Source organism: Actinocatenispora comari, from assembly GCF_017312725.1.
In the GTDB taxonomy this organism is placed as follows: Bacteria; Actinomycetota; Actinomycetes; order Mycobacteriales; family Micromonosporaceae; genus Actinocatenispora; species Actinocatenispora comari.
The window spans coordinates 1-57,671 of the sequence record NZ_BOPO01000148.1 but is presented as its reverse complement, the minus strand read 5'-3'; the positions used below and the strand labels follow the sequence as shown (position 1 = coordinate 57,671).

Below are 57,671 nucleotides of genomic sequence, written 5' to 3'. Positions count from 1 at the left end.
GCACGTCGGCACCTCCAACACGGCGAACTTCCTGGACGTCGCCGCGCCCGGCAAGATGATCGACGGGCCGGCGCCGGCCGGCAAGGGGTTCGAGGAGTTCGCCGGCGGCGGCACCAGCTTCGCCACGCCGTTCGTGGCGGGCACCGCGGCGCTGCTCCGGGCGTACGACCCGTCGTTGACCGCCGAGCAGGTGCGCAAGCGCATCATCGAGACGGCCGATCACCCGCCGCAGGGCTGGAACGAGACGGTCGGCTACGGCGTGGTCAACCCGTACCGGGCGCTCACCGCGGTGCCGAAGCCCGCCGCCGCACCGGCCGGGCACGGCCGGCACGCCATCGACAACCCGCAGGATCTCCGCGACCCGATGCGTACGGTCGAGATCGTCGCCGGCGTCCTCACCCCGGTGCTGCTGGTCGCCGCGCTGCTGGTGCTGATCGGTTCCCGGGTCCTGCCGCGCGGGCGCCGCCGGGCCTGGCGGGCCGGCCGGGCCACGTTCGCCGCCGATCCGGAGCCGGTCCGGCACACCCGGCCGAGCAGCACCAGCGACGAGAAGGCCCTGTCGATCACCGCACCGAGCTCCCGGGCACACACCCCGAGCGGTCCGGGCGGCAACTCCGGCGGCCCGCCGGCCGGCTTCGGCGGGGCACCCCGGGCGATCCCCGGCGCCGGCCGGGCGCTGCCGGGCAGCGGACGAGCCGTCCCCGGAGCCGGCCGCCGCTGACCCACGCCCGCCGCGGCACGAGTCGGGGCGGGTCAGAACTTGTTCGAGGCCTCGTCGCCCTTGCCGTAGGTGTCGGCCATCTCCTCCAGGCCGGTACCGATCTGGGTGATCTCCTTGGCCAGGCTCTTGAAGTAGTCGTCCGCCTGCTTCTTCGGATCGTTGTACTTCTCCTCGAAGCCCTTGCCGTAGTCGTCACCACCCCAGCACTTGCCCTCGGCGTCCAACTTGCCCTGCAGCCGCTGCTGGATGTCCGCGACCGCCTTGCCGACATCCTCGAACTCCGGTGCCGTCTTCTTCAGATGCGGTGGATCGACCCAGAAAGCACTCGTCATGGCGTCCTCACCTCGCAGGTCGGTCGACGTCTCACCGTGGCGGACCGAGCCGGCCCAGATCGGTGGGATCCTCCGGCAGCAGCTTCGTCAGGTCGAGCTGCTTCTCCATCCCGCCCAGCGAACCCACCCCGCCCTCCGGCATGAACGGGCGGACCGTCTCGTTCAGCTGCTCGCGCAGGTCACCGGTGGCGGCCTGGGCCACCGCGAGGATCGTCTCGGCCAGCGTGACCGAGTCGTACGACCGGAGCACCCGCGGGTCGATCTGCAGCTCGGACAGCTCACCGCGGGACGTCACGCGGGCACTGATCAGCCCGTCCTCGGACTCGGCGGTACCGACGACCTCGGCCATCCGCTGCTGCATCACGCCGAGGTTGTCGCGCATCGTGCGGTACTGCGCCATCAGCGAGTCGATGTGCGCCTGCCAGTCAGCCCGCACCGGACACACTCCCTTCCCGGCCCGCGAGGCCGGGCTCGACGTCGCGCGCTGCCACCACTACACCCGTTCCGCACGCACGTCGGTGACCTCCGCCGCCGGCGCCCACGCCTGGTAGACGCCGCGATCGAACCGCTCCAGCCCGAGCCGCTCGGCCACCGGGGCACGACCACCGGTGTACTCCACCCGCAGCCAGTCACCGCGATCACCGAGCACCTTGAACGGCTCACCGCGCCACACGCAGCGGGTGGTGAGGTAGCCGAAGCCGGTCGCCGCACCGAACGGCACCACCCGCCGGTACCGACCGGGCGCCACCTCGTCGAAGCCCGCGCGCGCGGTGTCCGAGTACAGGTGCAGCGTCTCGCCGTCCGGGGACGCCTCGAAGTCGGTGCCGTCGACCGTCGCGTAGTAGCCGTCCCGCACGTCAGCCCTCCCCACTCGCGTTCCGGTGCCACGTCTGCAGATCCGCGTCGTACACCGCGGCGAGCGACTGGCCGCCGTCGGCGGCGATCCGCCACATCTCCGCATGGTGCGGCAGCCGCACGCTGTCCACCTTGTACTCGGGGACCGCCAGCCGGGAGTCGGCCACGTATCCGTTGCCCAGGAACGGCGGATGCTCGATCACCCAGCCCGCCGGCATCGCGTGCACGCTCGCCTCGTCGGTCCCCCCGTACGGCACCCGGTAGAGGTCGGCGCAGTAGCCGGGCCACCGGATCACGTGCAGCTCGGCCGGCTCCGCCGGGAACGGCGAACCGGGAAACGCCAGGCCGAGGTTCGCCACCAGGTCGGCCGGGGTGCGCAGCTCGCGGGTGTCCTGCCACCGGTGCACGTAGCCGGCGACGAAGCCGTAACCCGCCTCCAGGTAGGCCGGCAGCATCGGCGGCGGCACCACCTTCTGCATCGCGGTCGGCGCCGGCCGGCGGGTCGGCACGGTGAAGTCACCGGACGCGACCTGCCGCACCATCCGCGGGGCCAGGTTCATCGCCAGCGGCAGCCCGGCGTCCACCGCGAGCCACCACCGCTCGTTCGGCCACGTCTCGGCCAGCGCCGCCAGCCGGACCTTGCGGTACGACTCGAACGCGCCGTCGGTGCCGGCGGCCATCGCCTGCCCCGACGTGTACGCCGCGACGTGGATACGCTCGCCCAGCTCGACGGTGGCGAACGCGACCTGCCCGTTCACCACCGAGCCGGGCGCCATCGGCAGGACCAGGTCGAGGTCCGCGAGCAGCCGCAGGTAGCTCGCCGGGTCGTCGTGCCGCAGCGCGGCGAGCATCGCGGACTCGGTCTCGTCGACCGGTTCGTACCTGACCACCCAACCTCCTCGGCCGTACCGCCAATCTAACCGGCCCGGGCCACCGCCCCGGACCACCGACGACCACGACGGCGGCGCGCCGGGCCGGCTCGCCGCCGGCGCCTCAGCGACCCAGTACGAGATCGGCCGCGCGGTCCAGCACGGCGCCGGCCACCGCCCGCGGCGCCGCGTAGTTCGCCGACCGGATGTGCGCCAGCAGCTCCGGTTCCGGCGCGATGCCGTACTCGGCCGCGAAGTACGCCAGCGCCTCCGACCACACCCACACCCCGTCGGTACGCACGTGCAGCGGCACCGCGTCACCCCGCTCGGCGTCGAACGGGTCGGGGTCGGATCCGTTGGCCCGCAACGCGACCGGCGCTCGGCGCAGGTACGCGGCCACGGCACCGCGCTCGGCCCGGGACAGCGCCGGGCGAGCCGGATCGGTGACCGGCCGGCCGTCCGGGCCGGGCCGGTCGAACACCTGCGCGAGCCGCAACCCGGTGTCCGCACGGGATGCCGCGGCACGCCGCTCGTCCGCCGCCCGCCAGGCCTGCCGCCAGCGGGCGATCACCGCCTGCGCCTGCTCAGCGGAGATCGGCACCAGCTGCTCGTCCAGGTCGCCGAGGTCGTCCCTGGCCAGCAGGTCGGTGGGATGCCAGCGGCCGTCCCGCTGGTACACCTCGTCGGTGGGCAGCGGCTCGGTCGCGGTGCGCCGCACCAGACTCCGCGGCCGCTCCACCGTGTCTCCCGCGTCGACCCGCGCGAAGTACGTCACCTCAGGCATCGGCGTCCTTCTCTCGCCTCGACGGGCGACCCCAGTGGCGTGTCACGCCGACCGCCGGAGGCCCAGCCCGGGAAGATCCACCGGAGCGCGGGTGTTCTCGTTCCAACTTCGATAAACCAGAGCATCGCTCGTCGGCACGCCGTAGGCGTCGCGCAAGGCGGCCACCGACATTGCCGCCACCCGCCGGTAGTCGCCGGATCGCGCCGGCCAGCGCAGGCTCGTCTCCCAGTTGCCGGACCCGTCCGGCGGTCTCGGGGCGATCCAGCCGAGCGACGCCATCAGGGCCCGGCCCGCCGCGGTCAGCCGCTGCTCGGGCGGCAGCACCTGCTCACCGACGACCTGCGCGTCCAGCCGGTCGGCGAACTGCATGAACTGCACGTACCGCTCGTCTCCGGTGCCGGCGTCGGCGCAGACGATCAGGAACGAGTCGGCCGGCAGGCTCGCCAGCGCATCCGGCAGTCGGGCTTCGAGCTCCGCCCAGGACGGCACGCTCACTCACCCGCCCCGTCGATCCGATCCCACAGGTCCTGGTACTCGTTCCGAACGAACGCGAGCATCAACGACACCGTGAGGCGTTCCAGCACCAGCGTGCAACCCGCCGTCCGCCAGCGAATCTCCGGTCGCTCGCCCGGGACGCGTCGGGTCGGCTCACCGAGCAGGCGGCCGATGTGTTCCGTCGCGTCCACGAAGGCGTCCCGCAACCGGTCGACGCCACCGGGGTCGGCCGGGTCGATGCGGTTCGTGATCCGCAGGCGGATGCGATTCACGGTGCTGCCATCCAGCACGACGTCAGCCGTTCCTGGTTGCAACGGAAGTCCGGTCACGTAACGGATCGAGTCCGGAATGCGCTCCTGCACCCGCCAGCCCGCGGCGGCGGCCAGTGTCTCCAGGGAACCCTCCGACCAGTCGAACGAGTCGGGCGCCCAGATGCCGACGAGCTGCCGAAGCTCATCGGCGTTCAACGCTCGCCACTCAACCACTGGCACTCGCCTCCGCCGGGATTCCGGAAACCTTCATTCCCTTGGTCTGGAACGGGATCAGATCGTTTCCAGAACCCTTCCGGCCCAGTTCGTACTCGGTCACCTTGAGCGTACCAACGGCGCTGACCTGCACCTTGTAGGACTCGACGCGCAGGCTCCCGTCCCGGATCGCGTCCACCAGCCGGTCGTACGCCGGCCGGTCGGTCTCCCGCAACCGCTCCAGTGCGGGGCCGAGCTTGTTGTCCGCACCGAGCAGCTCGCGGACGTACTCCGGGCTGCACTGCATCGCGCGCACCTTGGGGCCGTCGGGCCCGGGGACGAGGGCGGAGCCGAGGGTGGACCCGGCGCCCTTCGCCTCGACGACAGCCAACGTCCGTTGTGGCGGCTCGCCGTGCGCCTCGGCGAAGAGGACCATGTCGAGGTTCCCGGGCGTACCCCGGCCCTTGTCGTCGCCGGTCAGTTGGTGCACCCTCGACTCGTCGCCCACACCGAACTCGTTCCGGGCGAACTCCAACGCGCCCGCGGTGCCCAGACGCTCACTGGCGCCGACCAGATCATCGCGCCGCTGCCAGTATCTGGCGACCGCTGTTTCCAGCTTGTTCGCCGACAACGGAACATCCTCACCCCGCTCGTCGCAGGCGTCGCGCAGCGCCTTCAGCCGCTCACCGACCTTGCTGTTCGTGAGCTCCTTCCGGGTGAGCTCGTCCAATCCCAGCCGCCGCAACGTCTCGTTCACCTCATCCGCGGCTCGGGCCAGCTCCGGCGCGTGGTTGTCCCTGATGTCCTCGACGATCGCATCACGGTCCTCGACCGCCTGCCGGATCTCCTCGCTGCCCTTTCTCGTGGTGACCGCATGGTCATCGGTGCTCTTCTCGTTCTCGTGGTAGACGATCCCCGGACGGTCCGGCTCCTTCACGAAGCGGTTGTGCGTGTCGACGAGCACGCCCTTCTCGTCGTCTCGGTGGGTGTCCCGGGGGTCGCCGATCGCGTGGTACTCGCGATCCGACCCGACGCCCATGATCCGGTCGTAACGGTCCTTCGTGCCGTCGATGACCCGAACCTCGTCCGCCTCGTAGTGCGCCCCCTTCGGCGGCGGCGGCAGGTCCTCGTCCCGGATCCTCGTCACGTCGACCCTGCGTGGCACCGCATCGTCCGCCACCAGCCGGGACGGATCGCCGTCGCCAGCGAGGTGGCTGCCGATCTCGTGGCCGTCGGCGTCGAACGAGCGCCAGTGGCCGTCCGGCGGGATGGTCGGGCGGTGGCCGTTGTTCTCCTCGGAGGAGGCGACGACCTCGTTGCCGTGCCGGTCGGTCCACAACTTCTCGGTCGGCGCCTTGACCTCGCGGCCGAGCGCCTGCGCAATCCGCTGCGCCGGCGGGTGCTCGCCATGCCCCGTGTCGCAGGCGGACAGCTTGATCTTGTTGTCGCCCAGGTCGATCCGGCCCTCGTCGGCGAGCCGCTGGATGCCTCGCGCGTACTGCTCGGGGGTCAGCAGCTGGTCGCCCACCTTGAGGTAGCCGTCCCGGGTGGCGTGCGAGTCGAGGTTGACGTAGCCGTCCCCCGGCCGCACCGCGTCGGTGTACGGCCGCATCTCCGGGTCACCGGTGAACTCGTACCCGGCCGGCGTCTCGCGGACGTGCTCCGCCATCGCGGCGTGCGCCTCGTCGTCGGACACGTACTGCGGCAGCTCGTCCGGGTCGTCGTCGACCCCGTCCTCGTCGTGCCGACCCTCTTCGTCGTGCCGGCCGTCCTCGTCGTGTCCGGCGTCGTCCTGCTGGTCGAGGTCGCGGGTCGGTTCGGCGGACCGGTCGCCCGGCGGAGGCTCGGTGCCGGAGCGGTCACCCGGCGGAGGCTCGGTGGCGGAGCGGCCATCCGGCGGAGGCTCGGTGGCGGAGCGGTCGCCGGGTGGGCGGTCGGTGGCGGTCGGTTCCGCGGTGCGATGCGGGGCACCGTCGTTCGGCCGCACCTCCGTCCCGGGCGACGGCGCGTGCCGGTCGCCGACCGGTTCGACGCCGGGTGGCAGGCCGACGTCGGTCGCGCCCGCCGGTACCGGGACCTGGCGGAAGATCTCGTTCTGCTGCTCCTGCAGCCGGGCCGCCTCGGCCGGGTCCTCGGTGGTGCGCTGCCGCTCGTAGATCTCGTGCGTGTCCATCTTCGCGGCGAAACTCTCCGGGGTGTGCACCTGCACCTCGAAGACCTGACCGGTACGCGGGTCGTGCCAGAAGCTGTTGATGCCCTTGTACTTCTCGCCGCCCCAGGTGTTCTTCGGCTCGACCCACGGCTCGTACCCCTGCTCCGCCAGGTGGTCGAAGACCCGCTGCGCACCCTCCCCGTACGACTCGGCGGGCATCTCGACGGTGTAGCGGACGGTGTCCTTCATGCCGTGCGCGATCTCGGGCAGCGTGCTGTCCGGGCTCTGCGCGATCTCGTCGGCGAACTTGCGCTTGAACGAATCCTCGCTCTTGCGCGAGTACTCCTCGCCGACCAGCCGGCCACCGGGTACGGACGCCGCCGTGTCCCGCAGGTCCCGGGTGATGCCCGGCTCGTTGGCCTGCGCATCGGCCAGGATGCCGTCGGCGTACGCGTTCTCCGCCTCCGTCAGGCTGCGACCCTCGCCCTGCCAACCCACGTCGTCCCGGTCGGCACCGTCCCGGTCGGCATCGTCCCCCTCGTCGCCGCTCTCCTCGACATCCCCTCGCTCGTCACGGCCGTCCTCGTCCCTCGGCTCGTCCTCGCCGTTCGGCTCGTCACGGCCGTCCTCGCCGCGGTCTTCGTCGCTCGGTTCATCGCCGCGGTCGTCGGCGTTCGGCTCGTCCTCGCCGGTGGGCTCCTCGCGAGTCGAGGTGTCGTCGTCGCCGGAGCGGGAACGCAGGTCGTCGCCCGGGCCGGCGGTGCGCCCGGGCGAGGGGTCCGCACCGGGGCCGGAACCGCCGTCGCGCCAGGGATCCGCGCCGTAGTCCCCGGCCCTGGACGCGTCGAAGTCGCGATCGACCTGCCAGTCGCTACCGTCGAACCGGGCGACCATCCGCTCGCTGCCGTCGGCGTTCTGCTGCCAGATCTCGGCGCCCTCGGGGATCGGGATCGCGCCGCCGGGCGCGTTCGGGTCGCCGATCTTCACCTCGGGCACGGCGTACCCGTCCATCGAGCTGTCCCGGTGCTGCGGGTCGTAGATCCCGTCGCTGTCGGTGTAGCCCGAACCCATGAACGGGCCGTACTCCAGCTCCTCCGGCCCGGTGGTCCGGGAGTCGTCGACGCCCGGCGAGCCCTGCATGTCGTCCGAGTACGCCGGGACGAAGTGCTCCGGATCGTCGGCCGGGAACCGCAGCGCGAAGTTGTGGTGCTGCTCCGGCCCGAACGTGGTGCCGTCGAACGTCAGCGCGTACCCGTCGTAGTTGCGCTCCGGTGTGTTCAGCTCGCGGACGTCGTCGTGCCGGGCACCGAACCCGCGCACCGAGTCGTGGTAGTTCCCGTTGTTGAGCATCGACTCGGCGGTACCGGGGTTGAGCACCTTCTGCACGATGTCGCCCTGCTGGACCGTCGCCTCGTTGCGGATCGCGGCCATCCGGTCCATGGTCGCCTCGTCGTACGTGTCCGGGTGCCGCCGGCGGTCCTCGTCGAACCGCTGCCGGCGCTCCTGCGGCGTGTCGCCGGGGACTCCGTGGCGTTCCAGGATCCGGTCGAGCTGGTCGTGGTGCGGGGGCGCGTCCGGCTCGCTGTCGTCGCCGTACCTCCCCTCGTACTCGGTGCCGTCCGGCAGTTCGATCCGGTGGTCCCGGTCGCTCGAATCCGGCCCGGCCGGCTGGTCGGTGTCGTCGCCGGGCGGCGGCTGGTCCGCATCGCCGGGCGGCTCGGCCTCCTCGTCGGCCGACCGGGACCGCCACTCGTCGCCCGGCTCGCCGGCGACCGGTTCCTCGCCGGGCCTCCGCTCCCCGGGCCGGGCGTCCTCGTCACCTGCCGGTCGGTGCGCGTTCTGCTCCGCGCCAGGCTGGTCGTCACCAGGCCGATCGGCGTGCGGTTCGTCGCCGGGCCGGGTGCGTCCGTCCTCAACCGATGGCCCGGCCGTACCGGTCGGGTCGTCGGCACCGGTCCGCTGTTCCGGCACCGCTTCCGGCCGCGCCTCGGCACCAGGCGGCGTAGCCTCGACATCGCGACGAGCAGGCTCAGCACCAGGCGACGCAGCCTCGACACCGGGACGAGCAGGCTCAGCACCAGGCGACGCAGCCTCGACATCGCGACGGGTTGGCTCAGCACCAGGCGGAGTGGCGTCGGCATCGCGGCGGGTGGGCTCGGTCCTCGGCGGTGTGGGCTCGGATCGCGGGCCCGGCTCCGGCCGGGAAGTCGGGGTAGGACCCGGGCCGGGGCGCGAGGTCGGTTCACCAGGCGTGGGTGCCGGGCGGGCGGTCGGCTCCGCGGTGCGCTGACCGGGCACGCCCGGGCTCCGCTCCGCCGGGCCGGTGGAGCGGGTGGACTCACCCGGGCCGGACGAACGTGCCGCCGGCGGCCGACCGCTGCCGGGCTCGTCGGGTCGAGCCGGGCCGTCCGGGCGACCCGGCGCACCGGGACCGCGCGGCGCCTCCGCCGTTCCGCCGCGGTATCCGTACCCGCCGTTCCCGCCGGTACCGCCGGATCGCGGCCCGGCGCCGCCGGCGTTGCCGCGACCACCACCACCCAGGGCGCCGCCGGAACCGCCGGTGCCACCGAGACCGACGCCGGGCATGCCGCCGACCATCGGACCACCGCCGGAGCCGGCACTCGCAGCCGGGTCGGCCCGCGGTGCCTGTTGCGGGGCCTGGCCGGGAGTCGGCGCCAGCACCGTCGGCTCGCCCGCGCCACCGGCGTCGGCCAGCGCCGACCCACCGGTATCGGACCGTCCCGAACCGCCGCCGTGGCCGCCCGAACCACCGGAGTGACCACCGCCCAGGCCGGCCGGGCCGCCACTGGCGCCCGAGCCGGCACCGGACCCGTACGAGCCGCCAGAGTCGCCGTGCGACGGGCCAGCAGAGTCGCCCCGCGACGGATCAGGAGAGTCGCCCCGCGACGGGTCAGCAGAGTCGCCGTGCGACCCGGCAACGGAGTCGGCGGGTGACGGCTCGGCCGCGCCACCGGAGTCCGAACCGGACGACTCCCGGTACGCCGACTCGGTGTACGCCGGTTCGCTGCTGGAGTCGGGGTGAGTCGGCTGCACCGGTTCGGCCCGGGTCGACTCCGAGTACGCCGCCGGCTCGGTCCGGGTCGGCTCCGCGGAACCGTTCAGCGCGCTGTGGATCGGATCGTGCGTCGGGGTGTCGGGCGCGGCCGCCTGCTCGGTACGGCCCGGAGTCTCCTCGTGCGAGGTCGGTTCGGCGTCGTCCGGCCGGGACTCCCCAGCCCGCTGCGGCTCCTCGCCGCCGCCGGACGGTCCACCCCCGGACTCCTCCGCACCGCCGGACGGTTCGCGACCGGTCTCCTCCGCACCGCCGGACGGCTCACCGCCAGGCTGCTCGGATCCGCCGGGCCGTTCGGATCCGCCGGACGGCTCGGCGCCGGTCTGCTCCGGCCCGCCACCCGGCTCCTCGCTCCCCGAACCGCCGGGCTCGTCGCCGCGGTACCCGCCGGGCTCGTCGCCGCCGGAACCGCCCGGCTCGTCCGCACCCGGACCGCCGGGTTCGTCGCCGCCGGAACCGCTGGGCTTCTCGTCGCCGAAGTCGGGCGGTGGCGGCACCTCGTCACCGCCGCTGCGGCCGCCGTGCTCGGATCCGCCGCGCTCGCCCGACGGCCCACCGGTCTCGTGCTCCTCGCCGCCACCGCCGTCCTCGCCGCGGTGCCCGGCGAGACCGCCGGCCGCGCCGGAGGTACCGGCCTTGAGCAGGCTCTCCGGGTCGAGCGACTGGCCGTGCGCGACCGCGTCCGCGATGCCGCCGGCCACGCCGCCGAGGGCGCCGTTGACCATCTCGCCGCCGAGGGTGTGCGCGAAGTTGCCGGCGACCTTGCCGAACCCGACGCCGGCCAGACCGCCGGCCGCACCGGTGATCGCGCCGTCGATGACGTCGCCCTTGACCTTGCTCCAGTCGAGCGAGGTGCGGTGTCCCTCCCCGATCTGCACCAGCTGGATCGCCACGTCGGTCAGGACGTTCTGGATGATGTTCATGACGATCGCCTTCAGCACCTGCTGGGCGATCGTGCGGACGGTGATCTGGGTGGCCGCCTCGGCGACCGGGATGCCGGCGGTCGAGCCACCCAACGTCTCGATCGCGTTCGCCAGCATGATGGCGATCTGGATGGCGAGGATGATCAGCGCCGCGATGAACTGGTACTTCGCGTACTCGATCTCGGTGCCGGTGCTGTCGCAGTGCTGGCCGAGCCCCTCCAGCAGCTTGGCCAGCTTCTCGAGGTAGCCGTCCTCGCCGCCGTCACCTGAGGTGTACTTCGACCAGTACTGCCCGAGGTTGTCGGCGGCCTGCCCCTGCATGCCGGCCAGCACGTGGTAGTAGGCGCTGTCGCCCTGGTCGATCAGCTCGCGGAGCTCGCCGGCGGCGGTGTTGTAGGCCTCGGCCATCCGCCACATGCCGTCTTCGTCGCCCTCGGGCCAGTCGGAGCCGACCACCCACTCCAGCCACTCGAGCTCGGACGGCAGCTCCATCCCCATGACAGAGGCCCTCCCGTCCGCCCACGACCGGCACCGACAGCACAGGGATCGCGAGCCGCGGCTGCGGCGGGCGAAGCACGCGGTGGCAGCCACGGCACGCAGCTCGGACGATCGACGCACCGATGATGGCAGAGTGGTGCAAGCACGACGGGGTGACTCAGGCGGGGACGACTCGCTCGATTCGTTGCGGCGACGGCTGATCGCGCCATCCCGGACCGACCGCGAAGTGCTGGTGCACCGCGATCACCTCGGACACCTCGGACTCCGGTACCTGGCCGGTCCAGGTGCCGCGGTCGGCCATCCGCATCGCCACGACCCCCGGGTACGCGTCCGTACCGGCCTGCACCAGGTAGTGCCCGTCGCGATGTCCGACCACCGCGACCCGGTGCCCTCGCACCAGCACGTACGTCACCCGGCCGTACAGGTCGTCCAGCTCGGCGCGCGGGATCAGCCGGGCGTACTCGTCGCCGGGCAGGCCGGTCGGGTCGAAACCGTCCGCGAGCGCGGTGGCGTGCTTGGTGTAGGCGGTCGTGGGTTCGCTCGCCCAGCTGGCCGAGCGGCACACCCGACCCCGGAACACCGCCCGCGAGTAGGTCAGCGCGGCCTCGACCGGCGCCGGGTCGGGCGGCGTCGCGTCCAGCGCGGCGCGTACCCGGGCGACCGTGCCGGCGTCCGCCGTCGGCGCGGCCTGCGGTCGGGCGATCCAGCGCAGGAAGGCCGGTTCCGGCGCCACCGCATGCTCGCTCGCGTGGTACGTCAGGCGGTCGGACCACACCCAGGTGCCGTCGGTGCGCACCACCGACCGCACCACCGCGCCGCGGGCCGCGTCGAGCTGGTCGACATCGCGTACCGACGAGTCGAGGACGACCGTGCCGGCCGCCAGGTAGGCCGCCACCCGGTCACGCTCGCCGGGGTCGAGTCGACGGAGCCGGTCCGGTCGCGGCACCCAGAACCGCGGCCCGAACACCATCGCCACCCGCGGCCACACCTCGGTCACCGGCACCCCCGGGTCACCCGCCCTGTTCTCTCAGCTTCGCACGGCCGCGCTGCCCGTACGCTCCGAGCCCCGCCGCGCCGTTCCCGGCGGAGCGGGGCTCGGGACGTTCAGCGGCCCGGCGGCGGTTGCGGGCCACCGCCCTGCGTTCCCGGCGGCTGCGGCCACAACGGCTGCAGCCCCGGACCCGACCCGCCCGGTGCCTGCGTGCCGGAAGCCGGCGTCCCCGGAGCCGGCGCCGCCGGTGGCTGCGCCCCGGGCGGTTGCGCCCCGAGCTGTTGCGCCCCAGGCGGTTGCGCGCCGGAGGGCGGGCCGTAGCCGGGCGGCGGGCCGGACTGCGCGGGCGGGCCGTATCCGCTCGGCGGGCCGGCCGGTGCGTTCGGCTGCTGGTGCTGTCCCGCCGCACCGTACGGCGCAGGTGCCCCGGGATACGCCGCGCCACCGGGCGGACCTGTACCGGGGCCGTCACCGCGTCGGCGCCGCCGGCCGGTCAACACCACGATCAGCACGATGATGCCGACGATCACCAGCAACCCGATGACCGCGAAGGTGATCCAGCCCCGGGTACTGATGTGCGTCTGCACCGGGCCGACCGCCCGCGCCGAATGCGTCGCGGTCGACCCGGCACTGGCTCCGCCGCCGCCACCGCCGAGCGGGTTCCGGCTCACCGCCGGCACGTTCTCGGTCAGCGCGTCGACCGGCCGCACCGTGCCGTAGCCGAAGTACTTGTCCCGACCCGGATCGCCCTGGTCCTTCGCCGTCTTGACCAGCCGGTTGATCACGTTGGCCGCGTCCAGCTTCGGGTACTTGGCGCGGATCAGCGCCACCGTGCCGGCCACGATGGGTGCCGCCATGCTCGTACCGTCGGCGGACTGGAACTGGCTCTCCGCCATCGGCCCCGTGGTGACCACGTCCACGGACGGCGCCGCGATCACCACCTGCGTGCCGGTGACCGAGCCCGACCAGGCGTTCGACTGCTTGTCCGCACCGGAAACCGCGACGACACCGGGGATCGCCGCGGGCGAGGCGACCGCGGACATCCCGTCGGCGGTGTTCCCGGCGGCGGCGACCACCACGACGTTCTTGGACAGCGCGTAGTTGACCGCGGCGACCTCCTCGGACGGCGGCGTCGCAGCGACCGCGCCCGAGGAGATGTTGATGACGCCGGCGCCGTGGTCCGTCGCGTACCGGATGCCGTTCGCGATGTCGGCGTTGCTGAACTTGGTCGGCAGTTCGATCGGCATGATCTTCGCGCCCGGAGCTACGCCGACCACGTCGTGCTGCCCGCCGCCCTTCGCCGCGATCACGCCGGCCACCTCGGTACCGTGCGTCGCGTCGCTCGTGCCGCCGTTGATCGCGGTACCCGACACGAGCTGTCCGGACAGGTCCGGGTTGCTGCTGTCGATCTTGCCGTCGATGACCGCGACGACGACACCCGCTCCGCGGGTGATGCTCTGCGCCTTGGGCACCTGCAGCGCGTCCACCCACCACTGCTGCTGGCGGATGGGCGTCGCGCTGGCCGTGGCCGGCATGAGCAGGACCAGCCCCATGGCCGCCGCGCCGGTCAGCGCCCACCGGGCCCGGCGGCCCACGCCGCCCGCCTTCCGATCGGCTCGCACTGCGTCAACCACCGAGCACCGACGGGGCGCTGTCGTCGTTGCCGCCCCACGGGTCCTCGTCCTCGGTCAGCCAGGTCTCCCGGCCGTCACCGCCACCGCCGTGGCCGGCACCATGCCCGCCGCCCATCATGCCGCGGCCCATGGCACCCCGACCCGCGCCGGCGGCTCCGCCCGGGAACGCATCCGGCGACACCGGCTTGCCCACCGGGCTGCCACCGCCCGCGCCAGCCCCGGCACCGAGACCGCCGCCGCCCACACCGGCACCCGTCGGGGCGCCGCCGCCGGCGCCGGCCAGGCCGGATCCGGCGCCACCGCCACCACCGCCGTACGGATCGAGCCCACCGTGGTTGCTGTTCGGGCCGTCGGGGTAGGTGCCGATCGGTTTGTGGTCCGGCAGCTTGTTCCTGTCGTTCGGCATGTCGGTGTCGGGGTGCTTGGTATCGGGCAGCTTCGGGTCCGGCATGCCGCTGCCGGTACCGGTGCCCGGCCCACTGCCCACGCCGGGACCGGTGCCGGTGCCGGTGTCGGTCTTGTCGGTGTGCTGGGTCGACAGGTTCGTGGGGTTGGGTGTCGGGCTACCGGCCTTGATGTTGGCGTTGTCGTACTCGTTGTTGGTACCGGCGAGGATGTCGCGCGCGTTGTCCTCGGTGTCGGTGAACCACTTGGTGAACTTGTCGGTGATCCAACCCGTCACGTTGCCGACCAGGTTCCCGGCCCAGTTGTCGAACAGGGTCTTCTTCCAGTCGTCCGGCAACAGGCTGGCGCCCGGAGCAAACCCGTTGGCGTTGCGGTCGATCGCCGCCTGGTGCGCGTAGCTGACCTCGTCGTACATCTCCTCCGGGATCGGCATCTGGTCCTGCAGGCTCTGCAACTGGCTGGAACAGGTCTCCAGCAGGTTGACGACCTTGGACTTGTTGTCGGTCTCGATCTGGTGGATCTGGTCCGAGATCGTCTTGATGTTCTTCCGGTAGGTGTCGCCGGCGCTGCCCTTCCAGTCCTTCAGGTCCTTGATCAGGGTGTCGAGCTCTTCCTTCACCGAGTCGGCGTTGCGGAACACGCCCTTCCACCGGTCGGCGGCCGCGGTCAGCGTGCTCGGGCTGCCGTTGACGCAGGACGCCTCGACGATGTCTTCCCAGCTCATGTCACCGGGGTCGCCGGCGAGGTTGCCACCCATCTCAGTACCCCGATCCGGTTGCCGTGGAGGTCGTGCTCGGCGAGCCGTTCGAGCCACCGGCGTCGGTGAACGCCTTCATGATGTTCTTCGAGTTGGCGTCGTTGAGCTCTTCGGCGTCGTCGTAGTTCTTGATGATCTCCTTGGTCGCCCTGATCGCGACGTCCAGGTTCTTCGCGACGTTGGTGTAGTCGTTGTAGATCGACTGCAGGTACTGCTTGTGCGTCTGCGCCGACTTCACCGCGTTCTGGAACTTGCCGAACGGGACGGTGTGGTCCGCGCCCAGGCAGTCCTTGCCCTTGATGTCGAGGACCTCCTGGGTGAGCCGGTCCTGCACGTACTTCTTGAGGTCCTCCAGGATCGGCACCACGTTCTTCAGGTGGTCGGTGTCGACCTCTGCCTTCTCGGCTGCGCCCGGATGAAAGCTGTAGTCCGTGCCCATCATCAAACCTTTCCGCGGACCGGGCAGGTCACGCGCCAGCCTCTATACGAGAAGCGGGCCTTCGCCGTGAAGCTGAAGGCCCGCCCACCTGTCGTCACCGCATCACCGAACGAGCGTCAGCCCCACAGCTTGGAGTTGCTCATCTCGGTGCTGACGTAGTTGTCGCTCGCGATCCCGACCGCGCCACCGATCTGGTTGAGCACCTGGTTCAGGTCGGTGACTGCCTTGTCCCACTTCTGCTGGTGCTCCTGGTAGGCCTGCCGGTCGCTACCTTCCCACTCCATCCGCTGCAGGCCGGAGCGAAGCGTGTCCAGCTTCTGGTCCATGCCCTGCGCGATCTGCTTCATCTGCGAGTGGGCTTCCTGCAGGACGTGCGGATCAACCTTGATCATCGACATTGCCTGTGACTCCTTGTCCCCGTCAGCCGTTCAGCGCCGAGTGGATCTTGTCCAGCATCTGCTGCTGTTCCTCGTCGTTGTGCTGGTGCTGGCGACCGGACTTGTCGAGCAGGTCGGCGATGTCGTCCATCGCCTTGAGCAGCGTCTTGCTGTCGTCGCTCCACCGCTGCATCAGCTGCTGGAACGAGCCTGCCGCGGAGCCCTGCCAGGCGCTGGCCAGGTCCTGCTGAACGAGCGTCTCCAGCTTGCTCAGATCGCCCTGGATGTCGTCCCGGGTCGACCGGACGTCGTTGGCTGCGGTATGCAGCGTCGCGTGATCAACCTGCATGGGCCCGTTGCCCATGATCCACCTCCCGAACTATTGGAGGACCCCGTGTCCCGACCGACGTCGCCGATCACAAAACCGGCGTAGGCGGCCTACCCAACGTAGGTAGTACGGTATCGGACGTGTGCAATGCTGCGCGAGCAGCGACGGTTGGGTCGGATCGCCCCGATCGAGCACATGACCGTCAGAACACGACGGGTCTTGCTTTCGGTGACAGTTCTATCTGATCCACGCAACCGAGCCAGACCCTCACATTCACCCCACCGGGCCGCCGTTCGTCACGCCGGCGGGTCGAACGCCACCTGGATGAGTTCGTTGCCCTCCCGCCGCCGGATCAGGGTGCCGCGACCCGGTGGCTGCGGGCTCGGCCGCAGGTTGCCGAACAACGCGCCCTCCTCGCGGTTGCCGGACATCAGCAACGCCGGGCTGTCGAGCTCCTTCAACCGCTGCAGCACCTGGTCGTACATGGCGCGGGCGGCGCCGCCGCAGCGCCGGGCGAGGATCACGTGCAGGCCGATGTCCCGGGCCTGCGGCAGGAACTCGGCGATCGGCTGCAGCGGGTTGCCGGACGGGCTCGCGACCAGGTCGTAGTCGTCGACGATGACGTACAGGTCGGGGCCCTTCCACCAGCTGCGGTCGCGCAGCTGGTCGGGCGTGACGTTCGGGCCGGGCAGGCGCTCCTTCATCGCGCCCACCACCGAACCCATCATCTCCCCGAACGCCTGGCCGGAGGCGGCGTAGCCGAGCAGGTGATCGCCCTCGATCGTGCCCAGCATCGAGCGGCGGTAGTCGGCCATGATGATGCGCGCCTGCTGCGGCGTCGTCTTCGCGACGATCTGCTTGGCGATCATCCGCAGCATCGCCGACTTTCCGCACTCCGAGTCGCCGAGCGCGTAGAAGTGCGGTTCGGTGGCGAAGTTGAGCGCCACCGGGGCCAGCCGGCTCTCGTCCAGGCCGATCGTGACGACCCCGGCCGGGGTCTGCGGCGCGCGCTCGATGAACTCGGCCGCCGGGAACTCCCGGGGCAGCAGCCGCACCCGCGGCGCCGGGTCCTGCGTCCAGCCCTCGTTGACCCGGCGGACCAGGTCGATCACACCGTCGCCGAGGTTCTCGTCGGTGGCCTGACCGTCGATGCGCGGCACCCCGGACAGGAAGTGCAGCTTCTGCGGCGACAGGCCGCGACCCGGCGTCCGGGCCGGTACGTTCGCCGCCGCGCGCCGGTCGATCTCCGACTCGGCCGGGTCGCCCAGCTTCAGCTCGAACCTGGTCCCCAGCAGGTCGCGCATGTTGATCCGGACCTCGGCCCAGCGGGCCGCGGTGATCACCAGGTGCACGCCGAAACCCAGGCCGCGCTGGGCCAGGCTGGTCAGCCGCTGCTCGTACTCGTCGAAGTCCTCGCGCAGCGTGCCCCAGCCGTCCACCACGATGAACACGTCACCGAACGGGTCGTCGGCGAACTCACCGTTGGCCCGGCGCCGCCGGTACGTGGCGATCGACTCGATGCCCAGCTCGGTGAACCGCGCCTCCCGCTCGTCCAGCAGCCCGATCACCTCGGCGACCGTTCGGCGTACCGCCTCGGCCTCGCGCCGGGTCGCCACCCCGGAGACGTGCGGCAGGTCGCGCAGGCCGGTCAGCGAGCCGCCACCGAAGTCCAGGCAGAAGAACTGCACCTCGCGTGGCGTGTGGGTGAGCGACATCGAGGCGATCAGCGAACGCAGCATGGTGCTCTTGCCGGACTGCGGGCTGCCCACGATGATCACGTTGCCGCCGGCGCCGCCGAGCTCGGCCCAGAACAGGTCGCGCTTCTGCTCGTACGGCTTGTCGACGACGCCGACCGGGGTGGTCAGCGTGCCCAGGATCTCCGAGCCGACCGGGCACAGCCCGCGATGTGGATCGACCTTCAGCTCCGGCAGCAGCTCGGACAGCGGCGGCGGGGCCGCGAGCGGTGGCAACCAGACCTGGTGCGCCGGCTTGCCCTGGCCGGTCAACCGCTCCGCGATCACCTCCAACGTGGAGGTCTGCTTGCCGCCGTGCTCCGCCGGCTCCGGCTCCGGCGCGGACTCCTCCGGCAGCTCCAGCTCCGGGGTGTAGTCGACGGTGTAGCGCACCACCTTGGTGGACACCAACGCCTTCGCGCGTTCCTTGGCCGCACCGTGCTCGTACGGCCCGGACACGTACGCACCGCGGAACCGCAGCATCGTGGACGTGTCGGCCTTCAGGTAGCCGTGGCCCGGCGCGTTCGGCAGCTCGTACGCGTCCGGCACGCCGAGCACGATGCGCGACTCGACCGCCGAGAACGTGCGCAGCCCGATCCGGTACGACAGATGGGTGTCCAGGCCGCGCAGCTTGCCCTCCTCCAACCGCTGGGAGGCGAGCAGCAGGTGCACCGCGAGCGACCGGCCGAGCCGGCCGATCATCACGAACAGCTCGATGAAGTCGGGCTTCGCGGCGAGCAGCTCGGAGAACTCGTCACAGATGATCAGCAGTGCCGGCAACGGTTCCAGCGGCTCACCGGCCCGCCGCGCCTTCTCGTACTCGTACTGGGAGACGTAGTTGCCGGCGGCGCGCAGCAGCTCCTGCCGGCGCACCATCTCGCCGGCCAGCGCGTCCTTCATCCGGTCGACCAGCTCGATCTCGTCTTCCAGGTTGGTGATCACCGCGCTGGTGTGCGGCAGCACGTCCAGCGAGGCGAACGTGGCGCCGCCCTTGAAGTCGACCAGCACCAGGTTGAGTTCCTCGGACGAGTGGTTGATCGCCAGCGCGGAGACGATCGTGCGCAGCAGCTCGGACTTGCCGGAACCGGTCGCGCCGATGATCAGCCCGTGCGGCCCCATGCCCTCCTGCGCGGCCTCCTTGAAGTCGAGCTCGACCACGTTGCCGTCCGGGCCGCGGCCGAGCGGGATGCGCAGCCGCTCCCGGTTCGGCTTGTTCGGCCGCCAGGTGCGGTGCGGGTCGAGCAGCCCGGCGTCGCCGACACCCAGCAGGTCGGTCAGCTCGTACGCGGTGGCCAGCGCGTCCTCCGGCCCCGTCTGCGCGGACATCCGGTACGGCGAGAGCTGCCGGGCGATCGCCTCGGCCTGCTCCCGGCTGACGTGGTCGGGCCGGCCGATCGGGGTGCTGCGGTCGCCCCGGTAGACCTCCGCCCGGTCCGGCCACAGGTCCAGGCAGAGCAACCAGCGGCCGGCGTCGCGCGGCACGATGCCGTTCAGGTCGAGCACGGTGGTACCCATCAGGCCGGAGCCGGAGAGCTGGCAGTCCGGCGCGACCTCGCCGCCGTCCAGGATCACCAGCAGGTGCGGCACCTCGGTGATCGGCTTCGCGTCCGGCGAGTGCCGCGGGCGCGCGGCGATCTCGTCGCCGAGCAGCTCCTCCAGCTCCCGCATGGTCTCGAACACCAGCCGGCACGCGCCGGCCGCGTCGGTGCGGCGCGAGTACTGGTTGTGCGGCAGCCACTTGGCCCAGTCCCAGGTGGCGAAGTTCTCCGTCGGGGTGATCACCGCGATGCGCAGGTCGTCCGGCGCGTGCAGCGCCGCCGCCTGGCAGATCAGCGAACGCGCGGCGCCCAGGTCGGCCTCCCGGTCGCCGCGCAGCACGATCCGGCTGAATGCGCGGAACGACACCGCGGTCGGCAGGTTCGGCACCGTGTTGAAGGTACGGACGAAGCGGCGCAGCGCGATCGCGCTCATCGGCTCCAGATCCTCGACCGGCTTGGTCTCCGGCGTGACGATCTTGACGGCCAGCTTCTGCGGGCCCACCGCGACCCGCACCTCGCCGAAGTCGTCGTCGGTGACCCGCCGCTCCCACATCCGCCGGGACGCGGCGATCGACCACAACGCGTCCGGCTCCGGGTGCTTCCAGGTCAGCGCCGAGCGCTGCGCCTCGGCCGCCCGCCGGACCCGCTTGCGCACCTGCGCGAGGTAGCGCATGTAGTCGCGCCGCTCGGCGTTCAGCTCGGCCTTCTTGTCACCGCTGCCGCCACCGATCTGGCCCACCGCCATGCCCAGCATCGAGATGCCGAACATGCCGCCGGCCAGGTAGGTCATCATGCCGCCGCCGCGACCGGCGTACATGAAGGCCATCGCGCCGGCGCCGGCCAGCATCGGCAGGATCATCAGGATCTGCCCGATGCTGCGGGGCAGCTGCTCCGGCACCTCCGGCGGCGACTCCAGCAGGAGCTCGCCGCGCGGCAACTGCGGCCCGGGCCGTCGGGCCGGGCGTCGAAACACCACCGTCGTCATGCCGCCTCCGCGGAGGTACGTGTCGGGGGCGCGACCGGGCGCGCCCATCGTGCCGGACGCGGACCGCGTCCACGGTGACCCCGGACGCCGGCGCGGCCAGACCGGCCCGGACGCGAGTACGTCCGGACCGGTGCTGGTTGCAGGCGCGTCCGGAGCGGCCCTGGTTGCGGGTGCGTCCGAGCGGGCTTTGGGTGCCGCTGCCTATCTTGTCGGATCAGCGCCACCCTGACCGGTCACGCACGCCCTGCCCCTGGTTGGACGGTGATCCTGGCTAGTCTCCGGTCCGCCCGGACATCCGTACAACATCGTCGTTTCGCCGCACTTGACCGGTCCGCGATGATGGGTGGGTTCGCGGGTGCCCTCGAAGTCGAAGGAGCCACAGTGGCCAACGCCGTCGGCAGCGGGTTGTGCCGGGTCACGGTCGTCGCACCGAAGACCCGGATCGACCTGGCACTGCCCGAAGACGTCCCGCTCGCCGATCTGCTCCCGACGTTGCTGCGCTACGCCGGCGAGGACCTCGCCGACGACGGCACCACCAAGGGCGGCTGGGTGCTCGCCCGGCTCGGTGGCATGGTCCTGGACAGCACCCGCAGCGCGGGCCAACTCGGCATCCGCGACGGCGAACAGCTCTACTTCACCCCCCGCAGCACGTCGGCGCCCGATGCGGTGTTCGACGACGTGGTCGACGCGATCGCCACCGCGACCCAGGAGCGCGGCGGGCGGTGGGGGCCGTCGTTCACCCGCCGGTTCGGCGTGGGCGCCGCGATCGGCACGCTGGTGCTCGGGCTCGCCCTGCTGCTCACCGCCGGTCCGCCGCAGTTGCCGCCGGCGCTCGGCGGGCTCGGCATCGCGGTCGCGTTGCTGGTGACGGCGGCGATCTCGGCGCGGGCGATGGCCAACAGCCAGACCGGGCTGATCCTCGCCCTGCTCGCGATCGGGTACGCGGCGGTCGGTGGCCTGCTCGTCGCCGCCGGCGACCACGGCGTCGGTGACCTGCGGGCCGCGCACCTGCTCATCGGTGGCGGCGTCGCGGTGCTGTTCGCCGTCCTCGCCGCGGTCGCCGTCGCGGACTACGCGCACATCTTCCTGGCCGCGACGATCTGCACGTTCGGGCTGGTCGTGGGTGGGGCACTGAGCCTGACCACCGGGATCAGCGCGGCCGGCGCCGGCGGCATCGTCGGAGCGCTCGCGCTGGTGTTCACCTCGGCGCTGCCGACCTGGGCGTTCCGGCTCGGCCGGTTGCCGATGCCGACCATCCCCTCCGGGCCCGAGGAGTTGCGCACCGACACCGAGACGGTGGACGGCGAGCGGGTGCTGTCGCAGAGCGACGCCGCCGACCGGCACCTCACCGGCCTGCTCGGCGCGACCGCGCTGCTCGGGCTCGGCGCCGAGTTCGCCGTCGCGTTCGGCGGATCCGGCTGGCCGCGGCTGATCCTGCTGGCGGTGCTGGCGCTGGTGCTGCTGGCCCGGTCCCGGTCGTTCGCCGGCGGCTGGCAGCGGTTGCCGCTGATGATCGCCGGCATGCTCGGGCTCGGCCTGACCGCGGTCGCCGGGTTCGCCGCCGCCGGGTCACTGCTGCGGCTGGTCGCGGTCCTTCCCGGTGTCCTCGTGGTCGCGGTGATCTGCCTGATCAGCGGGCTCACCCTGGCCGAGGCGCGGGTGATGCCGGTGTGGACCAAGGTCGTCGACATCGTCGAGGTGCTGCTGATCGTCGCGGTGATCCCGCTGGTGCTGTGGGTCTGCGGGGCGTACGCGTTCATCCGTTCGATCAAGGGCTGACCCGCACCCGGTCGCGTCGCACCGGCGGCCCCGGTGCGACGCGCAGCGTCAGCGGCGAGCCGCGCCGAACTGCCCGCTCTCGACATCGGTCGGGTTGAGCCACAGGTACCGGTCGGCTTGGCCGCCCAGCACCGCCATCATGTCGTCCCGCATCACCTGGAGCAGGTTCACCGTCTCCGAGGTCAGTTGCAGCACCGACGCCGCCGCGTACGCCTCGCCGGACGCCAGCCGCTGCAGGAAGATCATGTTCGACGCCTGCACCGACGGGAAGCCGTACGCGGTGAGCTGCCGCAGCACCGTCAGCTGGGTCTGCCAGGGGCCGAGCGCCGGTGGCTGCTGGGCGCCGTGCAGGCCCACGTCGTACAGCATCAGGGCGGGTGAGGTGGCCGTCGCGCCGACGGTGACCGGGCGCTCGCCGGACATCACCGCGACCCGGTCGTCCCGGCCGGTCGCCCAGCGGCCGAAGCCCTGCCACTCGCTCGGCTGGTTGGTGAACACGACAACCCGGGCACCCATCGCGAGCGCCCGGAACACCGTCACCCGGGCCGCCCACAGTCCGCCGATCAGCGACAGCCGGGTCGGCTCGTCCCGGAACATGCGCACCAGCACCGGCGCCTTGTTGCCGTCCCGGCCGAGCAGCAGACCGCTGCTGGTACCCGGCACCTCGATCTGTTGCAGCGCACCGCGAGACACCCCGTGCATCCCGGCCCGCAACCGCTGGAACGGGCGGAGCCGGCGCGGCCGGGCCACCTGGCGTTGCGGCTGCGCCGGCTCGACCCCGCCGTACACGGTGCCGGCGCCGAGCGGAGGCTGCTGCTGACCGGGACGAACCAGCCCGGGCATCGAGGCACCCGACACCGGTGCGCCGGACATCGGCACCCCCGAGACCGGGTTCAGCTTGGGCACGCCGCCGGCGTTCAGCGGCCCCGCCGGGCCGTTCGGCGCCGGGCGCACCCGGTCGTCGCCCAGCGGTACCAGCGCGCCGCCGGACACCGGCACCCCACTGACCGGCTGCCCGGAGGCCGGCGCGCCGCTGACCGGCGGCCCGGAGACGGGGACTCCACTGACCGGCGAGCCCGAGACCGGCACCGCCGACACCGGCGGCCCGGACACCGGACGCGCTAGCCCCGGGGATGCTGGCCACGACGGACCCGACACCGGAGCCGCGGAAACCGGCGCGGCGCTCACCGGGTTTCCCGGCGACCCCGCACTCCCCTGAGGCACCGCACTTCCCGGCGTCCCCGCGCTCCCCTGAGACACCGCGCTTCCCGGCGATCCCGCAGCCCTCTGGACCGCCGCATTTCCCGGCGGCACACGGTTTCCCGGCGGTGCAGGGTTTCCCCGAGGCACGGCGTTTCCCGGAAGTGCGGGGTTTCCCCGAGGCGCCAGTTTTCCCCGAGGCGCCGTGTTCCGCTGCGGGGCGGTGCTGGCGGGTGGCGCCGCCGGCCCCTGCAGTCCGGCACCACCCGGCGGAACGACGCTCGCCCGGGGCGCCGCGTTCCCTTCCGCGACGGTGCTTGCCGGCGGCACCGCATTCCCCTGGCCAACGGTGTTCGCCGGTGGCGCCGCGTTCCCCTGCGGGACGGGGTTTCCGCGGGCGACCGTGTTGGCCGGCCGGCCAGGGGTCGGCGGTACCGGTCGGTCCGCGGCGCCGGGTGGGGCCGGCGCCGGGAAGGCGGGCGGCGACGTCGGATGCGCGGTACCGGCCGCTCGGCTCCGCGGTGCACCGGCGGCCGGCGGGGTGGGCCCGGCCGGTTGCCCCGCCGGGCCGGCACCGGGCTGCGACGGCACACCGGGCCCGGATCCGGGTGCCGCGCCGGTGTTCGGTGCGGCTGGTGGCTGCGGCGGCCGGGCCGACCCGTACGTGCTGCCCGGTCGGGCCCGGCCGATGACCTCGCCGGGGGCACCGGACGGCGGCATCCCGGGCTGGTCGGCCGGCCGGGGCGGCGTGGCCCGGCCGTACGTGGTGGGCTGTGTCGGCGGCCTGGGCCGGCCGGTCGTGGGCTCGTCGGGCCGGCCGCCCCCGTACGTGGTCGGCTGCGGGTCCGGCTCGCTCTCGTCGTCGTCGCGGGAGTGCCGGCCGCGGGGCGGTTCCGGCTCGTCCGGCCGGCGCGGGGACCCGTAGACGCTCACTGGGCGCCACCTCCACTCGGCGCGGTCGCGTACACCGACGGCGCCTGCTCGCCGTTGAGCCGGAACAGTTTGGCCCGGGACACGTTCGCCAGCTGCTGCAGCGCCCGGCAGTTGCCGGTCAGCTGTTCGGGCTGCGCGCCGACCCGGACCAGGGTGCGGAAGTCGATGCCGTCCTCGCTAGGCGACATGGTCACCGCGACGCTGGTCAGCACCGCCGGGGTGCGGGCGAGGCGGCCGATGACGCCGCTGACGTCGCGCAGCCGCGGCCAGTCACGCACCCAGAAGCACGCGTGCGCCAGCCCGCCGGCCCGCCAGCTGGACCACTCCTCGCCGATCTGGCCGACCGAACCGGGGTCGACGTACCCGGTGACGCCGCAGGACTGGGCCAGCGCGTCCCGGACGCCCTCGGCATCGAGCAGCTCGTACTCCAGGCCGGCGCCGCCGATCGCCTTGCCGAGCCGGCCGACCGCGGTGGACAGCGCCCGGTGCACGCCGTCGACACCGCCGCCGCGGGTGGCGGCAGCCTGCGACGCGGTGGCCGGGTCGAGCCGGACCGCGACCCAGCATCGCTGGTCGATCGGCTCCACGCCCATGTCGTCGGAGGCGAGCTGCCGGTACGACCGGGCCGCCGGCGCGGTGTCGTCGAGCATCGCCGCCGGGCCGGGGATGGTGTGCACGACGATCTGCAGCACGGAGACCCGCAGGCCGCCCTCGTCGAGCACCCGCGCCATGGCGTCCAGCGGCAGCGACTCGGTCGGGTCGCCGCGCAGCCCGGTGCGCGGGGCGACCGCGACCACTGCGAACCACCCGGACTCGTCCTGGCCGATGCCGATCCGGTTGCCGCGGTCCTCGATCGTGCGGATGGACAGCTCCGGCACCAGCCGGCGCAGCGCGGCGAGCCGGGCGTCGTCCGTGCTCGCGCCGCGGCCGTCCTTGCGTCGCCGGTAACGCCTGCGCAGCAGCAGCCACTCGGTCCACCAGTGCCCGCCGACCCGGCCGAGCGCCACGAACAGCAGCAGCAGCGCGAGCACCCCGGCACCGCCGAGCCAGTAGACCGGATGCAGGTTGGCGGCGACGATCAGCCCGGCCAGCGCCACCTCGAGCAGGACGAACTGCCCGACGCGGACGCCGCCGAACCGGCGCCGACCGCCGCGCGGCGCGAACGTCACCTCGCCGAGGTTCGCGTTCTCCAGCCGGACGGCGCCCCGGGCGCGCGGTGGTGCCTCGGTCATCACCATGGCTGGACATCCCTTTCCCGGTCCGCTCACCCGTTCTCGCCGCGCCGGTGCGCTTCCGGCACGCCGGCGCAGACCGGTCGCTTGTCCGCACACCATCACGATCAGCCTCAGCGTGCACGCACACGGTACTGACGGGAACCTATCGTAGGGACGCCACAAAACCGTCAAGCGTCGCGCGTGCACCCATCCCGTACGATCGGCGTCCGGTCGTGGCAAGACGCACCGGACGGGGAGGTCCCATGCCCACGCGACGCGAGCAGTTGCAGGGGTATCGCTTCGTCACCAGGAGAATCGTCTCGGCCATGCTCTCCGGCGAGCCGGAGAGCACCGTGCTGCCGATGCGCCGGCTGGGCCTCGCCGCCTTCGCCAGCGTCATGATCGCGACCATCGTCTTCGCCGGCGTCGGGGTGTACGGGATCCTGCGGCCCGGCGGCAAGAGCGCCTGGAAGAAGGACAACACGCTGGTGATCGAGCGCGAGTCGGGGGCGCGCTACATCTACCAGAGCGGCACGCTGCACCCGGTGCTCAACTACGCCTCCGCGCGGCTGATCGTCGGTGCCGCCGCGCCGCAGCAGGTCTCGGCGAACTCGCTGCGCGACGTGCCGCGCGGCGCCGCGATCGGCATCGTCGGCGCGCCCGACTCGGTGCCGTCCGCGGACGCGCTGGTCGGCCTGCCGTGGATCGTCTGCAGCTCACCGAGGTTCGCCAGTTCCACCACCAGCCTCGCCACCGAGCTGATGGTGGGCCGGGCGCTGCCCGGCGGCAAGGGCATGGGAGACAAGGGACTGCTGGTCACCGAGGGCAGCACCGACGGCACCATGTACCTGCTCTGGCACGACGAGCGGTACCAGATCCCGGACGACACGGCGCTCACCTCGCTCGGACTGACCGGCGCCGACCGTTCGGTGGTCGGTACCGCGATGATCAGCGCGGTACCGCAGGGCCGCGACCTGGCGGTGCCGAAGATCCCCGGCAAGGGCGAGGCGGGCAAGACCGTCGACGGGACGGAGCACAAGGTCGGCGACGTGTTCCGCAGCGGCGACGTCTACTACGTGCTGATGCGCGACGGGCTGGTGTCGATCCACGAGGTGACCGCGAAGCTGCTGCTCGCCGGCGCCCAGCCGACCCAGGTGCCGGCGAACGCGGTGGCCGGCGACCTGAACGCACGCACCACCCTGGAGCCGAAGGACTTCCCGACGAAGGTGCCGGAGATCGAGTCGCTGTCCGGCAGCCAGCCCGCCGTGTGCGCCGGTTACCGGGGCGCGAAGAAGGGCAGCGACACCGAGCCGGTCACGCTCCGGTTGTACGAGCAGGCGCCGAAGGCGCTGCGGCCCGATCCGAACGCCGGCAACACCACCAGCGGTCCGGCCGACACCGGCCCCGTCGCGGACCGCATCGTGCTGCCCGGCGGGCACGGCGCGCTGGTCCGGGAGGAGCCGCAGCCCGGCGTCACCGCCGGTACCACCGTCTACCTGGTGACCGACGAGGGCTTCAAGTACGCGCTGGTGACGTCCGGGAAGAAGAACGCCAGCGAGTTGCTCGGGTTCGGTGGCAGGAAGCCGGTGCCGGTGCCGGTGTCGCTGCTCGACCTGGTGCCGACCGGCCCGGCGCTCGATCCCGACCAGGCCACCCAGTTCAACATCGTCAACGCGCCGTCGCCGACCGCGAGCCCGCAGAAGCAGACGGACTGACCGCTGGTCGCGACCGTGAATCGCGGCCGGCGACCGGGCGAACCGGCGTCCGGATCCAGGCCGGTCGCCGCGCGCGAGCTTCGGACGAAGATCACCGGTTCGGCACGGTCGACGCAGATCGACACATTGGGCTCTGTTCGGCTGGTACCCATCCTTTACGCTAGCTACACGGCAGCTGGGTCCAGACTCGGCATGCCGCCGACTCGTAGTGACCGGGTGAAACGGGGCTTCTCGATGACCACCGAGTACGGCAAGACCGTCGTCGACGTCCACTCGCTGGAGGACTTCCAGACGGCGTTGAACAACCACCACAGTGCGGCTGTCTCGATGCTCAAGACGATCGAGAACAAGCTCTGGCACGTCAGCCCGAAGCTGGGCACGTTCTCCGACGGCAACGAGATGAGCAACTACTACTCGACGACGGCGAACGACTACCACGACCGGGTGCAGCGGCTGAAGAGCGCGATCGAGGCGGCACAGCAGGCCACCAAGACGATCCTCGCGACGTACAAGACGGCGGAGGCGCGCAACGACGCCAACTCGAAGGACATCGAGCGCACGCTGGCTCCGGTCGGCACCGCATTGAAGGAGAAGGCCTGATGGGCGCCTACCCCCCGAAGACGTGCGAGGACCTCGTCGCCAAGTACGAGAAGTTCAGCCACGAGACGCTGTACGAGGGGCTCAAGGCCGGCGACCCGGAGCAGGTGGACGGGCTGCTCGCCGAATGGAAGAAGATCGTCAGCGGCGTGCACGACATGAACACCAACCTCGACGGCGAGCTGAAGAACCTCGCCAAGGAGTGGTCCAGCAGCTCCGGCGACGAGTTCCACCGGCGGATGGGGCTGATCTCGAAGTTCGCGGGTGACCTCGCCACCGACATCGGCGAGTTCCACGACACCCTGCAGGACGCGAACGGCGAGCTCCGCGAGGCAAAGAAGCACAACGAGGACCCGGAGAACACCGACGACAACGGGCAGGCGATGGGCGGCGCCGCGAAGGGTGCCGCGATCGGTTCGCTGGCCGGGCCGGTCGGCACCGTCGCCGGCGGCGTCATCGGCGGCATCATGGGCCACAACAAGGACGAGGAACAGAAGAAAGCAGCCAAGAACCGGATGGTGCAGCTGATCGCCCAGCTGTCCGGCAACTACCAGTCGGCCGCGGGCATCTGGCACGTGTCGGATCCGGACAAGGACACGCCCGGCCACGACCCGCACGACCACCGTCGGGACCCGGGTTCGGTGGATCCCGGCAGCGGCACCACCGCCCCGCCCGGCACCCACGACGACACGCAGCACAACGAGGACGGCAAGTTCGACGACAAGTACCAGACGCTGGACAGCAACTCGCACGACGGGCCACCGTCGACGACGCACGACCCGTCCACCGACGTCGGTGACGTGAGCGGCCCCGGCTCCGGCGGGTCGGTGCTGAGCGGTGCGGGCGGGCCGACCGGCGCCGGGTTCGGTGGCGGGCTGGGCGGCGGCGCCGGCGGCCTCGCCTCGTCGCCGGCCGGCGGCGCCTCCGGCGGCGGGGTCGCCGGTGGAATGTTCGCCAACGCGGGTGCTGGCACCGGCGGCGGCGTGGCCGGCCGGGGCGCGATGGCGCCACGCGGCGGGGCGGGCTCGCGCGGTGCCGGCGAGGGCGACGGCGAGGAATACAGCACCTGGCTGACCGAGGACGAGGAGGTCTGGGGCGGCGACGAGGAGGCCGCCACCGGCCTGCTCGGCGGTCGGCCGCACACCGACGACCGGCGCTGACCAGCCGAACCACACCGGATCCGGCCAGGCCGACCAGCCGAACCGCACCGGATCCGGCCGGGCTGACCAGCCGAACCGCACGAGACCCGGCCGGGCCGAGCGGCCGAACGGGACGAGACCGGGTCGAACGGCACGGGGTCGGGACCGCATCGACGAGTGGCACGGGTCGGAACGACAGCGGGGCCCGGGAGCATCGCTCCCGGGCCCCGGTTCCTGTCGTCAGCGACCGGGCGGCGGGCCATACTGCCCCGCCGGTACCGGCTCGCCCTGCGGATGCTGGCACTGCGGCGGCGCCTGCTGCGGCTGGGCGTACCCGACCGGGCCACCGCCGGGTCCGCCGGGCGGGCCGCCCGGTCCGCCGCCGCCACCACCGCCCCCGCCACCGTTGCCACCGCCGCCGCGGCGGCGCGACCGCAGCGTCACGATCACCACGATCAGCACCAGGATCAGCAGTGCGGCGACCACGATCACCGCGATCAGCACGGCGGTGGACAGGCCGTTGTCCGAGCCGTTCGTCCCGCTGGCGGAGCTGGTCGCGGCCGCCCCGCCGGCGGCGAGCGGGTTGCCGTCCGCCTTCGGTACCTGCGGGGCCAGCGCGGCGGCCGCGTCGACCGCACCGAACCCGTACACCGGGTCGCGGCCCTTGGCGCCGAGGTCGTGCGCGGTGGCGATGAGCCGGTTGACCGCGTCGGCCGAGGAGATGTCCGGGTACTTGGACATGATCAGCGCGAGCACGCCGGAGACCAGGGCGGTGGCGCCACTGGTGCCGGTGGACGTCTCGTACTCCTTGCCGGGCACCCCGGTCGGGACGGTGATCCTCTCGGCCGGTGCGGCGAGCACGGTGCCGCTGCCGGTGGTGGAGCCGGTCCAGGCCGAGCCGCTCTGCGCCAGGCCGGAGACCGCGACGACCCCCGGCACGTCGGCCGGCCGGCCGATCGGAGCCTTCGGGTCGTTGCCGGTACCGGAGACGAGCACCGCCCGGTGCTTGGTCGCGTAGGCGACCAGTTCCTTCTTCCACGGCGCGTCCGCCGGGTCGGCCGAGTCGTTGCCGGTGAACGACATGTTCACCACCCGGGCACCGTGGTCGATCGCGTAGTGCACGAGCCGGGTGATGGACGCCGTCGGCAGCAGCCCGGCCTCCTCACCCTTGATCGCGTACACCGGGAGGATCCTGGCGTCCGGCGCGACACCGGGCATGTCGCCGGAGCCGGCGATCAGCGCGGCCATGCTCGTACCGTGGCCGTCGCGGTCCCGGCGGCCGTCGCCGCCGCCCGGGTCGAAGCCCGGGAGCACCCGGCCGGACAGCTCCGGGATCGGGTTCACGCCGCTGTCCAGCACCGCGACCGTGACGCCCTGACCGGTACTGATCTGCTGCGCCGGCGCGAGATGCATCGCGTCCGGGTACCAGTTGGCGGCCCTCAGGTCGGGGGCGGCCGACGCCGCACCGGGCAGGGCGACGGCGGCGAGCAGCCCGCCGACCAGGGCGCCGACGGCACCCGCCCGGAGTGCCGATGTTCTGCGCACAGCGTCCTCCCGTTTTGACGGATTCCGGCCCACCATAGCGACTCGGGACCGAACCGGCGTTCCCACCCGCGGCGCGGTGCGGACCACCGTCCGCGCGGGCCGGGCGGTACGCTCCACCGCGACCCGTCGTACCCAGGAGGCCGGCCTACCGTGAAGAAACAGGCGGGGCGCGGCGGCGAGGACCCGTCGGCCGGTTCTGACGCCGGCACCGACCCGGCGCAGCCGCAGGAGGCGCTCGCCGGGGTCGTGACCCGGCTGCGGGACGAGCTGGCCGGCATGCGCCGGGCGATGCGCAACCGGGCGGTCATCGAGCAGGCCAAGGGCATGCTGGTGGAGCGGCTCGGGGTCGGCCCGGACGAGGCGTTCGACCATCTGGTCCGGCTGTCCCAGCGCACCAACATCAAACTTGCCGAGGTGGCCGCGGCGCTGGTCGGCGCGACCGCGCCGGCCCCGGAGACGGAACGGCCGGCCGCGTTCCTGGACGACGAGCTCGACCAGTACCTCGCGCACGCCCGGCGCCGCGCCGCCGACCGGCCGGTACCCGAACAGCCGCGGGCCCGGCAACCCGAGGTCGAGGCGCTGCAGGCGCAGCACCAGCTGCTGTCCGCGCGCATCACCACCGCCCGGGAGTACCCGCAGCTCGCCGAGACGGTCGCCGAGGCCACCGTGGGCTGGCCGGCGCCGGCCGCTGTGTCGATCCTGCTGCGCGATCCGGCCGACCAGCTGCAACCGGTCGGTGGGTACGGCGACGACGATGCCGCGCCGCTCGCCGCCACCGCCGGTACCGCGTTCGAGCGGTCCGACACCGTCTGGGTCGCCGACACCGGCGACGCGGCGTTGCGCTCGGTGCTGGCCGTACCGCTGTCCGCCGGTACCGAGGTGGTCGGGGTGCTGGCGGTCGGCTGGCGGGAGCCGACGGAGCTGAGCGCGCAGGCGCACCGGTACCTGGTGGCGCTGGCGACGCCGATCGGCGGCCGGGTGGGCCGGCTGACGACCGCGGAGCTGCCGGCCACCGAGGCCGATCCGACCCGGGCCGTGCTGGACGCGGTGCCCACGCCGGGGGTGCTGCTCGGGCCGGTGCGCGACGACGAGGGGCGGGTCGTCGACTTCCGGTTCGAGTACACGAACGCCGCGGCAGCGGCGCTGCTGACCGCGCTGGCCGGGCCGGACGCGACCGACCGCACCCTGCTCGCGGTGCTGCCGGACACCGGCAGCCGGCTGCTGCTCGGCGAGTTCGCCCGGGTGCTGGCGGACGGCGAACCGGCCCGGCTGGGTGACGTGACGATCGACGCGGCGGCGGACGGCACCGAGGAGTCGCTGGTGGCGCGGGTCGACGCGACCCGGCTCGGGGACGGCGTGCTCTGGCTGTGGCAGCGCCGGTCGACCGCGGAGGAACTGCACGGCCAGCTGCTGCAGGCGGAGCGGATCGGCCGGCTCGGCTCGTTCCGGTGGGACCTGCGCACCGGCGCGGCCCGCTGGTCACCGGAGATGTACCGGCTGCTCGGGCGGACCGAGGAGCAGGGTGCGCTGCCGCTGTCGGACAGCGGCGAGTACGTGCACGCCGACGACTGGTACGCGGTGCAGGAGGCGATCCGCGGCGCGCTGCTCGCCGGCCGGGCGTTCACCGTCGAGCACCGGTTGGCCGACGCGCCCGCGCGGCGGTTGCGGCTCAGCGGCGAGCCGGAGTTCGACTCCGACGGTGCGGTGTGGGCGATCCGCGGTACCGCGCAGGACGTCACCGAGGAGCGGGCGGTCGAGTCGCAGCTGCGCCGCGCGCAGGAGGCGCTGGCCGCGCAGAAGCAGCGGCTGCGGGCCGAGTCGCAGGCGGCCGAGTCGATGCGGGACGCGCTGCTGCCGACCGACCCGGAGCTGACCGAGACGCCCGGGATCGCGGTGTCCGGGCTGTGCCGGTCGTCCGAGGCGACCGGCCGGGTCGCCGGCGACTGGTACGACGTGTTCGCGCTGCGGTCGGGCCCGGCGGGCGCCTCGACCTACCTGGTGGTGGGCGACGTCGCCGGTAGCGGGCTGGCGGCGACTGTGGCGGCGGCCCGGCTGCGCAACGCGGTACGCGCCTATGCGGTGCTCGGGATGGACCCGGGCGAGCTGCTGTCCGCGCTGAACCGGCTGGTCGGCGAGCTCGGCGCCGGGCAGCTGGCCACCCTGGTGGTGGCCCGGTACCAGCCGGCCGAGCACCGGATGCAGTGGGCCGCTGCCGGCCAGGCGGCGCCGCTGCGGTACGCGCCGGACGGGACCGCGAGCGTGCTGACCGGCCCGCTCGGCCTGCCCGTCGGCGCCGCGCCGGACATCGCGTACCAGCAGGCCGCGGTCGACCTGCCGCCCGGCGAGCGGCTGCTGCTCTACACCGACGGCCTGGTGGTACGGCGGGACCGCACGCTGGCGAGTGGCCTGGAGGCGCTGCTGCACGCCGGCCAGCACGTCGACCTGGGCGACCCGGTGGCGCTGGTCGAGCACGTCACGGCGACGCTCGGTTCGGCCCCGGACGACGACCTGTCGGTCGTCGTCGCCAGCCCGACCGGCGAGTGAGCCGGGGCGCGTTTCCGGCTCCCGCACGCCGCCCGGTGCCCGGAGACACGCCTGGACACGCACCTGGGTGTGATCCGACACACTCCCGGTTCGGGGGTCGGGGGAACCGGGCAGCGGGCCCGCTTCCGGCAGACTCTGGCAGGTGTACAGCGTGCGGGCGGACACGGTACTGAACGGTCGGTACCGGTTGCGCCGGAGGCTCGGCGCCGGCGGCATGTCCGTGGTGTGGCAGGCGTACGACCGGGTGCTGGAGCGGCAGGTCGCGATCAAGCTGCTGACCGGCACCGCGCCGGACACCGCCCGGATCCGGGACGAGGCGCGAGCCGTCGCCCGGCTGACCCACCCGCACATCGTCAACGTGTTCGACTGCGCCGAGTCGACCGGCCCGGACGGCACGGTGCTGCCGTTCGTGGTGATGGAGTACGTGCCGGGCCGGTCGCTCGCCGACCGGCTGGACGACGGCCCGCTGCCCTGGCCGGCGGCGGTGACGGTGGCCGCGCAGGTGGCCGACGCGCTGGCGGCCGCGCACGCGCAGGGCATCGTGCACCGTGACGTCACCGCCGCGAACGTGCTGCTCGGCGAGACCGGCGCGAAGGTGGTCGACTTCGGCATCTCGGCGGCGATCGGCGACCGGGACGCCCCGCCCGGGGAGAACAGCATCCTGGGCACGCCCGCGTACCTGTCACCGGAGCGGCTGGCGGGGCTGCCGGTCGAACCGGCGTCCGACGTGTACTCGCTGGGTGTGTTGCTGCACGTGCTGCTGACCGGGGAGACCCCGTTCGGCGGCGACACCACCACCGACGCCACCGAGGCGCACTGGTACGGGCCGCCGGCGGCGTTGCCGCCGATCGACGGGCTGCCGACCGAGGTGGACCGGCTGCGCCGACGCTGCCTGGCGAAACGGGCCAAGGACCGGCCGACGGCGGCGGAGCTCGCGGCCGAGTTCACCGCGCTGGCCGCCGCCGACCGGCAATCCGCCGAACCACCCGCCGAGACCGTCGCTTCGCCCGACGGGAGCGCCGTCGCCGTCGCTTCGGCCGACGGGAGCACCGTCGCCGTCGCTTCGCCCGACGGGAGCACCGTCGTGGCGTCGGCGGTACCGGCGGGGGACGCCGAGCCCGGGCCGTTCCGGGAGCACCGCCGGATCGGCCCGCTGGGCCGGCGGGTGGCGCTGGTGGCTGCGGTGGTGCTGGTGCTGGCCGTCGCGGTGGGTGCGTCGGTGGCGGTCTGGCCGCGGGACCAGCACACCGGCCGGGCGGCACCGGACGTCGCCCGGCCCGTCACCGCCGCCAGCACCGGCGCGGCCACCGCGCCGAGCGCGCACAGCGGTACCGGTTCGGTCAGCGCCAGCCCGTCGCGGTCGACGCGCCCCAGCGCCACTGCCAGCACCGCGTCGCCGCGCCCGTCCGGCTCGGCGCACCGGTCGGCGTCCGCCGAGGCCGCTGTCGCCGGCGACTGCACGGTGGACTGGTCCTACCGGAGCCGGCAGGAGGACGGGTACACCGCGTCCGTGCTGGTGCGCAGCGACCGGAGCCGGCACGGCTGGACGCTGACGTTCCGGCTGCCGTCCGGCCAGCGGGTCACCGGCGGGTGGAACGGCCGGTTCGACCAGGACGGTACGACCGTCACGGTGCGGTCCGCCGGCTGGAACGACGACCTGACCAGCCAGGGTGTCAGCATCGGCTTCACCGCGGCCGTCACCGACGACGACGGGCCGGGCCGCGGGTTCGCCCTCGACGGCACTGCCTGCCGGCTGGTCTGACGAGCGGGCCCTGCGAGCCGGGGTGACGAGCGGGTCCTGCCGGCCGGGGTGACGAGCGGGTCCTGCCGGCTGGAGTGACGAGCGGGGCGTGCCGGCTGGGGTGATCAGCGGCGGGTGCCGACCCGGGCCGGGTACGGCGGCTGGTCGTCCCGGCCGGACCGGTCGAGCGCCGGCAGCCAGCGACGCAGCGGAGGCATCCGGGACAGGCCGGCGAGGAAGACGACCGCGGTGGCGGCCGCCAGCGCGCCACCGACGGTGTCCCCCGGGTAGTGCACGCCGAGGTAGACCCGGGAACCCATCACGCAGACGGCGAAGATCGCGCCGCCGATCGCGACGCCGCGCTTCGCCGCCGGCGGTACCAGGATGACCGCGGTGACCATGATCGCCCAGGCCGCGGCGGAGTGGCCGCTGGGGAAGCTGCCGCTGCTGGCCGTCTCCAGCCAGAGCTTCTTCGTCGGGCGGTGCTCGTCGATCAGCGCCTTCGCCACGTAGGTGACGCCGGTGCTGCCGATCAGCACCCCGAACACCCGCAGCGCCTGCCCGCGGCGGCGGGCGAGCAGCAGCACGATCGGGATCACGAAGCCGAGCACCGCCCACAGTTCCGGCGTCGCGACCAGCGTGAACGCCTTCGCGATCGGGGTGAACAACCCGTTGCGCAGCGACGAGACGAGCCAGTCGGTGTCGGTGCCGGCGCTGGTCATCGGGCCGGTCTTGACGAACAGCCCGAGCACCAGCAACACGATGCCGAGCCCGACGCCGGCGCAGATCAGTCGCGCACCGAGCGCCGCGGAGGGCCCGTAGGTGCGCGCGGCGAACTCGGCGTCCGGGGTGCGCACCGGCACCCGTACCCGTCCAGCGCTCATCGGATGAACCTTAGCGTGTGCCGAGGTGGGCGCTGGCCGACGCCGCGATGTGGTGGGCGGTCATTCCCCCGGCCCGTCGCCGGCCGCCGGGTCTGCGGACGAATCGCCGGGTGAGCCGCCGGTACTGATGGTCACGTCGCCGTTGTCGGTGGCGGCGACGAGGGTCCGTTTCGCCCCGCTGGTGTCGGTCAACTGCGAGTTGACGTCGCCGTACTTCGTCTGGGTCGTCACGTGGTAGGCCGACTCGGGCACCGTGAGCAGGATGTTGCCGTACGACGAGCGGGCGGTCACCCGCTCCGGTGCGCCGGTGAAGTCGAGCGAGATGTCACCGCTGTCGCTTTCGGCCAGCACGTCGTCCGATCCCAGCTGGCGCGCCGTCACGTTGCCGTAGTCGGTGGACGCCCGGATCTGCCCGGACAGCTTCACCAACGACAGGTCACCGTGCGCGGCCACCACGTTCAGGTCGTTGCTCAGCCCGTTCGCGATGACGTCGCCGTACCCGGTGGACAGCGACACCTTGACCCCCGGCGGCACCGCCACCTGGTAGTTCGCCCCGCAGTTCAGGGTGACCCCGACGCACGGTGCGGTCACCCGCAGCTCGTCGCCGTGCAGCCGCCAGGTGGCCCGGTCCCGCGCCTTGCCGGTGAGCCACCGCTGCACCTTCACCGTGCCGGCCCTGCCCGGCACGAGCGTCACGTCGTTGTCGACCACGACCGTCAACGCGTCGCCGGTCAGGTCGAACGACCGGGCGCTGTGCGTACTGTCGCCGGACAGGCCGACGTTCATGTCGCACCCGGTCAGGGCGACGCCCGCAGCCAGCAACGCGGCCACCGCCAACCCGCTTCGTACCCGCACCAGACGCCTCCCGTACTCCTGCGAAGTCGTCCTCAAGCTACGGGTCGGCGTGGCCGCGCGGATCCGGGCGTGCCCCGGATCCCTACCCCTAAGAGTCAGCGGTCGAGGACCTCGTCGGCCTCGCCGAGGATGGCGAGCGCCTCGGACGCGGCCGAGCCGTCGTTACCGCGCAGCACGTCCGCCGCTCTGTCCATGATGGACACCAGGGAACGCTGCTCGGCCTCGCGTGCCTTCGCGGTCGCGGTCTGCTCGGCCAGCTGCTGGTTCTTCAGCCACAGCTCGACGAAGACGGAAACCTTGGCACGCAACACCCACGGGTCGAACGGCTTGGTGATGTAGTCGACCGCGCCGGCCGCGTAGCCGCGGAACGCGAGGTGCGCGTCCCGGTCGACCGCGGTCAGGAAGATGATCGGTACGTGTCGGGTGCGCTCCCGCTGCTTGATGTGCCCGGCCGTCTCGAAGCCGTCCATCCCGGGCATCTGCGCGTCCAGCAGGATCACCGCGAAGTCCTCGCTGAGCAGGCGCTTCAGCGCCTCCTCGCCGCTGCCCACGGCGATCGGATCGACCGGCATCCCCTGCAGGATGGCCTCCAGCGCGACCAGGTTCTCCCGCCGGTCGTCGACCATCAGTACCCGGGCGCGTCGCGGTGCTGTCATGTATGCGTTTCCCTTCCCCATCGCACGGCCGATCCGAGCCGGTCTCCCCCGTGACCATTCTGGCCCTCCCCGTCGGCGGCGCCAACGGACCGGTGGGTCATTCCGCGGTGTCCCGGTTGGGCAGCCAGGACGCCATCAGGTCCAGCAGCTCGTCCAGGTCGACCGGCTTGGCGATGTAGTCCGAGGCACCGGCCTCCAGACTCTTGTCCCGGTCGCCGGGCATCGCCTTCGCGGTCAGGAACACGATCGGCAGGTCGGCGAACTCGGGCTTCTGCCGGATCAGCTGCGTCGTCTCGTACCCGTCCATCTCCGGCATCATCGCGTCCATCAGGACGATGTCGACCGGCGCCTCGTCGGCGAGCTTCTGGATCCCGTCGCTGCCGTTGTCGGCGTACAGCACCGTCATGCCGTGCATCTCCAGCGCGCTGGACAGCGCGTACACGTTGCGGATGTCGTCGTCGACGATCAGCACCCGGATGCCGGACAGGTCCGGCGCCGCGCCCCGCTCGGTCTCGGTACCGGCGGCCTCGCTCTCGGCAGGCCGCTCCGCCGGCGGTGCCACGATCGGTACCAGCGCCTTCGCCGCCTCCTGCACCGACACCGGCTTCCACGGCTCGGACGGCCGGGACGACAGCGCCGCGGCGGTCTCGGCCGGCAGTACCGCCGGGATGGTCAGGGTGAACGTGCTGCCCTCGCCCGGTTCGCTGCGCACCGTGATCATGCCGCCGAGCAGCTTCGCCGCCTCCCGGCTGATCGACAGGCCGAGCCCGGTCCCGCCGTACTTGCGGCTGGTGGTGCCGTCGGCCTGCTGGAACGCGTCGAAGATGAGCTGCAGCTTGTCCTCCGGGATGCCGATGCCGGTGTCGGACACCGCGAACGACACGGTCTGCTCGGCGTCGTCGAGCGAGGGGACGCCGAACCGGGTGTCGGCCGGCGTCGGCTCGACCCGCAGCGACACCTTGCCGCCCGGCTCGGTGAACTTCACCGCGTTGGAGAACAGGTTGCGCAGGATCTGCTGCAGCCGCTGCGCGTCGGTGATCAGCCGGTCCGGCACGCCTTCCGCGACGGAGACGGACAGTTCCAGCTTCTTCTCGTTGACCTGCGGCTGGAACGCCTGCCGCACGTACCCGGTGATCTCGTCGACCGGCACCTCGGCCGGCTGTACGTCCATCCGGCCGGCCTCCACCTTGGACAGGTCGAGGATGTCGTTGATCAGCACCAGCAGTTCGGAGCCGGAGCTGTGGATCGTCCGGGCGAAGTCGATCTGCTTGTCGGACAGGTTGCGCTCCGGGTTGTCGGCGAGCATCCGGGCCAGCAGCAGCAGGCTGTTCAGCGGGGTACGCAGCTCGTGGCTCATGTTCGCCAGGAACTCCGACTTGTACTGCGAGGCGCGGGCGAGCTGCTGCGCCTTCTCCTCCAGGCCGAGCCGCGCCATCTCGATCTCGCGGTTCTTGACCTCGATGTTCTGCTTCTGCTCGGCGAGTGCGGTCGCCTTCTCCTCCAGTTCCAGGTTGGTGCGCTGCAGCTCGTTCGACTGGTCCTGCATCTCCCGGGCCAGCCGCTGCGACTGCGTCAGCAGCTCCTCGGTACGCCGGTTGGCCAGGATCGTGTTCAGCGCGATCGCGATGGTGGTGACCAGCCGGTCCAGGAACGTCAGGTGCAGCCCGGAGAACGTGCCGAAGGAGGCGAACTCGATGACGCCGAGCGGCTCGCCCTCGAAGATCACCGGCAGCACCACCACGTCGGACGGCGGCGCCGTGCCGAGGCCGGAGCGCACGGTGAGGTAGCCCTCCGGCGTACCGGTGATGCGGATGGTGCGGCGGGACAGCACCGCCTGGCCGACCAGCCCCTCCCCCGGCGCGAACACCACCTCGGTGCCGGGCGAGACGTAGCCGTACGAGGAGACCAGCCGCAGCCGGGGCACCCCGGCCTCTTCCCGGTCGTACATGAAGAACGCGCCGACCTGCGCGTTGACCAGCGGGGTCACCTCGTTCATGATCATCCGGCAGACCTCGCCGATGTCCCGCTGGCCCTGCAACAGCGCCGAGACCCGGGCCAGGTTGGAGTTCATCCAGTCCTGCTCGGCGTTCTTCTTGGTGGTGTCGCGGAGCGTGACGATCATCTGGTTGATGTTGTCCTTCAGCTCCGCGACCTCGCCCATCGCCGCGACCGCGACGGTCCGGGTCAGGTCACCGCGGGTCACCGCGGTGGACACCTCGGCGATCGCGCGCAGCTGGGTGGTCAGCGTGGACGCCAGCTGGTTGACGTTCTCGGTCAGGTCCTGCCAGGTACCGGAGACGCCCTTGACGTGCGCCTGACCGCCCAGCTTCCCCTCGGTACCGACCTCGCGGGCCACCCGGGTGACCTCGTCGGCGAACGACGACAGCTGGTCCACCATCGTGTTCACCGTGTTCTTCAGCTGCAGGATCTCGCCCTGCGCGTCCACGGTGATCTTCTGCGACAGGTCGCCCTTGGCGACCGCGGTGGTGACCGAGGCGATGTTGCGGACCTGGGAGGTCAGGTTCGACGCCATCGAGTTGACGTTGTTGGTCAGGTCCTGCCAGGTACCGGAGACGCCGGCGACCCGGGCCTGGCCGCCCAGGTTCCCTTCCGTACCGACCTCGCGGGCCACCCGGGTCACCTCGTCGGCGAACGACGACAGCTGGTCGACCATCGTGTTCACCGTGTTCTTCAGTTCCAGGATCTCGCCCTGCGCATCGACCGTGATCTTCTGCGACAGGTCACCCTTGGCGACGGCCGTGGACACCTGGGCGATGTTGCGGACCTGGGCCGTCAGGTTGCCGGCCATCGAGTTCACGTTGTCGGTCAGGTCGCGCCAGGTGCCGGAGACGCCGGACACCCGGGCCTGACCACCCAGCTTGCCTTCCGTACCGACCTCGCGGGCCACTCGCGTCACCTCGTCGGCGAACGACGACAGCTGGTCGACCATCGTGTTCACCGTGTTCTTCAGCTGCAGGATCTCGCCCTGCGCATCGACGGTGATCTTCTGCGACAGGTCACCGTCGGCGACCGCGGTCGACACCTGCGCGATGTTGCGCACCTGCGAGGTCAGGTTCGACGCCATCGAGTTGACGTTGTCGGTCAGGTCCTTCCAGGTACCGGAGACGCCGTGCACGTCGGCCTGGCCGCCCAGGTTCCCCTCGGTACCGACCTCGCGGGCGACCCGCGTGACCTCGTCGGCGAACGACGACAGCTGGTCGACCATCGTGTTCACCGTGTTCTTCAGTTCCAGGATCTCGCCCTGCGCGTCCACGGTGATCTTCTGCGACAGGTCGCCCTTCGCGACGGCCGTGGACACCTGGGCGATGTTGCGCACCTGCGAGGTGAGGTTGCCGGCCATCGAGTTGACGTTGTCGGTCAGGTGCCGCCAGGTACCGGAGACGCCGGACACCCGGGCCTGACCACCCAGCTTCCCTTCCGTACCGACCTCGCGGGCGACCCGCGTCACCTCGTCGGCGAACGACGACAGCTGATCCACCATCGTGTTCACGGTCGACTTCAGTTCCAGGATCTCGCCCTGCGCGTTGACGGTGATCTTCTGCGACAGGTCGCCGCGGGCCACCGCGGTCGACACCGACGCGATGTTGCGGACCTGCGCGGTCAGGTTCGCGGCCATCGAGTTCACGTTGTCGGTCAGGTCCCGCCAGGTACCGGAGGCGCCCCGCACGTCCGCCTGACCGCCCAGCTTCCCCTCGGTACCGACCTCGCGGGCCACCCGGGTCACCTCTTCGGCGAACACCCGGAGCGTGTCGGTCAGCGAGTTGATCGTGTCCGCCAGCTCGGCGACCTCGCCCTTGGCGCCGACGGTGATCTTGCGGGACAGGTCGCCCTGCGCGATCGCGGTGGCCGCCTGGGAGATCGACCGCACCTGGTTGGTCAGGTTCGACGCCATCAGGTTGACCGAGTCGGTCAGGTCCCGCCAGGTACCCGACGCGCCCCGCACGTCGGCCTGACCGCCCAGCTTCCCCTCGGTACCGACCTCGCGGGCCACCCGGGTCACCTCGGCGGTGAACGTGGAGAGCTGGTCGACCATCGCGTTGACGTTCTGCCCGATACGGGCGAACTCGCCCTTCAACGGCCGGTCGTCGATGGTCAGCTCGGAGCGCTGGGACAGGTCACCGGCCGCGACCGCCTCGATCACCCGGGCGAACTCGCGGTTCGGCCGCACCAGGTCGTCGATGACCTCGTTGATCGAGCCGGCGGTCTCCTGCCAGCCGCCCTCCAGCGCCTCCTGGTCGAGCCGTTCGGCCAGCCGGCCCTCGCGGCCGACCACCCGGCAGATCCGGCGGACCTCCCGGGTCGACCGGCGATGCACGGCCACCACGTCGTTGAACCGGTCGGCGACGTCGCCGGCCAGCCCGTTGCGGCGGGTCAACCGGACGTTGAAGTCGCCCTGGCGGAACCGGCTGAGTGCCTCGGCCAGCTCCAGCAGGACCGCCTCGGCGGCCGTACCCTCGACCGGACCGCCGGTCGGCGCGTCCGTCCTGTCCACCGTCGTCATTGCTCGCTCACTGCTCCTCGCGGACGTCGGCCACGTCGTACGAACCCTACGGCTGGATGTGGCTACGTGCACAGGCCGTAGCGACACGATCAGCGGTAGGGTTCTGGCCCCAGTCAACCGCACGGCTCGGCCGACCTTTGGGGCACGGAAAGCAAACAGGTACATTCTTCGCCCAGGAATTTGCAGTCTGCCACAACCGCAACGGCCCGGCAGCCGACGGTCACCGGTACCGGCCGGCGCTCGGTATCGTGTGACGGGGCCACGGCGGCGTCGCTGTCGGACAACGCACCGCAGATGCCCACATCGCACCGAAGGTGCGGCGACCGCGGAGCCTGCGCGCCGGTGTCGACTCCCGGTACGAACCGGGAAAACGGGAGGTGGGGTGACCACTGCGGTGCATCGCCGGCTACGGCTGCCCGCCGACTACCGGTCACCGGCGGCGGCCCGGGCCGCCGTGCGCGAGGTGCTCGTCGAGTCCGGCCAGAGCGACCTGCTCGACGAGGCGCTGCTGCTGACCACCGAGCTGTCCACCAACGGTGTGGTGCACGCCGGTACCGACCTCGACGTCGACATCGCCGCCGACGAGCGCGGCGTCACCGTCACGGTCACCGACTACCGCGGCGGGCCGATCGAGACGAACCTGCTCACCCCGGACGAGACCGCCGAGCACGGCCGCGGCCTGCTGCTGGTCGACCAGTTCGCCACCTCCTGGGGCACCACCCACGACCCGACCGGCAAGGGCGTCTGGTTCCGGCTGGAGCGCGGCGGCCCGCCGGCCCGCACCCGATACGGCCAGCCCACCCGGCCGCGCCCCGAGTCGCCGGAGGCGGCCGCCACCGGCCCGGCCGACGCGCTGGTCTGGCTCGTGCACGTACCGGAGGACCTGCGGCAACGGTTGACCCTGCCGCAGCTGCTGTCCGAGCTGCTGCTGCGGCTGTGCGAGGTGATCGGCGCCGCCGGCGGCGCGGTCTACGTGGACGCCTCGGACGGCCGCGGCCAGCGGATGGTGGCCCGGCAGGGTACGGCCGGGCTGCCGGTGGTGGAGGCGCCGGACGGCATCGCCGCCCCGGAGGCCGAGCCCGAGACGGCCGAGTCCGCGCCGTCCGAGTCGGTGCCGCTGCCGCTGCCGCGGCCGCTGTCCGGCCGGATCGAGCTGCACACCGCACCGGACGCGGCGCTCACCGAGTCGTGGCACTCGCTGGCCCAGCTGTCCGCCGAGCGGATGACCATCGCGATCGAGAACGACCGGCTGCGCGACATGGACCGGGCCCGGCGCAGCTGGCTGACCTACCTGGCCGAGGCGAGCGAGCTGCTGGCCCAGTCGCTCGACGTGGAGCTGACCCTCGCCCTGGTCCCGCAGCTGGTCGTACCGCGGCTCGGCGAGTGGTGCGCGCTGCACGTGCTCGACGAGTACGGGGAGCTCAGCCTCGCCGCGTCCACGCACGCCGACGAGGGCGCGCTGCCGCTGCTGCGCCGGCTGCTGTCCGGCCACGACGACGAGGAGATCACCGACCGGCTGACGGAGGCGGCACACGGCGACGGGGTCGTCGCGCTGCCCCGGCCGGCCGAGGGCGTCGCGGTACCACTGATCGCGCGCGGCGGGGTGCTCGGCACGCTGTCCGTGGGCCGCCCGCCCGACCGGCTGCACGCGCCGGACGACGTCACGATCATCTCCGACATCGCCCGCCGCGCCGCGCTGGCCATCGAGAACGCCCGCATCCACGCCGAACGCGCGGACGTCTCGCAGGCGTTCCAGCGGGCGCTGCTGCCGTCCGCGCTGCCGACCGCGGACGGTGTCACGTTCGCCGCCGAGTACGAGCCGGCGAGCACCGGCACCGACGTCGGTGGCGACTTCTACGACGTGCTGGAGCTCGGCGCCGACCAGTGGCTGATGTGCATCGGCGACGTGTGCGGCAAGGGCGCCCAGGCCGCGGCGCTGACCGGCGTGGTCCGCGACGTGATCCGGGTGCTGGTGCGGGACGGCCGGCCGCTCGGCCGGATCGTCGAGCTGCTCAACCAGACCCTGCTCGACCAGCACGACGGCTACCGGTACTGCACCCTCGCGATGGCGGTGGTGGCCCGCGCCGCGGACGGCGCGCTGGAGATCGAGCTGTGCCTGTCCGGCCACGACAAGCCGTTCCTGGTACGGCCCGGCGGCGGGCCGGACGGCGGCGAGGTGCCGAACCCGGAGCAGGTCGGCGAGTGCGGTACCGCCGTCGGGCTGCTGCCGGAGGTGACCGTGACGCCGGTGAAGTTCCGGCTGGCGCCGGGCGACGCGCTGGTGTTCTTCACCGACGGGGTGACCGAACGCCGCCGCGGCGGCACCCTGTTCGGCCACCAGCGGCTGCGCCGCGAGCTGCGCGGCCTGGCTGGTGCGCCGGCGGCGACGATCGCCGGCAAGCTGACCGACGCCGTCCTGTCGTTCACCGCCGACCCGCCGCGCGACGACATCGCCGTCCTCGTCCTCCGCAACGAACCCGCCGCCCCCTGACTCCCCGGGGCACCGGGCGGGTCGTCGGTTCGGGTGGACCTCCCCGGGGCACCGGGCGGGTCGTCAGTCGGGTGGACCCCCCGCGGCCCGGGCGGATCGTCAGTTCAGGTGCACGTCGACCGTGAAGGTGGCCGCGCTGTCGGTGCCGGGCAGCCGCACGGCGGTGGTGGCCGGCGGTTCCGGCTCGATCGGCGGCGGCGCGGCCGGGTCGTACTCGGCGGGCCCGCGGCGGGCCGACCGCGGTCCGGGCAGCCGGCCGCGCAGCCCGGGGCGCCAGCCGCGACGCCGCCCGGCCGGTACGACGACGGCGAGCACCAGCAGCGCGATCACCACGGCGAGCAGCCCGACCGCCGCCCACAGCGCCGCGGTCCGGACCGGGTCGGCGGCGTCGGTACGGCTCGCCGCGGCGGGCAGCGCGCCACCGGCGGCGGCGCCGTCGCCCGGCTCGCCGAGCACCTGGGTGACCGCCCGGTACGGGTTGACCACGCCGTAGCCGACCCGGTCGTCGTGCCCGTCGGCGGGATGGTCGGCGGTCGCCTCCAGCCGGGTCGCCACCTGGTCCGGCGTCAGCTCCGGCCGGTACGCGCGGATCAGCGCCGCGGTGCCGGCCACCACCGGCGCCGCGAAGCTCGTGCCCTCATGGGGGCGGTAGCCGGAGCCGGTGCCGGCCGGTGCGACGATGTCGGTGCTCGGCGCGGCCAGGTCGACCCAGTCGCCGGTCACCGACTCGCTGTCGTGGCCGCCGGACGAGTCGACCCCGCCCACCGCGACGACGTCCGGGTACGCCGCCGGATACTCGGGCTGGTCGTCCGCCTGGTTGCCGGTGGCGGCGACCATGACCACGCCGTGCTCGTGCGCGTAGCCGACCGCGGAACGCAGCTGCGGGGTGTCGTCGGTGGTCAGCGACATGTTGATGACCGTCGCGTCGTGGTCCACCGCGTACCGGATCGCGGCGGCGATGCGCGGCGACCCGTCGTCGAACTTCTCGGTGTCCTCGGCGATCCGGATCGGCAGGATGGTCGCTTCCGGTGCCACACCGGCGAAGCCGGAGCCGTCGACGCGCTTGCCGGCGATGATGCCGGCGACCGCCGAACCGTGCCCGTTGCAGTCGGTGTCGGCGGTCCCCTTGCCGCGGACCAGATCCGTACCGGCCTCGACCCGGCCGGCGAGCTGCCGGTGCTTCGCGTTGACGCCGGAGTCGAGCACCGCGACGGTGACGCCGCGGCCCTGGCTGATCGGCCAGGCCCGGTCGGCCGCGATGCGCTTGACCGCCCAGGGCTGGTAGTCGACGTTGTCGATCTGGCCTTGCGAGCACTGCGGGGCGGCGTCGGCGACGCCCGGCGCGACCAGCACCGCGCCGCCCAGCACCGGGCCGCCCAGCGCCAGCACCGTCAGCGTCGCGACCGCCAGCCGCCACGACCCGCCCACCCGGCGGCGAACGCCCCGGTCGAGCCGGCGTCGAACGCCGCGGTCCGGCCGGTGCCGACGGTCCGTGCGGTCCGAAGCTGCGGGTAGCCGTGGCATCACCCGAGCGATCCTAGGGCCCGCAACAAAACGGGCCGGCGTCGCCTGCCGTCGGCGTACCGTCCGGCCTGGTGACAGGAGGTCACCGCCGTCCGGCTACCGGTACGACGGCGGCGACGCCGGTGGGCCCGCCGCCAACGGCGAGCCCACCGCGGCGTCGCCGCAGATGTCCACTATGGACGGTCAGGACAGGAACGGCACGTAGTCGTCGATCTTGTTCGCGAGGTGCTTCGGCAGGTCGGCGGTGAGCCAGGTGAAGGTGCCGAAGTGGTCGACCACCGCGATGCCGATGGCGGCCAGGCCGATCAGGATCGACAGGACGGCCACCAGCCGGCCGCCGACGTGCGCCCGCCGCGCACTGATCAGGCCGATCACCGACAGCAGGATGCCGAGCGCACCGACGACCGCACCGACCCGCGCCAGCACCTCGGTGACGCCGAGGGTCGCACCGGCGACGGTGCAGATCAGGCCGATGGTGATCGGGAAGCTGGTACGCGCCTTGCGCCGCTCGTCGTCGTCCAGGTCGAGCGACGACGGGCTGCCCGCGGCGGGGGAGCCGAACGGGTTCGCCGGGGTGTTGCCGCGGTCCGGCAGGCCGCCGAGCGCGGTACCGGCGAACGGGTTGTCCTCGTCCGGCGTGTCGGTGCGCCACGGGTCGGCGCTGCCCGGCCGGGACGCGGTCTGGGTGCTGGTGTTGCGCAGTGGCAGGCGGTGGGTCACCGGATCGTCTCCGGAGTTGAAGCCGCCACCGTTCGGATCGGTCACAACGCGCCTCCTCGGTGCGTCTTTTCGGGGGTGTTCGCCGGCGAACCGGCCCGACTGCCTGGTCGTTGGTTCGCCGAGACGCTTGGTTGTGTAACACGGATCGACACTGTTTGGGCAGACCCGTACGGACCGGCGCCACCATCTCGCGGTGCGCAGTCGTCACCCGCGTACCGCCATCGATGACTCACCGCATGCACGCGCACCGGGTGGGCCAGTTTCCGTGACATGAAAACTCTCACGCCGTATTTGCGTTAATTACTCGTTTTGCCGGCGCCACGCAAGGTGCGGACAGTAATACGGTGGGGACATGCGGGTGGTTGTGGCTGGTGGGCACGGGAAGATCGCACTCCGACTGACGCGCCAACTGGTTGCGCGTTCCGACGCCGTGGTGAGCCTGATCCGCAATCCGGACCAGGCCGACGAGCTTCGTGAGCTGGGCGCACATCCGGTCGTCCTGGATCTGGAGTCGGCGACGCCGGAGCAGGTCGCCGAGCAGGTCCGGTACGCCGACGCGGTGGTGTTCGCCGCCGGCGCCGGCGCGGGCAGCGGCGCCGAGCGCAAGCAGACGATGGACCGCGACGGCGCGATCCTGCTCGCCGACGCGGCCCGGCTGGCCGGCGTCCAGCGGTACCTGCTGGTCTCGTCGATGGGTGCCGGCGCCCCGCCGCGGCCGGGCACCGACGAGGTGTTCGCGGCGTACCAGAAGGCGAAGGGCGAGGCGGAGGAGGAGTTGCGGCACCGGCCCGACCTGGCGTTGACGATCCTGCGGCCCGGCCGGCTGACCGACGACCCCGGTACGGGGCGGATCCGGCTGGCGCCGGAGGCCGAGCCGGGCGAGGTGACCCGGGACGACGTGGCCTGGGTGCTGGCCGCGCTGCTGGACGAGCCGGACACCGCGGGCTTGACGTTGGAGCTGGTCGGCGGCGGTGCGTCGATCGCGCAGGCGGTCTCGTCGGTGGCCCGTACCGGGCACGGCGTCCGGCCGGAGCCCAACGGTCCCTGACCTGCCGGCGACACGGGCCACGCCGCGACTCCGGTCGTGCCGTTGTGGTTTGTTGACCCGGCACTCGGGGCGCCGTAGTTTGGCCGTACCAAGAGGTGCTGCAGGATGGCGTCGGATGGCGACTCGCCGGTGACCGGCGGGGCGTGAGCGCTGGAGGCGCGGATGGAAGTGCCGGCCCGGCTGGCGGCAGTGGCCGAACGGCTCGCCGCTTCGCTCGGCCCGCACGCGGTGCTGTCCGACCCCGCCGAACTGCGCACCTACGAGTGCGACGGCCTGGCCCGCTACGCGGTCAGCCCCGGGCTGGTCGTGCTGCCGGAATCCACCGAGCAGGTCGCCGAGGTGGTACGCGCCTGCCGGGACGCCGACCTGCCGTTCGTGGCGCGCGGCTCCGGGACGGGGCTGTCCGGCGGGGCGCTGCCCCGGTCCGACGGCGTGCTGATCGTGACCAGCCGGATGCGCCGCATCCTGGAGGTCGACCTGGACGCCGAGTGCGCCGTCGTCGAGCCCGGCGTCATCAACCTGGCGATCAGCCGGGAGGTTTCGCCCGCGCATTACCACTACGCACCAGACCCGTCAAGCCAGCAGATCTGCTCCATCGGCGGCAACGTCGCGGAGAACTCGGGCGGTGCGCACTGTCTGAAATATGGGTTCACCGCGCACCACGTGACCGGCTTGGAGATCGTTACTCCGGATGGTGACGTGGTGTGGCTCGGTGCCGGCAAGTGCCGGCAGTCCACCGGTTACGACCTGCTCGGGGTGTTCATCGGGTCCGAGGGCACCCTGGGCATCGCGACGAAGGTGGTGGTCCGCTTGGTGCAGACCCAGCAGTGCGTCGAGACGATCCTCGCCGCGTTTCCCGACATGGCGTCGGCCGGCGAGGCGGTCAGCGCGATCATCGCCGCCGGCATCACCCCGGCCGCGATCGAGATGATGGACGCGCTGTCGATCGAGGCGGCCGAGCAGGCCGTCGACTGCCGCTACCCGGACGGCGCCGGCGCGGTGCTGATCGTCGAACTGGACGGCCCGGCCGACGACGTCGCCGCCGAGCTCGCCGCGGTGACCGCGCGGTGCGAGCAGTCCGGCGCGTTCGAGCTGCGCCGCGCCGCCGACGAGTACGAGCGGGGCGAGATGTGGAAGGGCCGCAAGTCGGCGTTCGCCGCGGTCGGCCGGATCAGCCCGGACTACATCGTGCAGGACGGCGTGATCCCCCGTACCGCGCTGCCGGAGGTGCTGGCCGACATCGCCGCGCTGTCCGAACGTACCGGGATCCGGGTGGCGAACGTGTTCCACGCCGGCGACGGCAACCTGCACCCGCTGGTGCTGTACGACGAGTCCGTGCCCGGGCAGGGCGACGCCGCCGAGGAGGTGTCCGGCGCGATCCTCGACCTGTGCATCGGCCACGGTGGCTCGATCACCGGCGAGCACGGCGTCGGCGTCGACAAGGCGAAGCACCTGCCGAAGATGTTCACCGCCGACGACCTGGACACCATGCAGCTGGTGCGGTGCGCGTTCGACCCGGCGCAGCGCTGCAACCCGGGCAAGGTGTTCCCCACGCCGCGGCTGTGCGGCGAGGTGCCGCGCCGCGGGACCACGCCGCACCCGGCGCAGGCGGCCGGCCTGGCGGAGGCGTTCTGATGACGGCACTGGACGACCTGCGCGCGGTGTGCGAGGCGCGCGCGGCGCAGCCCACCGACCGGGTGGCGGACGTCGAGCCGCGCTTCGTGGCGTACCCGACGTCGACCGACGAGGTGTCCCGGGTGCTGCGCGCCGCGTCGGCGCACGAGCTGCACGTGGTGGTGCGCGGCGGTGGGACGAAGCTGCACTGGGGCGCGCCGCCGACCGCCGCCGACCTGATCCTGGACACGTCCCGGCTGACCGGGGTGGTGGAGCACGCCGCCGGCGACCTGATCGCGGTGATCCGTGCCGGTACCCCGCTGGCCGAGGTGCAGCGGGTGCTCGGCGAGCACGGGCAGCGGCTGCCGCTGGACGAGATGCTGCCCGGCGCGACGCTCGGCGGGGTGGTCGCCACCGGCGCGGCCGGCCCGCTGCGGCTGCGCCACGGTACGGCGCGGGACCAGGTGATCGGGCTGACCGTGGTGCGGGCCGACGGGGTCGTCGCGCACTCCGGCGGCAAGGTGGTGAAGAACGTCGCCGGCTACGACCTGGGCCGACTGCTCACCGGGTCGTACGGGACGCTCGGGGTGCTGACCGAGATCGCGGTGAAGCTGACCCCGGTCCCGGCGGCACGGGCGTACGTGCGCCGGCCGGTGCGCAGCCCCGGCGAGGTCCGCGACCTGTCGGTACGGCTGAAGCAGGAGCGGCTGGCGCCGACCGCGATGGAGGTCGAGTGCCCGGAGCCGGACAGCCTGCGCCGGCCGGCGCGGGTCCCCGGCCACCCCGACCTGATGGTGCTGCTGCTGGAGGGCCCCGCCGACGGGGTCGCGGCGCGCGCCGAGAAGGCGGTCCAGGTACTCGGCGGCGACGCTCGCGCCGACGCCGAACCGCCGGAGTGGTGGGGCAGCTACCCGTTCGGCCCGGAGGACGTGGCGTTGCAGGTGGTGACGCCGGTCGGGCAGCTGTTCGGCCCGGTGTACTCGATGCGCGACGCGGCCCGCGGTACCGGCATGCGGATCTTCTGCTCGCCGGCCGCCGGCGTGCTGCACGCCGCGATCCCCGGTGACGTCGACCCGGACCGCGCGGTCGAGATCGTCAACGCCGCCCGTACCGTCGCGATGAGCCACGGCGGCCACTGCACGGTGCTGGCCGCGCCGCCGAAGATCCGGCCGGAGCTCGACCTGTGGGGCCCGGTCGAGGGCATCGGGCTGATGCGCGCGGTCAAGCAGGAGTTCGACCCGGCCGGCCGGCTCGCCCCCGGCCGTTTCGTCGGAGGGATCTGAGACCGTGGCGAGCGAACCGGACGTGCTGGGCGCCTTCGACTCCGACCATCCGCCGTCGCGGTCGCTCGCCGACGACTGCGTGCACTGCGGGTTCTGCCTGCCCAGCTGCCCGACCTACGTGCTGTGGGGCGAGGAGATGGACTCGCCGCGCGGTCGCATCCACCTGATCCAGCAGGGGTTGGACGGCGCGCCGCTGTCCGACGCGATGGCCGGCCACTTCGACGCCTGCCTCGGCTGCCTGGCCTGCGTGACCGCCTGCCCGTCCGGCGTCCGGTACGACGAGCTGCTGAACGCGACGCGCGCCCAGGTCGAGCGGCGCCACCCGCGTACCCGAAGCGAGCGGCTGCTGCGCGCCCTCGTCTTCGGCCTCTTCCCGTACCCGCGCCGGCTCAGGCTGCTGCGCGCCCCGCTCGCCGCGTACCGGGCCACCGGCGCGGACCGGCTCGGTCACCGGCTGGCGAAGCACCTGCCGCCGGCGCTGGCCACGATGGAGGAGCTGGCGCCGCCGGCCCGCCGGGCGCCGCGGCTGCCCACCCGGGTACGGGCCCGGGGCCGGCGCCGCGCAACGGTCGGGCTGCTGACCGGCTGCGTGCAGTCCGCGTTCTTCGGCTCGGTGTCCGCGGCGACCGCGCGGGTGCTCGCGCTGGAGGGCTGCGAGGTGCTGGTCCCGCGCCGGCAGGGCTGCTGCGGCGCGCTGTCCGCGCACACCGGCCGGCGGGACGAGGCGGCCCGGTTCGCCCGCGCCACCATCGACGCGTTCGACGCGGCCGGCGTCGACTACGTGGTGACCGACTCGGCCGGCTGCGGCTCGGCGATGAAGGAGTACGTGGAGCTGCTCGCCGACGATCCGCGCTACGCCGGGCGGGCCGAGCGGCTGTCCGCCCGTACCCGGGACGTCACCGAGCTGCTGGTGGAGCTGGGGCCGGTGGCGCCCCGGCATCCGGTGCGCCGCACCGTCGCGTACCACGACGCGTGCCACCTGGCGCACGCGCAGAAGATCAGGTCGGCGCCGCGGCAGCTGCTGCGTGGCATCCCGGAGCTGAGGCTGGTCGAGCCGGCCGAGGCGGAGCTGTGCTGCGGCTCCGCCGGGGTGTACAACCTGCTCGAACCGGAGCCGGCCCGCGAGTTCGGCGACCGGAAGGCGGAGCGGATCCGGGCCACCGGCGCCGATCTGCTGGTGGCCGGCAACCCCGGCTGCCTGCTCCAGATCACCGCCGCCCTCCGCCGCGCCGGTACCCCGCTGCCCACCGCGCACACCATCGAACTCCTCGACGCCTCGCTGCGCGGCGGATCCTGAGCCGGGCGGTGTCGCCGCAGCTCGCCGCCTGGCCGGTTGTGACGCCGGTCGCTCCCGCTGGCCCCCGCGTCACCGTCGAAACCGGTGCCCGGGCAGGTCGCCAGGTAGCGGAATATGATCCGGCTCGTGAGTACACACTTTGATGTCGTGGTCCTCGGCGCCGGCCCGGGCGGGTACACCGCGGCCGTGCGCAGCGCCCAGCTCGGCCTGCGTACCGCCGTCGTTGAGGCGAAGTATTGGGGCGGTGTCTGCCTGAACGTCGGCTGCATCCCGTCGAAGGCCCTGCTGCGCAACGCGGAGCTGGCGCACATCTTCAACACCGAGCAGAAGACGTTCGGGATCCAGGTGGACGGCAAGGTCACGTTCGACTACGGCGCCGCGTTCCAGCGCAGCCGCAAGGTCGCGGACGGCCGGGTCAAGGGCGTCCACTTCCTGATGAAGAAGAACAAGATCACCGAGTACCAGGGCAGGGGCACCTTCGTCGACGCGCACACCATGACGGTGACCCTGAACGACGGCGGCTCGGAGACGCTGACGTTCGACAACTGCATCATCGCGGCCGGCACGAACACGAAGCTGCTGCCCGGTACCGAGCTGTCCGAGCGCGTCGTGACCTACGAGGAGCAGATCCTCACCGACACGTTGCCATCCAGCATCGTGATCGCCGGCGCCGGCGCGATCGGCGTCGAGTTCGCCTACGTGCTGAGCAACTACGGCGTCAAGGTCACCATCGTCGAGTTCCTCGACCGGCTGGTACCGCTGGAGGACGCCGAGGTGTCCGCCGAGCTGGCGAAGCGGTACAAGCGGCTCGGCATCGACGTGCTCACCTCGACCCGGGTGGACGGCATCGAGGACACCGGTACCGGGGTGAAGGTGACGGTGACCCGGGACGGAGCGCAGCAGGTCATCGAGGCCGACAAGGTGCTGCAGGCGATCGGCTTCGCGCCGCGCGTCGACGGGTACGGGCTGGAGAACACCGGCGTCAAGCTCACCGACCGGGGCGCGATCGACGTGGACGGCCGCTGCCGTACCTCGACGCCCGGCATCTACGCGATCGGTGACGTGACCGCGAAGCTGATGCTCGCGCACGCCGCCGAGGCGATGGGCATCATCGCGGCCGAGACGATCGGCGACGCGGAGACGATGGAAGTCGACTTCAAGATGATCCCGCGGGCCACCTTCTGCCAGCCGCAGATCGCGTCCTTCGGCTACACCGAGGAGCAGGCGCGGGACGCCGGCTACGACGTGAAGGTGGCGAAGTTCCCGTTCACCGCGAACGGCAAGGCGCAGGGCCTGGCCGACCCGAACGGGTTCGTCAAGATCCTCTCCGACGCCAAGTACGGCGAGCTGCTCGGTGCGCACCTGATCGGCCCGGACGTCACCGAGTTGCTGCCCGAGCTGACCCTGGCCCAGCAGTGGGACCTCACCGTGCACGAGGTGGCCCGCAACGTGCACGCCCACCCGACACTCAGCGAAGCGGTCAAGGAAGCCGTCCACGGCCTGTCCGGCCACATGATCAACATGTGAGTACGGTCGCCTCCCGCTGCGGCGCCGACCCGTCCCGGGCCGGCGCCGCAGTGAGTTCGGTCGCGAGCACCCGGCACCGCGCGCGGCACTCGGCGACGTGTCGGCATCGCGCCGCCCGCCTGCGCCCGGCCCGACTCGCCGCCGGGCCGACGACCTGCCACGCGCCGGGTACCACGGAGATGCCGCGGTCACGCGCTGCGAGCGCGATCGGCCCGTGCTGTCGTTACAGTGAGGTGATGGTCGCGGCGCCGCCCGCCACCTGGAGGCGCCGATGTCCACCCACACCCCCCGATCGGCTCACCAGCTGGCTGCCGCAGGCGGTCGACGCGGCGTCGCTGGACGAGGTCTTCGACTGAGCCACCGGCGACCTGCGTGCTCGGCGGGGACTCGACGGAGGGGGGCGGGATGCCGGAGCTCCCGGAGGTGGAGGCCGCGCGGGCGGTGATCGAACGGGCCGCGCTCGGCCGCCGGATCAGCGACGTCGACGACTCCGACCGGTACGTGTGCCGGCCGCATCCACCGGGGGAGATCCGGCGGGCGTTGCGCGGCCGCACTCTCGTGGCGGCGCACCGGCGAGGCAAGAGCATGTGGTGCGAGACGGACTCGGCGTCCCGGTCGGCTCCGCTGGGCATCCATCTCGGCATGTCCGGCAAGGTCGTCGTGGTCGACGCGGACGGGACCGAGGTCGACGGCGGCGACCACTGGGAGGGCGGTCGTCGACCCGGGGACTTCCGCTGGGCCCGGTTCGGCCTCACCTTCGCCGACGGTGGCCGGCTGCTGCTGGTCGATCCGCGGCGGCTGGGGCGGGTCCGGCTGGACCCACCGGTCGACCAGCTGGGGCCGGACGCGGCGACGATCAGCCCGGCGCAGTTCCGCTCCGCGCTGGCGGCCGGTGCGGCGGCACCGGTCAAGGCCCGGTTGCTCGACCAGGAGCGCATCGCCGGGATCGGCAACCTGCTCGCCGACGAGATCCTGTGGCGGGCCCGGGTGCATCCGGGCCGCCCGGTCGCCGAGCTGACGGACGACGACCGGCGACGGCTGCTGCGGGCCACCCGGGACGCGCTGCGCGCCTCGATCCGGGCCGGCGGCGTACACGAACTGACGATCGTGCCGCTGCGCCGGCCCGGCGCCACCTGCCCACGGGACGGTGGGCCGATGACGCGCGGCACGATCGGCGGCCGTACCACCTGGTGGTGCCCGGCCGAGCAACGGCGCTGACCGCCACGCGGGTCGCCCGGGCCCAGGGGGCGCGGCGTCGAGCGACAGGAGCGGCCGGCCGACGCGTACCGACCGCGGTCAGCTCGGCGGGTCCTCGGGGGATTCGGCGAGGTCGCGGAGCGTACTCAGGGCGGTGGACCAGTAGGCCTCGTAGCGGGCCACCCAGGGGGCGAGCGCGGCGACGAAGCCCGACTCGTCGATCCGGTACAGCTGCTTGCGACCCTGCTTGGTCGCGGTGACCAGGCCGGCGGCCCGCAGCGCCATCAGGTGCTTCGAGATGCCCGAGAACACCAGGTCGGGGAACTCGGCGGCGAGCTCACCGACCGACAGCGTGCCGCGCTCGGCGAGCAGGTCGAGCATCCGCCGCCGGGTCGGATCGGCCAGTGCCCGGAACGCCTCGTCGCTGCGGTCCCCCGCCGGCCGGTCGGTCTCGTCGCCCCGCTCGCCCGCCCGACGGGTCGTCGCGTCGCCCCGCTCGCCCGCCCGACGGGTCGTCGCGTCGGCACGGTCGCCCGCCGCTCGGGTGGCTTCGCTGGTGCCGGCCGAGCGGGGGGTGGCGTCCGGGTGGTCAGGCATCGGTGGTGACGGCGGCAGGCACGTCGCCGGTGGCCACCGCGGCGGCGAGGTCTTCGAGTACGTGGTGGCGGTCCAGGCCGCGGCGGTACGCCTCGGCGGTGCGCTGCCAGGTCGGCGTACCGATGCCGGCGAAGCCGTCGTGGGCGAGCGTGACGCGGGTGCCGCCGGACGCCGCCGTCAGCTCGACGACCAGCCGGCCCGGGTGCACCCAGCCGGCGTCCTCCTCCAGCCAGGACAGTACGAGCCGGCCCTCCGGGACGAGTTCGAGGACCTGCCCGCTGATCCAGGTGTCGCCGTCGGCGCCGAGCATCCGGTACGCCCCGGCCGGCTGCAGGTCGATCTCCAGCGTCGGCGACAGCCACCGGCGCAGCGCCTGCTGGCTGGCGAACCACTGCCACACCCGGCTCGGCGGCGCGGCGATCTCGATCGACTTCACGATCTCCGGCATGATCACTCCCAACATTTCACTCATCGGTAATGTTTACCGTAGGGTAAAGCGTCGGGCCTGTCAACGTCGACGGTCCGGGCCGTGCCCGACGACCACCCCGATCGCGAACGCGAGGAACAGCGAGAGGACCCAGCCGACCGCGGCCGAGGCGGTCACGACATCGATCGGGTCAGCAGGCCGGCGAGCCGGACGTAGAAGGTGCGTACCGTCGGGTTGCCGTCGAGGTCGGCGACCGGCACGACCTTCAGGTACATCGCGCCCTTGACCAGGGCGGGCGTCGCCTCGACGACCATCGCCCAGAAGCAGCCGTGGCCGTGCACGCCGGCCGCCGGGCTGATGAACACCTGATCCCCCGCGTGCGGGGTCGAACACCGGACGACCGGATGCGTACCGTGGCCCACAGCCGCTCCCTTCACGAGCGGTCAGACCCCGCGGCCGTCCTTGCCCGACGCCGCGGGGTCGCCTTGTTTCCGACCCCTGCACAGTAGCGCACTTGGAAACCTCTGGAAAGTCCCGGGAACTCCTGCGACTGACCGAGGTCTTCGGAGCCCTCGTCCTACGTTGTGATCATGGTCGATTGGACGAAGGTCAAGCCGGGCGCGTACACCCCGGTCTACGTCCAGATTGCCCAGCTGGTCCGGGACGCCATCTCGGCCGGGGAGTTCGGCCCCGGCGACCGGCTGCCCTCCGAGACGGTGATCCAGCAGGAGACCGGCATCAGCCGCCTCACCACCCGCAAGTCGTACCGGATGTTGCAGGACGAGGGGCTGATCGTCACCGTGCAGGGGCGCGGCAGCTTCGTCCTCCCCGTCGACGAGACCTGACCGGCACCAAGGCCCTCCCCGACGCAGGATCAACGGACCCCGCCGCTGCAGGCGGGGCGATGCGCCCCAGGGCGTACGTCCACGGGCCGACGCTGCGCGGCCCCGACGCGGATACCGTCACGGCATGCGCGCCCTTCCCCGGTTACCCGTGCCGGTCGACCGCCACCTGGGTCCGGTACTGATGTGGATCGGCGCCGCCGTGCTGACGGTTCTGCTCACCGCCAACACGCTGCCGCCGCCCCTCGGTACCGGCGGTGGGTACGCGCACGCCGGGCCCGCCGCGGTGGCCGGCACGGTGGCGGTCGCCGCGGCGCTGCTGCGGCGGTACCCGTTGGCCGCGCTGGCGATGCTCACCGCCGGTGCCGTGGCCGCGGCCGGCGTGCTCGCCGGGCAGCAGGTCATCCCGGGCGTGCAGCCGGGCGATCCGATGCGGGTCGGGTTCAGCGAGATGATCCCGGTGTACGTGGCGCTGTGCTACGTCTCGGCGACCCGGTCGCGCCGCACCGCGCTCGCCGCGCTGGGTTTCGGCGTGCTCGTCCCCGCCGGGTACGACGTGTTCGCGCTGGCGTGCGGGCCGGGCCTGCACCTCGCGGAGTACCAGGCGCCGGTGCTGTTCACCGCGGTGTTCGCCTGGGTGATCGGGCAGTCGATCCGGACGAGCCGGCAGCTCGCCAGCGCGGCCCGGGCGCAGGCGGCGGAGCGCGCGCTGACCGCCGAGCGGCTGCGCCTCGCCCGCGAACTGCACGACATGGTCGCGCACAGCGTCGGCATAATCGCCATCCAGGCCGGCGTCGGCAACCGGGTCATCCACACCCAGCCGGACGCGGCGCAGGAGGCGCTGCGGATCATCGAGACGAGCAGCCGGGAGGCGCTGTCCGGGCTGCGCCGTACCCTGGTCGCCCTGCGCCGGGCCGATCCCGCCGGCCCGGAACCGGCCGGTACGCCGGGGCTCGCCGAGGTCGACCGGCTCGTCGCGGGCGCCGCCGAGGCCGGCATCGAGGTCTCGGTGCGCCGGACCGGCACGGTACGGCCGGTGCCCGCCGAGGTGGACCTCGCCGCGTACCGGATCGTGCAGGAGTCGGTCACCAACGTCATCCGGCACTCGACCGCCCGGTCCTGCCGGATCGACCTGGCCTACCGGCCGACCGAGCTGGGCGTCGAGGTCGTCGACGACGGCCGGCCCGGCGCCGAACCCGGCCGCGGTACGGGAACCGGGCCCGGGTTCGGCATCGTCGGGATGCGCGAGCGGGCCGCGCTGCTGGACGGCCGGCTGGACGCCGGGCCGCGGCCCGACCGCGGCTTCCGCGTCACCGCCGCCCTGCCGATCCCGGCGACGGCACCCGAGCCGGCGCCCACCCCGAACCCGGAACCAGCCTGACCAAGAGCCACGCCGACCCCGAGCCGGCCCGAACCCGGAACCGGCC

The 57,671-nt window shown here is 72.8% G+C and carries 44 protein-coding genes (1 of these 44 running past the window's edge); 17 read left to right on the top strand and 27 right to left on the bottom strand.

The genetic code is table 11. The features are described 5' to 3' along the window. Nucleotides 1-721: the final stretch of a type VII secretion-associated serine protease mycosin gene (gene mycP, locus NUM_RS34650; RefSeq protein WP_207129166.1), read on the top strand. The gene continues 791 nt to the left of window position 1, outside the view; 721 of the gene's 1,512 nt are visible here — the last part of the coding sequence; the start codon falls outside the window, past its left edge; its stop codon occupies nucleotides 719-721. 32 nt (nucleotides 722-753) lie between these two features. On the opposite strand, the gene NUM_RS34645 is transcribed toward mycP (NUM_RS34650), so the two are convergent. The 15 genes from NUM_RS34645 to eccCa all read right to left on the bottom strand — a co-directional run bounded on the left by NUM_RS34645 (nucleotide 754) and on the right by eccCa (nucleotide 20,353). Continuing rightward, the gene (locus NUM_RS34645; RefSeq protein ID WP_207129165.1) at nucleotides 754-1,053 is read right to left on the bottom strand and encodes a WXG100 family type VII secretion target; all 300 of its coding nucleotides are present in this window, start codon (nucleotides 1,051-1,053) and stop codon (nucleotides 754-756) included. Nucleotides 1,054-1,084: 31 nt separating this feature from the next. Next, the gene (locus tag NUM_RS34640) at nucleotides 1,085-1,489 is read right to left on the bottom strand and encodes a YbaB/EbfC family nucleoid-associated protein (RefSeq protein WP_207129164.1); all 405 of its coding nucleotides are present in this window, start codon (nucleotides 1,487-1,489) and stop codon (nucleotides 1,085-1,087) included. Between the two features lie 57 nt (nucleotides 1,490-1,546). Then, complete coding sequence (locus NUM_RS34635; protein ID WP_207129163.1) at nucleotides 1,547-1,909, bottom strand: hypothetical protein; 363 nt, start codon at nucleotides 1,907-1,909, stop codon at nucleotides 1,547-1,549. 1 nt (nucleotide 1,910) lies between these two features. Beyond that, nucleotides 1,911-2,798, bottom strand: a complete 888-nt coding sequence (locus NUM_RS34630) for an SseB family protein (protein ID WP_207129162.1) — start codon at nucleotides 2,796-2,798, stop codon at nucleotides 1,911-1,913. A 103-nt stretch (nucleotides 2,799-2,901) separates the two neighbouring features. Further along, nucleotides 2,902-3,561: a hypothetical protein gene (locus NUM_RS34625; protein ID WP_207129161.1), complete on the bottom strand. Its 660-nt coding sequence runs from the start codon at nucleotides 3,559-3,561 to the stop codon at nucleotides 2,902-2,904. A gap of 42 nt (nucleotides 3,562-3,603) precedes the next feature. Further along, a complete protein-coding gene (locus NUM_RS34620) occupies nucleotides 3,604-4,056 on the bottom strand; it encodes a TY-Chap domain-containing protein (protein WP_207129160.1) in 453 nt (150 codons plus the stop codon). Then, nucleotides 4,053-4,541 carry a DUF6301 family protein gene (locus NUM_RS34615; RefSeq protein ID WP_225919045.1) on the bottom strand — a complete coding sequence of 163 codons (489 nt, stop codon included), beginning with the start codon at nucleotides 4,539-4,541 and terminating at the stop codon, nucleotides 4,053-4,055. Before NUM_RS34615 ends, NUM_RS34620 begins: the two co-directional genes overlap by 4 nt. Beyond that, nucleotides 4,534-11,166 carry a WXG100-like domain-containing protein gene (locus NUM_RS34610; protein ID WP_207129195.1) on the bottom strand — a complete coding sequence of 2,211 codons (6,633 nt, stop codon included), beginning with the start codon at nucleotides 11,164-11,166 and terminating at the stop codon, nucleotides 4,534-4,536. The genes NUM_RS34615 and NUM_RS34610 overlap by 8 nt, the downstream gene beginning before the upstream one ends. Nucleotides 11,167-11,323: 157 nt before the next feature. After that, nucleotides 11,324-12,163: a hypothetical protein gene (locus tag NUM_RS34605; RefSeq protein ID WP_207129158.1), complete on the bottom strand. Its 840-nt coding sequence runs from the start codon at nucleotides 12,161-12,163 to the stop codon at nucleotides 11,324-11,326. Between the two features lie 107 nt (nucleotides 12,164-12,270). Next, nucleotides 12,271-13,779 carry a S8 family serine peptidase gene (locus NUM_RS37805; protein WP_207129157.1) on the bottom strand — a complete coding sequence of 503 codons (1,509 nt, stop codon included), beginning with the start codon at nucleotides 13,777-13,779 and terminating at the stop codon, nucleotides 12,271-12,273. Nucleotides 13,780-13,783: 4 nt separating this feature from the next. Continuing rightward, the gene (locus NUM_RS34595; protein ID WP_207129156.1) at nucleotides 13,784-14,953 is read right to left on the bottom strand and encodes a WXG100 family type VII secretion target; all 1,170 of its coding nucleotides are present in this window, start codon (nucleotides 14,951-14,953) and stop codon (nucleotides 13,784-13,786) included. A gap of 1 nt (nucleotide 14,954) precedes the next feature. Next, nucleotides 14,955-15,392 carry a hypothetical protein gene (locus NUM_RS34590; RefSeq protein ID WP_207129155.1) on the bottom strand — a complete coding sequence of 146 codons (438 nt, stop codon included), beginning with the start codon at nucleotides 15,390-15,392 and terminating at the stop codon, nucleotides 14,955-14,957. Nucleotides 15,393-15,508: 116 nt separating this feature from the next. Further along, a complete protein-coding gene (locus NUM_RS34585) occupies nucleotides 15,509-15,790 on the bottom strand; it encodes a WXG100 family type VII secretion target (RefSeq protein ID WP_030448990.1) in 282 nt (93 codons plus the stop codon). Nucleotides 15,791-15,812: 22 nt separating this feature from the next. After that, on the bottom strand, nucleotides 15,813-16,118 hold the full coding sequence (locus NUM_RS34580) for a WXG100 family type VII secretion target (protein ID WP_207129154.1): 306 nt from the start codon (nucleotides 16,116-16,118) through the stop codon (nucleotides 15,813-15,815). Between the two features lie 275 nt (nucleotides 16,119-16,393). Further along, the gene (eccCa, locus tag NUM_RS34575; protein WP_207129153.1) at nucleotides 16,394-20,353 is read right to left on the bottom strand and encodes a type VII secretion protein EccCa; all 3,960 of its coding nucleotides are present in this window, start codon (nucleotides 20,351-20,353) and stop codon (nucleotides 16,394-16,396) included. 381 nt (nucleotides 20,354-20,734) lie between these two features. On the opposite strand from eccCa, the gene eccD reads away from it, so the two are divergent. Continuing rightward, nucleotides 20,735-22,132 carry a type VII secretion integral membrane protein EccD gene (eccD, locus tag NUM_RS34570; protein WP_225919044.1) on the top strand — a complete coding sequence of 466 codons (1,398 nt, stop codon included), beginning with the start codon at nucleotides 20,735-20,737 and terminating at the stop codon, nucleotides 22,130-22,132. A 48-nt stretch (nucleotides 22,133-22,180) separates the two neighbouring features. On the opposite strand, the gene NUM_RS34565 is transcribed toward eccD, so the two are convergent. Then, nucleotides 22,181-23,221 carry a hypothetical protein gene (locus NUM_RS34565; protein WP_207129152.1) on the bottom strand — a complete coding sequence of 347 codons (1,041 nt, stop codon included), beginning with the start codon at nucleotides 23,219-23,221 and terminating at the stop codon, nucleotides 22,181-22,183. Nucleotides 23,222-23,951: 730 nt separating this feature from the next. On the opposite strand from NUM_RS34565, the gene NUM_RS34560 reads away from it, so the two are divergent. Next, the gene (locus tag NUM_RS34560; protein WP_207129151.1) at nucleotides 23,952-24,257 is read left to right on the top strand and encodes a hypothetical protein; all 306 of its coding nucleotides are present in this window, start codon (nucleotides 23,952-23,954) and stop codon (nucleotides 24,255-24,257) included. Nucleotides 24,258-24,261: 4 nt separating this feature from the next. Here the strand turns inward: NUM_RS34560 and eccE are convergent, their stop codons facing one another. Next, nucleotides 24,262-25,503 (bottom strand): type VII secretion protein EccE, encoded by a 1,242-nt coding sequence (eccE, locus tag NUM_RS34555; RefSeq protein WP_207129150.1) that lies wholly within the window; start codon nucleotides 25,501-25,503, stop codon nucleotides 24,262-24,264. Nucleotides 25,504-25,742: 239 nt separating this feature from the next. Here eccE and eccB point away from each other — a divergent pair, with 239 nt between their 5' ends. The 3 genes from eccB to NUM_RS34540 all read left to right on the top strand — a co-directional run bounded on the left by eccB (nucleotide 25,743) and on the right by NUM_RS34540 (nucleotide 28,951). Then, entirely contained in the window at nucleotides 25,743-27,194 is a 1,452-nt protein-coding gene (gene eccB / locus NUM_RS34550; protein WP_207129149.1) for a type VII secretion protein EccB, read from the top strand. 234 nt (nucleotides 27,195-27,428) lie between these two features. Then, nucleotides 27,429-27,794 carry a hypothetical protein gene (locus tag NUM_RS34545; protein WP_207129148.1) on the top strand — a complete coding sequence of 122 codons (366 nt, stop codon included), beginning with the start codon at nucleotides 27,429-27,431 and terminating at the stop codon, nucleotides 27,792-27,794. Next, complete coding sequence (locus NUM_RS34540) at nucleotides 27,794-28,951, top strand: WXG100 family type VII secretion target (protein ID WP_207129147.1); 1,158 nt, start codon at nucleotides 27,794-27,796, stop codon at nucleotides 28,949-28,951. The genes NUM_RS34545 and NUM_RS34540 overlap by 1 nt, the downstream gene beginning before the upstream one ends. A gap of 219 nt (nucleotides 28,952-29,170) precedes the next feature. On the opposite strand, the gene NUM_RS34535 is transcribed toward NUM_RS34540, so the two are convergent. Further along, nucleotides 29,171-30,475 carry a S8 family serine peptidase gene (locus NUM_RS34535; protein ID WP_207129146.1) on the bottom strand — a complete coding sequence of 435 codons (1,305 nt, stop codon included), beginning with the start codon at nucleotides 30,473-30,475 and terminating at the stop codon, nucleotides 29,171-29,173. Between the two features lie 150 nt (nucleotides 30,476-30,625). Between NUM_RS34535 and NUM_RS34530 the strand changes: the two genes are divergently transcribed. Together NUM_RS34530 and NUM_RS34525 are read left to right on the top strand one after the other, a co-directional pair. After that, the gene (locus tag NUM_RS34530) at nucleotides 30,626-33,019 is read left to right on the top strand and encodes a SpoIIE family protein phosphatase (protein ID WP_207129145.1); all 2,394 of its coding nucleotides are present in this window, start codon (nucleotides 30,626-30,628) and stop codon (nucleotides 33,017-33,019) included. 142 nt (nucleotides 33,020-33,161) lie between these two features. Further along, entirely contained in the window at nucleotides 33,162-34,781 is a 1,620-nt protein-coding gene (locus tag NUM_RS34525; RefSeq protein ID WP_207129144.1) for a serine/threonine-protein kinase, read from the top strand. 104 nt (nucleotides 34,782-34,885) lie between these two features. Here NUM_RS34525 and NUM_RS34520 read toward each other — a convergent pair whose 3' ends face one another. From NUM_RS34520 to NUM_RS34505, 4 genes are all read right to left on the bottom strand, one after another. After that, nucleotides 34,886-35,644: a phosphatase PAP2 family protein gene (locus NUM_RS34520; RefSeq protein WP_207129143.1), complete on the bottom strand. Its 759-nt coding sequence runs from the start codon at nucleotides 35,642-35,644 to the stop codon at nucleotides 34,886-34,888. Nucleotides 35,645-35,704: 60 nt separating this feature from the next. Next, nucleotides 35,705-36,499 (bottom strand): DUF4097 family beta strand repeat-containing protein, encoded by a 795-nt coding sequence (locus NUM_RS34515; protein WP_207129142.1) that lies wholly within the window; start codon nucleotides 36,497-36,499, stop codon nucleotides 35,705-35,707. Nucleotides 36,500-36,594: 95 nt separating this feature from the next. Beyond that, nucleotides 36,595-37,155, bottom strand: a complete 561-nt coding sequence (locus tag NUM_RS34510; RefSeq protein ID WP_030449000.1) for a response regulator — start codon at nucleotides 37,153-37,155, stop codon at nucleotides 36,595-36,597. A gap of 97 nt (nucleotides 37,156-37,252) precedes the next feature. Beyond that, nucleotides 37,253-41,677 carry a HAMP domain-containing protein gene (locus tag NUM_RS34505; RefSeq protein ID WP_207129141.1) on the bottom strand — a complete coding sequence of 1,475 codons (4,425 nt, stop codon included), beginning with the start codon at nucleotides 41,675-41,677 and terminating at the stop codon, nucleotides 37,253-37,255. Between the two features lie 382 nt (nucleotides 41,678-42,059). On the opposite strand from NUM_RS34505, the gene NUM_RS34500 reads away from it, so the two are divergent. After that, nucleotides 42,060-44,168, top strand: coding sequence for a SpoIIE family protein phosphatase (locus NUM_RS34500; protein WP_207129140.1), 2,109 nt, complete (start codon nucleotides 42,060-42,062; stop codon nucleotides 44,166-44,168). Between the two features lie 99 nt (nucleotides 44,169-44,267). On the opposite strand, the gene mycP (NUM_RS34495) is transcribed toward NUM_RS34500, so the two are convergent. Both mycP (NUM_RS34495) and NUM_RS34490 read right to left on the bottom strand, forming a co-directional pair. Next, complete coding sequence (gene mycP / locus NUM_RS34495) at nucleotides 44,268-45,596, bottom strand: type VII secretion-associated serine protease mycosin (protein ID WP_225919043.1); 1,329 nt, start codon at nucleotides 45,594-45,596, stop codon at nucleotides 44,268-44,270. A gap of 279 nt (nucleotides 45,597-45,875) precedes the next feature. After that, nucleotides 45,876-46,457 (bottom strand): hypothetical protein, encoded by a 582-nt coding sequence (locus NUM_RS34490; RefSeq protein ID WP_207129139.1) that lies wholly within the window; start codon nucleotides 46,455-46,457, stop codon nucleotides 45,876-45,878. 307 nt (nucleotides 46,458-46,764) lie between these two features. Between NUM_RS34490 and NUM_RS34485 the strand changes: the two genes are divergently transcribed. The 6 genes from NUM_RS34485 to NUM_RS34460 all read left to right on the top strand — a co-directional run bounded on the left by NUM_RS34485 (nucleotide 46,765) and on the right by NUM_RS34460 (nucleotide 54,399). Then, nucleotides 46,765-47,460, top strand: a complete 696-nt coding sequence (locus tag NUM_RS34485) for an SDR family oxidoreductase (RefSeq protein WP_207129138.1) — start codon at nucleotides 46,765-46,767, stop codon at nucleotides 47,458-47,460. Between the two features lie 162 nt (nucleotides 47,461-47,622). After that, complete coding sequence (locus NUM_RS34480) at nucleotides 47,623-49,095, top strand: FAD-linked oxidase C-terminal domain-containing protein (protein WP_207129137.1); 1,473 nt, start codon at nucleotides 47,623-47,625, stop codon at nucleotides 49,093-49,095. Next, nucleotides 49,095-50,357 (top strand): FAD-binding oxidoreductase, encoded by a 1,263-nt coding sequence (locus NUM_RS34475; RefSeq protein ID WP_207129136.1) that lies wholly within the window; start codon nucleotides 49,095-49,097, stop codon nucleotides 50,355-50,357. The genes NUM_RS34480 and NUM_RS34475 overlap by 1 nt, the downstream gene beginning before the upstream one ends. Before the next feature lie 4 nt (nucleotides 50,358-50,361). After that, nucleotides 50,362-51,654 (top strand): (Fe-S)-binding protein, encoded by a 1,293-nt coding sequence (locus NUM_RS34470; RefSeq protein WP_207129135.1) that lies wholly within the window; start codon nucleotides 50,362-50,364, stop codon nucleotides 51,652-51,654. Nucleotides 51,655-51,780: 126 nt separating this feature from the next. Continuing rightward, nucleotides 51,781-53,181 (top strand): dihydrolipoyl dehydrogenase, encoded by a 1,401-nt coding sequence (lpdA, locus tag NUM_RS34465; protein ID WP_207129134.1) that lies wholly within the window; start codon nucleotides 51,781-51,783, stop codon nucleotides 53,179-53,181. Between the two features lie 405 nt (nucleotides 53,182-53,586). After that, entirely contained in the window at nucleotides 53,587-54,399 is an 813-nt protein-coding gene (locus tag NUM_RS34460) for an Fpg/Nei family DNA glycosylase (RefSeq protein ID WP_207129133.1), read from the top strand. 78 nt (nucleotides 54,400-54,477) lie between these two features. Here NUM_RS34460 and NUM_RS34455 read toward each other — a convergent pair whose 3' ends face one another. The 3 genes from NUM_RS34455 to NUM_RS34445 form a co-directional block, all read right to left on the bottom strand. Further along, complete coding sequence (locus tag NUM_RS34455; RefSeq protein WP_207129132.1) at nucleotides 54,478-54,975, bottom strand: ArsR/SmtB family transcription factor; 498 nt, start codon at nucleotides 54,973-54,975, stop codon at nucleotides 54,478-54,480. Continuing rightward, nucleotides 54,968-55,447 carry an SRPBCC family protein gene (locus tag NUM_RS34450; protein WP_207129131.1) on the bottom strand — a complete coding sequence of 160 codons (480 nt, stop codon included), beginning with the start codon at nucleotides 55,445-55,447 and terminating at the stop codon, nucleotides 54,968-54,970. The genes NUM_RS34455 and NUM_RS34450 overlap by 8 nt, the downstream gene beginning before the upstream one ends. 128 nt (nucleotides 55,448-55,575) lie before the next feature. Then, nucleotides 55,576-55,824, bottom strand: a complete 249-nt coding sequence (locus NUM_RS34445; protein WP_207129130.1) for a hypothetical protein — start codon at nucleotides 55,822-55,824, stop codon at nucleotides 55,576-55,578. Between the two features lie 168 nt (nucleotides 55,825-55,992). On the opposite strand from NUM_RS34445, the gene NUM_RS34440 reads away from it, so the two are divergent. Beyond that, a complete protein-coding gene (locus NUM_RS34440) occupies nucleotides 55,993-56,247 on the top strand; it encodes a GntR family transcriptional regulator (protein ID WP_207129129.1) in 255 nt (84 codons plus the stop codon). A 124-nt stretch (nucleotides 56,248-56,371) separates the two neighbouring features. Further along, nucleotides 56,372-57,625: a sensor histidine kinase gene (locus NUM_RS34435; RefSeq protein ID WP_207129128.1), complete on the top strand. Its 1,254-nt coding sequence runs from the start codon at nucleotides 56,372-56,374 to the stop codon at nucleotides 57,623-57,625. Nucleotides 57,626-57,671 lie beyond the last annotated feature (46 nt).

What these genes read in the sequence shown, in the direction of transcription:
- NUM_RS34595 (WP_207129156.1), bottom strand. Translation starts at nt 14,953, where the DNA reads ATGGGTGGCAACCTCGCCGGCGACCCCGGTGACATGAGCTGGGAAGAC.
- NUM_RS34625 (WP_207129161.1), bottom strand. Translation starts at nt 3,561, where the DNA reads ATGCCTGAGGTGACGTACTTCGCGCGGGTCGACGCGGGAGACACGGTG.
- NUM_RS34580 (WP_207129154.1), bottom strand. Translation starts at nt 16,118, where the DNA reads ATGCAGGTTGATCACGCGACGCTGCATACCGCAGCCAACGACGTCCGG.
- NUM_RS34520 (WP_207129143.1), bottom strand. Translation starts at nt 35,644, where the DNA reads ATGAGCGCTGGACGGGTACGGGTGCCGGTGCGCACCCCGGACGCCGAG.
- eccCa (WP_207129153.1), bottom strand. Translation starts at nt 20,353, where the DNA reads ATGACGACGGTGGTGTTTCGACGCCCGGCCCGACGGCCCGGGCCGCAG.
- NUM_RS34480 (WP_207129137.1), top strand. Translation starts at nt 47,623, where the DNA reads ATGGAAGTGCCGGCCCGGCTGGCGGCAGTGGCCGAACGGCTCGCCGCT.
- NUM_RS34475 (WP_207129136.1), top strand. Translation starts at nt 49,095, where the DNA reads ATGACGGCACTGGACGACCTGCGCGCGGTGTGCGAGGCGCGCGCGGCG.
- NUM_RS34505 (WP_207129141.1), bottom strand. Translation starts at nt 41,677, where the DNA reads ATGACGACGGTGGACAGGACGGACGCGCCGACCGGCGGTCCGGTCGAG.
- NUM_RS34545 (WP_207129148.1), top strand. Translation starts at nt 27,429, where the DNA reads ATGACCACCGAGTACGGCAAGACCGTCGTCGACGTCCACTCGCTGGAG.
- NUM_RS34610 (WP_207129195.1), bottom strand. Translation starts at nt 11,166, where the DNA reads ATGGGGATGGAGCTGCCGTCCGAGCTCGAGTGGCTGGAGTGGGTGGTC.
- NUM_RS34440 (WP_207129129.1), top strand. Translation starts at nt 55,993, where the DNA reads ATGGTCGATTGGACGAAGGTCAAGCCGGGCGCGTACACCCCGGTCTAC.
- NUM_RS34645 (WP_207129165.1), bottom strand. Translation starts at nt 1,053, where the DNA reads ATGACGAGTGCTTTCTGGGTCGATCCACCGCATCTGAAGAAGACGGCA.
- NUM_RS34435 (WP_207129128.1), top strand. Translation starts at nt 56,372, where the DNA reads ATGCGCGCCCTTCCCCGGTTACCCGTGCCGGTCGACCGCCACCTGGGT.
- NUM_RS34450 (WP_207129131.1), bottom strand. Translation starts at nt 55,447, where the DNA reads ATGAGTGAAATGTTGGGAGTGATCATGCCGGAGATCGTGAAGTCGATC.
- NUM_RS34585 (WP_030448990.1), bottom strand. Translation starts at nt 15,790, where the DNA reads ATGTCGATGATCAAGGTTGATCCGCACGTCCTGCAGGAAGCCCACTCG.
- NUM_RS34455 (WP_207129132.1), bottom strand. Translation starts at nt 54,975, where the DNA reads ATGCCTGACCACCCGGACGCCACCCCCCGCTCGGCCGGCACCAGCGAA.
- NUM_RS34460 (WP_207129133.1), top strand. Translation starts at nt 53,587, where the DNA reads ATGCCGGAGCTCCCGGAGGTGGAGGCCGCGCGGGCGGTGATCGAACGG.
- eccB (WP_207129149.1), top strand. Translation starts at nt 25,743, where the DNA reads ATGCCCACGCGACGCGAGCAGTTGCAGGGGTATCGCTTCGTCACCAGG.
- NUM_RS34485 (WP_207129138.1), top strand. Translation starts at nt 46,765, where the DNA reads ATGCGGGTGGTTGTGGCTGGTGGGCACGGGAAGATCGCACTCCGACTG.
- NUM_RS34540 (WP_207129147.1), top strand. Translation starts at nt 27,794, where the DNA reads ATGGGCGCCTACCCCCCGAAGACGTGCGAGGACCTCGTCGCCAAGTAC.
- eccE (WP_207129150.1), bottom strand. Translation starts at nt 25,503, where the DNA reads ATGGTGATGACCGAGGCACCACCGCGCGCCCGGGGCGCCGTCCGGCTG.
- NUM_RS34590 (WP_207129155.1), bottom strand. Translation starts at nt 15,392, where the DNA reads ATGGGCACGGACTACAGCTTTCATCCGGGCGCAGCCGAGAAGGCAGAG.
- NUM_RS34510 (WP_030449000.1), bottom strand. Translation starts at nt 37,155, where the DNA reads ATGACAGCACCGCGACGCGCCCGGGTACTGATGGTCGACGACCGGCGG.